At 49.3% G+C, this 57,671-nt stretch carries 51 protein-coding genes and 2 tRNA genes (1 of these 53 running past the window's edge); 9 read left to right on the plus strand and 44 right to left on the minus strand.

Annotated elements, in window-relative coordinates; genetic code table 11:
• Positions 1-138: 138 nt before the first annotated feature.
• Together queA and DWZ76_RS12930 are read right to left on the minus strand one after the other, a co-directional pair.
• Positions 139-1,164 carry a tRNA preQ1(34) S-adenosylmethionine ribosyltransferase-isomerase QueA gene (queA, locus tag DWZ76_RS12925; RefSeq protein ID WP_117796007.1) on the minus strand — a complete coding sequence of 342 codons (1,026 nt, stop codon included), beginning with the start codon at positions 1,162-1,164 and terminating at the stop codon, positions 139-141.
• A gap of 170 nt (positions 1,165-1,334) precedes the next feature.
• Positions 1,335-2,120, minus strand: coding sequence for a hypothetical protein (locus DWZ76_RS12930; protein ID WP_118472925.1), 786 nt, complete (start codon positions 2,118-2,120; stop codon positions 1,335-1,337).
• Between the two features lie 120 nt (positions 2,121-2,240).
• Between DWZ76_RS12930 and DWZ76_RS12935 the strand changes: the two genes are divergently transcribed.
• Both DWZ76_RS12935 and DWZ76_RS12940 read left to right on the plus strand, forming a co-directional pair.
• A tRNA-Arg gene (locus DWZ76_RS12935) sits at positions 2,241-2,312 on the plus strand.
• Between the two features lie 75 nt (positions 2,313-2,387).
• Positions 2,388-3,287, plus strand: coding sequence for an MBL fold metallo-hydrolase (locus tag DWZ76_RS12940; protein ID WP_182431331.1), 900 nt, complete (start codon positions 2,388-2,390; stop codon positions 3,285-3,287).
• A gap of 33 nt (positions 3,288-3,320) precedes the next feature.
• On the opposite strand, the gene DWZ76_RS12945 is transcribed toward DWZ76_RS12940, so the two are convergent.
• The 23 genes from DWZ76_RS12945 to DWZ76_RS13055 form a co-directional block, all read right to left on the minus strand.
• Complete coding sequence (locus tag DWZ76_RS12945; protein ID WP_118472927.1) at positions 3,321-3,923, minus strand: DedA family protein; 603 nt, start codon at positions 3,921-3,923, stop codon at positions 3,321-3,323.
• A gap of 107 nt (positions 3,924-4,030) precedes the next feature.
• Positions 4,031-4,693 carry a phosphate signaling complex protein PhoU gene (gene phoU, locus DWZ76_RS12950; protein ID WP_118472928.1) on the minus strand — a complete coding sequence of 221 codons (663 nt, stop codon included), beginning with the start codon at positions 4,691-4,693 and terminating at the stop codon, positions 4,031-4,033.
• A gap of 104 nt (positions 4,694-4,797) precedes the next feature.
• Complete coding sequence (gene pstB / locus DWZ76_RS12955; protein WP_118469519.1) at positions 4,798-5,553, minus strand: phosphate ABC transporter ATP-binding protein PstB; 756 nt, start codon at positions 5,551-5,553, stop codon at positions 4,798-4,800.
• Between the two features lie 21 nt (positions 5,554-5,574).
• Positions 5,575-6,450: a phosphate ABC transporter permease PstA gene (gene pstA, locus DWZ76_RS12960; RefSeq protein ID WP_118472929.1), complete on the minus strand. Its 876-nt coding sequence runs from the start codon at positions 6,448-6,450 to the stop codon at positions 5,575-5,577.
• The gene (pstC, locus tag DWZ76_RS12965; protein ID WP_022359893.1) at positions 6,440-7,378 is read right to left on the minus strand and encodes a phosphate ABC transporter permease subunit PstC; all 939 of its coding nucleotides are present in this window, start codon (positions 7,376-7,378) and stop codon (positions 6,440-6,442) included. The genes pstA and pstC overlap by 11 nt, the downstream gene beginning before the upstream one ends.
• Before the next feature lie 197 nt (positions 7,379-7,575).
• Positions 7,576-8,493, minus strand: a complete 918-nt coding sequence (locus DWZ76_RS12970; protein WP_118472930.1) for a phosphate ABC transporter substrate-binding protein — start codon at positions 8,491-8,493, stop codon at positions 7,576-7,578.
• Between the two features lie 301 nt (positions 8,494-8,794).
• Positions 8,795-10,018, minus strand: coding sequence for a tyrosine--tRNA ligase (tyrS, locus tag DWZ76_RS12975; RefSeq protein WP_107001489.1), 1,224 nt, complete (start codon positions 10,016-10,018; stop codon positions 8,795-8,797).
• Positions 10,019-10,682: 664 nt separating this feature from the next.
• Positions 10,683-10,907: a hypothetical protein gene (locus DWZ76_RS12980; RefSeq protein ID WP_107001488.1), complete on the minus strand. Its 225-nt coding sequence runs from the start codon at positions 10,905-10,907 to the stop codon at positions 10,683-10,685.
• A gap of 2 nt (positions 10,908-10,909) precedes the next feature.
• Positions 10,910-11,197, minus strand: coding sequence for a hypothetical protein (locus tag DWZ76_RS12985; RefSeq protein WP_118469523.1), 288 nt, complete (start codon positions 11,195-11,197; stop codon positions 10,910-10,912).
• A 183-nt stretch (positions 11,198-11,380) separates the two neighbouring features.
• A complete protein-coding gene (locus tag DWZ76_RS12990) occupies positions 11,381-11,977 on the minus strand; it encodes a M56 family metallopeptidase (RefSeq protein ID WP_118472931.1) in 597 nt (198 codons plus the stop codon).
• Entirely contained in the window at positions 11,974-12,369 is a 396-nt protein-coding gene (locus DWZ76_RS12995) for a BlaI/MecI/CopY family transcriptional regulator (RefSeq protein ID WP_107001486.1), read from the minus strand. Before DWZ76_RS12995 ends, DWZ76_RS12990 begins: the two co-directional genes overlap by 4 nt.
• Positions 12,370-12,433: 64 nt before the next feature.
• A complete protein-coding gene (locus DWZ76_RS13000) occupies positions 12,434-12,739 on the minus strand; it encodes a hypothetical protein (protein ID WP_107001485.1) in 306 nt (101 codons plus the stop codon).
• A gap of 17 nt (positions 12,740-12,756) precedes the next feature.
• Entirely contained in the window at positions 12,757-13,341 is a 585-nt protein-coding gene (locus DWZ76_RS13005) for a hypothetical protein (RefSeq protein ID WP_107001484.1), read from the minus strand.
• Between the two features lie 195 nt (positions 13,342-13,536).
• Entirely contained in the window at positions 13,537-17,067 is a 3,531-nt protein-coding gene (gene mfd / locus DWZ76_RS13010) for a transcription-repair coupling factor (RefSeq protein WP_118472932.1), read from the minus strand.
• On the minus strand, positions 17,064-17,693 hold the full coding sequence (pth, locus tag DWZ76_RS13015) for an aminoacyl-tRNA hydrolase (RefSeq protein ID WP_118472933.1): 630 nt from the start codon (positions 17,691-17,693) through the stop codon (positions 17,064-17,066). Before pth ends, mfd begins: the two co-directional genes overlap by 4 nt.
• Positions 17,694-17,932: 239 nt before the next feature.
• Positions 17,933-19,201, minus strand: coding sequence for a S41 family peptidase (locus tag DWZ76_RS13020; protein ID WP_022359888.1), 1,269 nt, complete (start codon positions 19,199-19,201; stop codon positions 17,933-17,935).
• Positions 19,202-19,413: 212 nt separating this feature from the next.
• Positions 19,414-20,691, minus strand: a complete 1,278-nt coding sequence (locus DWZ76_RS13025; RefSeq protein WP_107001481.1) for a M23 family metallopeptidase — start codon at positions 20,689-20,691, stop codon at positions 19,414-19,416.
• 67 nt (positions 20,692-20,758) lie between these two features.
• Positions 20,759-21,667: a permease-like cell division protein FtsX gene (gene ftsX, locus DWZ76_RS13030; protein WP_118293415.1), complete on the minus strand. Its 909-nt coding sequence runs from the start codon at positions 21,665-21,667 to the stop codon at positions 20,759-20,761.
• Positions 21,657-22,340 (minus strand): cell division ATP-binding protein FtsE, encoded by a 684-nt coding sequence (gene ftsE, locus DWZ76_RS13035; RefSeq protein ID WP_022359885.1) that lies wholly within the window; start codon positions 22,338-22,340, stop codon positions 21,657-21,659. Before ftsE ends, ftsX begins: the two co-directional genes overlap by 11 nt.
• Positions 22,341-22,419: 79 nt before the next feature.
• Positions 22,420-23,508 carry a helix-turn-helix domain-containing protein gene (locus tag DWZ76_RS13040; RefSeq protein ID WP_107001479.1) on the minus strand — a complete coding sequence of 363 codons (1,089 nt, stop codon included), beginning with the start codon at positions 23,506-23,508 and terminating at the stop codon, positions 22,420-22,422.
• A 293-nt stretch (positions 23,509-23,801) separates the two neighbouring features.
• Positions 23,802-24,176 carry a RidA family protein gene (locus tag DWZ76_RS13045; RefSeq protein WP_117796020.1) on the minus strand — a complete coding sequence of 125 codons (375 nt, stop codon included), beginning with the start codon at positions 24,174-24,176 and terminating at the stop codon, positions 23,802-23,804.
• A 21-nt stretch (positions 24,177-24,197) separates the two neighbouring features.
• On the minus strand, positions 24,198-25,031 hold the full coding sequence (locus DWZ76_RS13050) for a S1-like domain-containing RNA-binding protein (RefSeq protein WP_118472934.1): 834 nt from the start codon (positions 25,029-25,031) through the stop codon (positions 24,198-24,200).
• A gap of 135 nt (positions 25,032-25,166) precedes the next feature.
• Positions 25,167-25,883, minus strand: a complete 717-nt coding sequence (locus tag DWZ76_RS13055) for an acyl-ACP thioesterase domain-containing protein (RefSeq protein ID WP_118293429.1) — start codon at positions 25,881-25,883, stop codon at positions 25,167-25,169.
• Between the two features lie 283 nt (positions 25,884-26,166).
• Between DWZ76_RS13055 and DWZ76_RS13060 the strand changes: the two genes are divergently transcribed.
• A tRNA-Gln gene (locus tag DWZ76_RS13060) sits at positions 26,167-26,239 on the plus strand.
• A gap of 183 nt (positions 26,240-26,422) precedes the next feature.
• Here DWZ76_RS13060 and DWZ76_RS13065 read toward each other — a convergent pair.
• Positions 26,423-26,923 carry a DUF1700 domain-containing protein gene (locus DWZ76_RS13065; protein WP_107001476.1) on the minus strand — a complete coding sequence of 167 codons (501 nt, stop codon included), beginning with the start codon at positions 26,921-26,923 and terminating at the stop codon, positions 26,423-26,425.
• Between the two features lie 90 nt (positions 26,924-27,013).
• Positions 27,014-28,951: a fructose-1,6-bisphosphatase gene (locus DWZ76_RS13070; protein WP_118472935.1), complete on the minus strand. Its 1,938-nt coding sequence runs from the start codon at positions 28,949-28,951 to the stop codon at positions 27,014-27,016.
• A 369-nt stretch (positions 28,952-29,320) separates the two neighbouring features.
• Between DWZ76_RS13070 and DWZ76_RS13075 the strand changes: the two genes are divergently transcribed.
• Positions 29,321-30,133: an MBL fold metallo-hydrolase gene (locus DWZ76_RS13075; RefSeq protein ID WP_118472936.1), complete on the plus strand. Its 813-nt coding sequence runs from the start codon at positions 29,321-29,323 to the stop codon at positions 30,131-30,133.
• Positions 30,134-30,148: 15 nt separating this feature from the next.
• Here the strand turns inward: DWZ76_RS13075 and DWZ76_RS13080 are convergent, their stop codons facing one another.
• Positions 30,149-30,598, minus strand: coding sequence for a PaaI family thioesterase (locus tag DWZ76_RS13080; RefSeq protein ID WP_182427970.1), 450 nt, complete (start codon positions 30,596-30,598; stop codon positions 30,149-30,151).
• A 319-nt stretch (positions 30,599-30,917) separates the two neighbouring features.
• Here DWZ76_RS13080 and DWZ76_RS13085 point away from each other — a divergent pair, with 319 nt between their 5' ends.
• On the plus strand, positions 30,918-32,180 hold the full coding sequence (locus DWZ76_RS13085) for a M23 family metallopeptidase (protein WP_333549117.1): 1,263 nt from the start codon (positions 30,918-30,920) through the stop codon (positions 32,178-32,180).
• A 100-nt stretch (positions 32,181-32,280) separates the two neighbouring features.
• Here the strand turns inward: DWZ76_RS13085 and DWZ76_RS13090 are convergent, their stop codons facing one another.
• From DWZ76_RS13090 to scfA, 10 genes are all read right to left on the minus strand, one after another.
• On the minus strand, positions 32,281-33,444 hold the full coding sequence (locus tag DWZ76_RS13090; RefSeq protein ID WP_022359875.1) for a phosphoglycerate dehydrogenase: 1,164 nt from the start codon (positions 33,442-33,444) through the stop codon (positions 32,281-32,283).
• A 140-nt stretch (positions 33,445-33,584) separates the two neighbouring features.
• The gene (gene serC, locus DWZ76_RS13095; RefSeq protein ID WP_107001472.1) at positions 33,585-34,670 is read right to left on the minus strand and encodes a 3-phosphoserine/phosphohydroxythreonine transaminase; all 1,086 of its coding nucleotides are present in this window, start codon (positions 34,668-34,670) and stop codon (positions 33,585-33,587) included.
• 54 nt (positions 34,671-34,724) lie between these two features.
• Positions 34,725-36,407: a biosynthetic-type acetolactate synthase large subunit gene (gene ilvB, locus DWZ76_RS13100; RefSeq protein WP_118469416.1), complete on the minus strand. Its 1,683-nt coding sequence runs from the start codon at positions 36,405-36,407 to the stop codon at positions 34,725-34,727.
• A 241-nt stretch (positions 36,408-36,648) separates the two neighbouring features.
• Positions 36,649-38,325, minus strand: coding sequence for a dihydroxy-acid dehydratase (gene ilvD / locus DWZ76_RS13105; protein WP_107001470.1), 1,677 nt, complete (start codon positions 38,323-38,325; stop codon positions 36,649-36,651).
• Positions 38,326-38,432: 107 nt separating this feature from the next.
• Positions 38,433-39,530, minus strand: coding sequence for a 3-isopropylmalate dehydrogenase (gene leuB, locus DWZ76_RS13110; RefSeq protein WP_118472939.1), 1,098 nt, complete (start codon positions 39,528-39,530; stop codon positions 38,433-38,435).
• A gap of 341 nt (positions 39,531-39,871) precedes the next feature.
• Positions 39,872-40,147, minus strand: coding sequence for a preprotein translocase subunit YajC (gene yajC / locus DWZ76_RS13115; RefSeq protein ID WP_022359870.1), 276 nt, complete (start codon positions 40,145-40,147; stop codon positions 39,872-39,874).
• Positions 40,148-40,164: 17 nt separating this feature from the next.
• A complete protein-coding gene (gene tgt, locus DWZ76_RS13120; protein ID WP_022359869.1) occupies positions 40,165-41,301 on the minus strand; it encodes a tRNA guanosine(34) transglycosylase Tgt in 1,137 nt (378 codons plus the stop codon).
• Between the two features lie 17 nt (positions 41,302-41,318).
• Positions 41,319-43,481 (minus strand): protein translocase subunit SecD, encoded by a 2,163-nt coding sequence (gene secD, locus DWZ76_RS13125; protein ID WP_118472940.1) that lies wholly within the window; start codon positions 43,479-43,481, stop codon positions 41,319-41,321.
• Positions 43,482-43,500: 19 nt separating this feature from the next.
• Entirely contained in the window at positions 43,501-44,904 is a 1,404-nt protein-coding gene (scfB, locus tag DWZ76_RS13130; protein WP_118472961.1) for a thioether cross-link-forming SCIFF peptide maturase, read from the minus strand.
• 185 nt (positions 44,905-45,089) lie between these two features.
• Complete coding sequence (gene scfA, locus DWZ76_RS13135; RefSeq protein ID WP_022359867.1) at positions 45,090-45,236, minus strand: six-cysteine ranthipeptide SCIFF; 147 nt, start codon at positions 45,234-45,236, stop codon at positions 45,090-45,092.
• 336 nt (positions 45,237-45,572) lie between these two features.
• On the opposite strand from scfA, the gene DWZ76_RS13140 reads away from it, so the two are divergent.
• Positions 45,573-45,932, plus strand: coding sequence for a TIGR04086 family membrane protein (locus tag DWZ76_RS13140; protein WP_118472941.1), 360 nt, complete (start codon positions 45,573-45,575; stop codon positions 45,930-45,932).
• On the opposite strand, the gene DWZ76_RS13145 is transcribed toward DWZ76_RS13140, so the two are convergent.
• On the minus strand, positions 45,867-47,195 hold the full coding sequence (locus DWZ76_RS13145; protein WP_118472942.1) for a hemolysin family protein: 1,329 nt from the start codon (positions 47,193-47,195) through the stop codon (positions 45,867-45,869). The two genes, DWZ76_RS13140 and DWZ76_RS13145, sit on opposite strands and share 66 nt — an antisense overlap.
• A gap of 604 nt (positions 47,196-47,799) precedes the next feature.
• On the opposite strand from DWZ76_RS13145, the gene DWZ76_RS13155 reads away from it, so the two are divergent.
• Positions 47,800-48,642, plus strand: coding sequence for a BadF/BadG/BcrA/BcrD ATPase family protein (locus tag DWZ76_RS13155; protein WP_118472944.1), 843 nt, complete (start codon positions 47,800-47,802; stop codon positions 48,640-48,642).
• Here DWZ76_RS13155 and DWZ76_RS13160 read toward each other — a convergent pair.
• Positions 48,572-49,111, minus strand: coding sequence for a signal peptidase II (locus DWZ76_RS13160; RefSeq protein ID WP_118472945.1), 540 nt, complete (start codon positions 49,109-49,111; stop codon positions 48,572-48,574). The genes DWZ76_RS13155 and DWZ76_RS13160 overlap by 71 nt on opposite strands.
• Before the next feature lie 137 nt (positions 49,112-49,248).
• Here DWZ76_RS13160 and DWZ76_RS13165 point away from each other — a divergent pair, with 137 nt between their 5' ends.
• The gene (locus tag DWZ76_RS13165) at positions 49,249-50,940 is read left to right on the plus strand and encodes a S8 family peptidase (RefSeq protein ID WP_118472946.1); all 1,692 of its coding nucleotides are present in this window, start codon (positions 49,249-49,251) and stop codon (positions 50,938-50,940) included.
• Between the two features lie 110 nt (positions 50,941-51,050).
• Here the strand turns inward: DWZ76_RS13165 and clpX are convergent, their stop codons facing one another.
• Positions 51,051-52,538 carry an ATP-dependent Clp protease ATP-binding subunit ClpX gene (gene clpX, locus DWZ76_RS13170; protein WP_118472947.1) on the minus strand — a complete coding sequence of 496 codons (1,488 nt, stop codon included), beginning with the start codon at positions 52,536-52,538 and terminating at the stop codon, positions 51,051-51,053.
• Between the two features lie 291 nt (positions 52,539-52,829).
• Entirely contained in the window at positions 52,830-54,359 is a 1,530-nt protein-coding gene (locus DWZ76_RS13175) for a trypsin-like peptidase domain-containing protein (protein WP_118472948.1), read from the minus strand.
• A 290-nt stretch (positions 54,360-54,649) separates the two neighbouring features.
• On the opposite strand from DWZ76_RS13175, the gene DWZ76_RS13180 reads away from it, so the two are divergent.
• Positions 54,650-55,858 carry a class I SAM-dependent rRNA methyltransferase gene (locus DWZ76_RS13180; RefSeq protein ID WP_118472962.1) on the plus strand — a complete coding sequence of 403 codons (1,209 nt, stop codon included), beginning with the start codon at positions 54,650-54,652 and terminating at the stop codon, positions 55,856-55,858.
• A gap of 538 nt (positions 55,859-56,396) precedes the next feature.
• Here the strand turns inward: DWZ76_RS13180 and DWZ76_RS13185 are convergent.
• A complete protein-coding gene (locus tag DWZ76_RS13185) occupies positions 56,397-57,311 on the minus strand; it encodes an AEC family transporter (RefSeq protein WP_181357242.1) in 915 nt (304 codons plus the stop codon).
• Between the two features lie 28 nt (positions 57,312-57,339).
• On the minus strand, positions 57,340-57,671 hold the 3' portion of the coding sequence (locus DWZ76_RS13190; protein WP_118472949.1) for an LCP family protein. 1,366 nt of this gene lie beyond the right edge of the window; only the last 332 of its 1,698 coding nucleotides appear in the window; its start codon lies off the right edge, out of view — the gene reads right to left on this strand; the stop codon is at positions 57,340-57,342.

Raw genomic sequence — 57,671 nt, forward strand, 5'->3', positions numbered from 1 at the left:
TTTTTTTCCCCATTAAGTCTTGACTTTTTATTTGCAGGCTAAAGTAACGAGAACGCGGTGTGCCGTTTTTCAAACATTTTTCGAAATAAAAAGACCCATAGCCTTTCACTATGAGTCTTTTTCATACATCCCTTTTCTCTACTGGATAAACATAGCATCCCCAAAACTAAAGAACCGATATCTCTGCCGGATCGCCTCTTCATACGCCGTGAGCACGTGTTCTCTGCCTGCCAGTGCGGATACCAGCATGACGAGTGTGGACTCCGGCAGGTGGAAGTTTGTGATCAGGCAGTCCAGAATCTTGAACTGATAGCCCGGATAGATGAAAATGTCGGTCCAGCCGCTGCACGCGCGGATCGTGCCGTCCTCAGCCGCTGCGGATTCAATCGTCCGGCAGCTTGTCGTACCGACACAGATGATGCGTCCGCCATTTTTCTTCGTCTCATTGATCATGTTGGCGGCATCTTCCTCGATACGATAGAACTCCGAGTGCATATGATGATCCAGTACATTCGAAACCTTGACCGGCCGGAAGGTTCCCAGACCCACATGAAGTGTGACATGCGCGATCTTGACGCCCATTTCCTGAATCTGTGCCAGCAGTTCCTTGGTAAAATGAAGTCCGGCAGTCGGAGCAGCCGCGGATCCCTCATGTTCTGCATAAACGGTCTGATAACGGTTTTTATCTTTCAGACGGTGTGTAATATACGGTGGAAGCGGCATCTGACCAAGCTGGTCAAGAATCTCCTCGAAGATCCCCTCATAGGAGAACTGAATCAGACGATTTCCCTCTTCTACCACATCAATGACGGTTCCTTTTAACAAACCATCGCCAAAATTAATTACGGTTCCCGGCTTTGCCTTTTTGCCCGGCTTTACCAGCGTCTCCCAGATATCGTTCTCACGGCGTTTCAGAAGAAGAATCTCGATGTGTGCATCCGTTCCCTCCTTGCTTCCGATCAGACGCGCCGGGATAACCTTTGTGTCATTGATCACCAGGCAATCGCCCGGATGAAGATAATTGACAATATCCTTAAACACCTTATGCTGCATCTCACCCGTCTTTTTATCCAGCACTAAAAGCCGGGAAGAAGAACGATCTTCCAGCGGATCCTGTGCGATCAGCTCCTGTGGTAAATCATAATAAAAATCTTTTACATCCATTCTTTGTGCCTCTTTGTCTTTCTATATCTGTACTTTCACTTTTTATAAATCAATCGGTTTTATATCTTATATGCTATCAACCATTTCTCTATACTCCGGCATATCCGCTTTTCAGCTTTCCATACCTTAAAAACTTTATTTTTCCAGCCAGACGAATTCAATAAAGCATTTTAAGGATTTGACGCAGCCGGTTCTGACTCCTCCTGCATATAAGATGCGCCCTGTTTCATAAATTCCACGCGCTCTTTCAACGCCTCATCCTGCTCCATCGCCGCATCCATTGCTTCATCCGTCTGCTTGCTGAGAAGGCGCACATCCTCATTGACCGACAGTTCTTCAAAATACTGCGTCAGCTCTTCGGACATTTTCCCGTCATCGATCTGCCAGTTTCCGTCCTCCGCCCGGATCGCATAGATCCGCACCAGACTCGGTGCCGGTGTCTCCACGCCCGTATACAAAATCTCATAATACACATACGCTGCCATCTCACCGTTCCTAAGCCCCGGCGTCGTATAACATTTCACATTCTGGTACCCGGAAATGTACTGCTTCTGTTCTTCAAATTCCTGACGGTAGTGTTCTTCCTCACTCGTATCCTGTGAGGTAAACAACTTCACAAACGTATCCATATCACAGTCGGAAACCGCCTGAAAATAAGTATTCATCAGCTCTGTGATCCCCGGCTCGCCATTCTCTGTCAGAATACATCCGCCAAAGTCCTGAATATATTCTTTCGTGTCCGGCTCAATCACCATTCCAGATCCGCCTGTATCCACCATTTCTGCCGGTAAGCCATCCTTTTTCCCCAGAATGTTTGTTATTTTCCCGGAAAACATCGCCACCGCGCCAATCAGAATCAATACAATCACCGCCGCAAGCAGCATCACATAGCGGCGCAGTTCCCAGTCCGTTCCGTTCTTCCGGCTGCGTCCCGGTTTCTTTTTCGGTTCTCCCACCCGACCGCCTCCTGACTTATTCGATTGTTAATATTATAGCGGTGATTTGGTTACTCGGCAAGCAGTATTTCCGAAAAAAAACTTGCAATTTTCTAAATATTATAGTATCATACAAGTAATGCGTCTGTAGCTCAGTGGATAGAGCGCCGGCCTCCGGAGCCTGAGGCGTAGGTTCGATTCCTATCAGACGCATTCTTAAAAAGCGACAGCGGAGATATCTCAGCCGTCGCTTTTTGTGTTATTCATGATAAAAGGAGGACTCTTTCCGTGGAACTCATACACGTTTCTGGAAATACAGACTGCCTGCTTGGCAAAACAGCCGTCGGCATCTACCGCATCGACGACACCCGCTGCATCCTGTTTGACAATGGTTACTCAAAGGAATATGACGAGCTGGTCGGCTCTCTGAAAGACGCCGGGCTGACCCCGGCGGGGCTGATCGTTTCCCACGCGCACATCGACCATCATGGAAACAGCAAACGCCTGCGCGAAGCCTTTCAGATTCCACTGGCTATGTCGCTTGGCGAAGCCGGGCTGATCGCCTCCCAGGCGGCGCTGGAACGGTATACCAATTATTTCGGGCGCTCCGAGAAGGAAAAGGTTTCCATCGACACCGAGCAGCGCTGCCCGGTTGACTGTATCATCCAGCCGGAGGATACTTCCGTGACACTCTGCGGCGTAACCTTCCCGGTTCACCATCTGCCGGGGCATTCCCTCGACCACATCGTCATCGGCACACCGGACGGCGTCTGCTTTACCGGAGACGCGCTTTTAACCGAAAATGTCCTGCGTCACGTCAAGCTTCCATACTGCGACCACGTCGGTCTGGATCTGGAAAGCAAGGAAGCAATCACAAAACTGCCTTACCAGCACTGGATTTTATCGCACAAAGGTCCATTTGATGGCAATATCCGGGAACTGGCGGACAAAAATATGGATCTTGTCCGTCTGCGTCTCGCAGAGCTGGCAGAGCTTTTGCAGAGACCAATGACACGCGATGAATTTTATCAGGCAAGCCGACGTCTGATCGGAATGCACATCGGTACCTACGACCAGCTCATCCGTCAGGAACGCCACCTGCGCCCATATCTGGAACAGCTGGTGATCGATGGGACGGCACGGCTGGAAGTAAAGAATGACACGATATATTTTTGTTTGAATGAATAAACTCTTTCTGCATGAATTTTCCCTCTCTTGTTGTTATCGTTTCCGAAAATACACACACGCCCCTGCAAATCCCAAGATTCCCGCTCCCATCACGGCGAAGCGGGAATATGTCTTTAACAGCACCAGAATACGTTCCCACGATGCCCCCGCCACCGCGCCGGCTCCGATGAGCACCGTATTCCAGATAAGACTGCCCGCTGTTGTCAGAAGGAGAAATGGCAGGAGTTCCATCTTTGCCATTCCCGCCGGGATCGAGATCAGACTTCGGATGATCGGAACGAAACGGCAAAAAAAGACGGCTGATCGTCCCGTTCTCTCCAGCCATCCGTCTGCATCTTTTACATCTTCCACTTCCACTCCGAGCCGTTTTCCCCATGCGCCGCCCAAAAAGGAATAAAACTTCTGGACAGGAATTCGTCTTCCCAGTTCATACAAAATCAGTGCTCCAAGTACCGATCCGGATGTTGCTGCCAGGACAGCCCCTGCGATTGACATCCGTGTGTACGTTGTCATAAATCCGCCGAATGTCAGAATCACTTCTGAAGGAATCGGCGGAAAGAGATTTTCAATCAGAATCAAGGCAAACATCCCCGCATACCCGTAAGAACTGAGAAGTTCCAGAACTATATCACGCATGATATATCGCACTCCACGTTATTTCCACATATTCTATTTATTTTATGCAGAACGGAAAAAATCCAGGCATCTAATTTTCATTTTTCATGCCCGGATTTTAATTAAACCTAGAGAATCATCACATCCCCCACGGCCCCCGTATCCGAGAACTCTGTCCACTCGCACACATTGACCGCGTGATCGGCGATTCGCTCCAGATACTTAGCAACCATCAAAAGATCGACTGCCACATCGGATTTATCCCCGTCTTTTTTCAGAAACTCAATCACTTCCCGTTTTACCCGCTCAAAGAAGGCATCGATCAGGTCATCCCTCTGTTCGAATGTCTCCGCCGTCTCGGTGTCACGCTGGGTAAACGCGTGAATCGCATCCTTTACCATCGTTTTCACATTTGCCACCATGGCCGGAAGATGTTTGCTTACAAGACTAATATCTGCATCCTCCAAACGCAGGGACAGATCGGCAATGTCCGCCGCCTGATCGCCCATCCGCTCCAGATCGGTCACAACCTTCAGCGCCGTCGAGATATGGCGCAGATCACTGGCGACCGGCTGCTGCTTTAACATCAGCGTCAGGCAGTGTGTCTCGATCTTTCGCTCCATATTGTCCACATCCCGGTCTCCTTTGATAACCTTCTGTGCCAGCTCTTCATTATGCTCGGTAAGCGCTTGAAAACTACTGTCAATCGCATCCTGCACCATCTGGCTCATCGCGTTCAATTCCTGATTCAGCCCTTCTAACTCCTGTATAAATGCCTCTCTCGTCGCCATCCCGTATCTCCTCTCCATCTCCCCTGTTTTCTGCCCAGAAATTTTCCACTTCTGAACAGTAAACTGATTTTCTACTTATTTTTAAATCCTCAATCTTACGCCTATCATCCAAACCGTCCGGTAATATAGTCTTCCGTCTTCTTCTCCCGCGGATGCGAGAACAGATCCGTCGTCGGTGCATACTCGACTACCTCTCCCACCAGGAAAAATGCCGTGTAGTCCGCAATACGGGTCGCCTGCTGCATATTGTGGGTAACGATGACAACTGTATAATTCTTCTTAAGCTCGCCCATCAGATCCTCGATTTTCAGCGTGGAAATCGGGTCCAGTGCCGAGGTCGGCTCATCCATCAGGAGAATCTCCGGCTCAACCGCCAGCGCACGCGCGATGCAGAGACGCTGCTGCTGTCCGCCGGAAAGTCCCAGTGCAGAACGTTTCAGGCGATCCTTGACCTCATCCCACAGGGCCGCGCCGCGCAGACTCTTCTCCACAATCGCGTCCAGCTCTGCTTTTCCCTTAATGCCGTGAATCCGCGGTCCATACGCGATATTGTCATAAATACTCATCGGAAATGGGTTCGGCTGCTGAAATACCATGCCGACCTTCTTGCGAAGAAGCGTCGTATCAACCTTCGGATCATAGATATCCTCGCCGTCGATCCACACCTTTCCATTGATTGTTACATTCGGCACCAGATCGTTCATGCGGTTCAATGTTTTCAAATAGGTAGACTTACCGCAACCGGACGGTCCGATAAACGCTGTGATCTGATTTTCATATATATCCAGATTGATATTTTTTAATGCATGATTGTTTCCATAGTACAGATTCAAATCCGACGTAGAAATTTTTGTCTCCATATCATTTCCTCATTTTTTACTTTATTTTAATTTTGTCACATCAAACCGGTTGGTCAAAAATCTCGTCAGCAGGTTGATTCCCAGCACGATAATCAGAAGCACGACCGCGATTCCAAATGCCTGATCGTATTTTGCTTTCTGCATCGACAGGTAGAGCTGGATGGTCAGCGTGCCGCTCGACTCAAACAGTTTTCCAAACAGGTTTTTCGGAAGCTGGAAGCCGCTTCCGGCAGTAAACAGAAGCGCCGCCGACTCGCCCACGATACGGCCAATCGAAAGGATGACGCCAGTCATAATACCCGGTGCCGCGCTCGGCAGCAGGATCGTCCGGATCATATACCATTTCGTTGCACCGATTCCCAGTGCGCCGCTACGGTAGCTGTCCGGAACGGTTTTGAGTGCTTCCTGTGTGTTCCGCGTAATCAGCGGAAGCACCATCAGGGTCAGCGTGAAGGATCCGGTCAGAACCGAATAGCCCAGCTTCAGCGTCATTCCGAAAAAGACCATACCGAACAAGCCAAAAATAATCGACGGAATACCGGACAGGATCTCGGTTGTAAATTCAATCGTCCGCACCAGTTTTCCCGGCTTTGCGTATTCGTTCAGATAAATGGCGGAGCCGATTCCGATCGGCGCTGCAATGATAAGGGTAATTACAATGATGTAAATCGTGTTGATGATATTTCCCAGAATACCAAAGGTGCCCTTGAGGGAGCTCTGCACCGTGGACAGAAGCTGCCAGGAAACCTGCGGCAGGCCGCGCACAAACACATACCCCATGATGCCAACTAACAGCGCGATCGCCACGCCAGCTGCCAGATAAATCAGCGCTTTTAAGATATTGTCCCCGATGCGGGTGCGCTTCTGGTAAATACTTTTCATACTATTATCGGTCATTTGCGCCGCCCTCCTTCACAAACATCCGGCTGAGCACCGTGTTGATAAACATGATAAATACGAACAGCACCAGACCGATGGTAAAGAGCACTTCCCGGTGAAGTCCCTCTGAATAAGACATTTCCGCCACGATCGCGGTTGTCAGGAAACGGACGGAGTTAAATGGGAGCGGCAGATTGACTGAACTTCCAGATACCAGGCTGATCGCCATTGCCTCCCCGATCGCACGTCCGCAGCCTAAAACCACCGCCGTGATGATGCCGGAGTGCGCCGCCGGAACGATTACTTTGAAAATCGTCTGGATATGCGTTGCACCGAGCGCCAGCGATGCGCTTTTTAAATGTTTCGGGACTGCCCTAAGCGACGCCTCACTGATATTGATGACGGTCGGAAGAATCATGATTGCCAGAACCAGAACCGCCGATATCAGGTTCGCACCGCCGGTAAATTGATGCGTCGTGGAACCGGCAAAGATTTTCATTTCCAGCTTATACATCAGGGGATTTAAAATCAAAATTCCTAAGAGTCCGTAGATAACCGACGGAATACCTGCCAGAAGCTCAACTGCCGGGCGGACCACTGCCGCTACCTTCGGCGGCGCAACCTCTGCCAGAAAGATGGCGGTAAACAGCCCAATCGGAACACCGATCAGGATCGCCAGAAAGGTTCCGACGATGGAAGTTAAAATAACGTAGAGAATTCCGAAAGACGCCGGATTTCCAGTCGGCTTCCAGACGGTTCCAAATAAGATTTCCGGAACACCCACCTTAAAAAGTGCCGGGGTACCGCTGATAATCATGTATAAGGTAATTGAAAAAACTGCCACCACCGCCAGCAGGCCGCAGGCGGTAAAAATAATTTCCGCTGCCCTCTCTACCGCTGATTTCGTGGCATGGCTTCCAAAAATGGTAAATTTCTTTTCGTGCATATGTCTCTCCTGTCCCGGATTGAACAGCGAGCCGCTTTCGGTCAAAGCAGAGTTTCCTTTCTGCGGCTTGACTGCAAGCGACTCGATATTATTTGAATCTATTCAATATTATGTGTATTCGTGAATTTCTGATTTTTCTATCCTTACCGGTTTTCACCGGTAATTTTATCCACATTCACAAATTCCGATGCAGTTTCTTACTTCGTAGTAATCAGGCCTACAGATTTAATCAGGTCATCGCCTTCTGCAGAGTATACATAGTCAAACAGCGCCTGTACCAGCTCGTTCTGCTCAGAAATTTCTCCCTTGGTTGCCATTACGAATGGGCGGCTTAAGAAATAGCTGCCTGCCTTGATGTTTTCTTCCGTCGGCTCTACATCGTCGAGCTTCACTGCCTTGACGGTATCATCAACTACATCCAGAGATACGTATCCGATGGAACCCGGTGTAGATGCTACTTTTGCCATAACTGCACCGGTGGAATCCAGCTCGTTTGCATATTTGCAGGCATCTTCCAGACCCAGAAGCTCCTCAAATGCGCCTCTTGTACCGGAACCTGCTTCCCGTCCGACTACGACAATCGGCATATCGCTGCCGCCTACATCCTTCCAGTTTGTGATGCTTCCGTCGTAAATGCCGGTCAGCTCGTCCTTGCTCAGACCATCTACAGCGTTGGACGGGTCAACGACAACGGCGATACCATCGATGGCTACGATATTTTCAACAGCACCTTTTGCTTTCTCATCATCCTTTAATGCTCTGGAAGAATCACCGACATCACACTGACCTACCAGCACGGACTCGATACCTGCGGAAGAGCCGGTAAATTCAGCCTGTACGGTCACGTTCGGATATTTCTCCATGAACGTTTCTGCCAGTGCATTTGCAAATTTTTCCATCGAAGTGGAACCTGCCAGGGTGATAGAACCACTTAAATCTTTTGTATCTGCGCTGTTCTCGGTTGTATCTGCTGCTGCACCACTTTCAGCTGCGCTGCTGTCTGCGCTTGTGTCTGCTGCACTTGTATTTGTATTGCTGGAACCACATCCTACCATTCCAGTTGCCAGAACGGCTGCTCCTAATACTGCGATTGTTTTCTGAATATTTTTCTTCATAATAAAATTCCTCTTTCCTCTCTCTTTTTTCTCTCAGAGTTTTTTATCCTTGATTTCTTACAGTACGCAGTATAAAAGATTCCTGGATTTACAGAAATCATATTTTGGTATCGTTTATGTAAAATTTGGGTAATTTTTGTGGGAGTGAATGTAAGATATGGTTTCGGATTTGCTCTGCTTCTCTCCATGATCGGAACCGCCGCCGGACATCTCTCCGGGCTTCGCTTGAAAGCCCGGCAGAGATCGCCGGCGGCGTGATTCTGATTTGTATGGGGTGAAGATTCTGGCGGAACATCTCCACTTATTTTAAAACAACCTTCTTAAAGTTCTTCTTACCTCTCTTGACAACCATTCCTTCGCCAGCGAGCTGATCCTTCGTGAAGACTGCCTTGATATCTTTTACCTGGTTTCCGTCTACAGATACGCCGCCCTGCTCGACATTTCTTCTTGCCTCGGAACGGGACGGAGCCAGACCGGATTTCTGCAGGATGGAGAGAATATCGATCTCATCACCGTTGAAATCATCCTCAGTCAGTTCGTAGGTCGGCATATTGGCTGCATTTCCGCTGGAGAACAGTGCTTTCGCTGCTGCCTGTGCCTTCTCAGCCTCTTCCTCGCCGTGTACCAGCTTGGTCAGCTCGTAAGCCAGGATCTCTTTTGCAGTATTTAACTGGCTGCCTTCCCATTTGTCCATCTCATCGATCTGCTCAAGCGGCAGGAAGGTCAGCATACGCAGGCACTTTAATACATCGGCATCGGCTACGTTTCTCCAGTACTGGTAGAACTCGAACGGGGATGTCTTGTTCGGATCCAGCCATACAGCGCCGGACTGGGTCTTACCCATCTTCTTGCCCTCGGAGTTTAACAGCAGGGTGATGGTCATTGCGTGTGCGTCCTTGCCAAGCTTTCTGCGGATCAGCTCGGTACCGCCTAACATATTGCTCCACTGATCATCGCCGCCGAACTGCATGTTGCAGCCGTATTTCTGGTATAACATATAGAAGTCGTAGCTCTGCATAATCATGTAGTTGAACTCTAAGAAGCTTAAGCCTCTCTCCATTCTCTGCTTGTAGCACTCAGCGGTCAGCATACGGTTGACGCTGAAATGCGGACCAACCTCGCGCAGTAAGTTTACATAATTCAGATTCATCAGCCACTCTGCGTTGTTGACTAAGAGCGCCTTGTCATCAGAGAAATCGATGAAACGGCTCATCTGCTTTTTGAAGCAGTCGCAGTTATGCTGGATCGTCTCCGGTGTCAGCATCTGGCGCATATCCGTACGTCCGGACGGATCGCCGATCATGCCGGTGCCGCCGCCAAGTAATGCGATCGGCTTGTTGCCTGCCATCTGCAGACGTTTCATCAGGCACAGTGCCATGAAATGTCCTACATGAAGGCTGTCTGCGGTCGGGTCAAAACCGATGTAGAAAACGGCTTTTCCTTCGTTGACCAGTTTTTTGATCTCTTCTTCGTTTGTAACCTGGGCGATCAGACCTCTGGCTACTAATTCTTCGTAAATCTGCATTTTCCTGTTTACTCCTTTTTATAAAAAATAATTTTGCTTACTCGTTTTGCTTCTCCACGGGATTCCTTTTTTCAAAAATACATCCGATTCATCCTTTATTTTCTCTCCGAAAATCATTCTCAAAACAGAACAATAAAGGTACTTTGGAACGTCTGTGATTTCACAAGACACATTTTTCTATAAAATAAAAAAGCCCCGTCCTCCAAAAAGGACGGGGCAAAATTCCCGTGTTACCACCTTTGTTCGCAGACAGCTCGCGCCCATCTGCCTCTGCCGGTACCCTCTGATACCGTGACCGGATAACGTGTGTCTCTCACGTCGCAGCCTACCAAATCAACCGCCGCACATTTTCCACGCAGCCTTTTCATCGGATCCGATTTTAGATTCTTCGGTGCGAAGCTCCGGGATGTATTCGAATATCCGGTTCACGCGCGCCTCTCATCATCCGGCTGCTTTCTGTGCGCTCTCCTGCGGATCTCTACTTGTTCCCTTCATTGCCTTTGTAAGGTTATTGAGTATATTCTGTATTATAAGCGAAATTTATTATTTGTCAAGGCAATTTCTCAACTTCAAACTTCACGCTATAAAATTTTTACATTACTTTAAATTCAAAGCGTAAAAAGTAGTGTACATATTTATTAAATATAATTATCATATTATTACTTTAGTCACACAGTTCCCAATCTCCCAGCCACGTATCCTTAGAATAATTATATAATCTTCTATATAATTTCCCGTTTTCAACTTTATAAACATATTTTATAACATCTGCTCTAGCTATTGAACTCGATTTTTCAACAGCCACCTCTTTCTCTTGTGCAAACGCAGTCCCTGAAAAAATACATGTCATAGCAATTATTACTGCTAAAATTCTGATCGTTTTTTTCATTTTTATTTCCTCCTAATATTAATATTCTTTAATTCATTTGGTATTTCATCCAATGTTCCTATATATGTACCATTCATATATAATTCATACCCGTTTTCTGTCTTTACAAAAAAGTTATTTTTTTTGACTATATCATCTTCTTCAAAATACGGTGCATGCAACTTCAAATCAGCTACTGGTTCTATTACTATTGTACCAGACAATATAATAGCAATTAAGAAAAAGAACAACTTAATATTGACCTGTTTTTTTTGTTCTTCATTCAATATAGAAGAAATTCTAATTTTCAAAAAACTTCCATTAAAAAAAGATAGTGTTCCTCTCCTTTTTAACGCTTTTGTCCTAGACATTTTTAACAATATTTCAACATAATGAATTTTTTCTATTTCAGATAACTCATTACAAACAATTAAATCATTTCTTATTTCTAATATGTTAGAAAAATAATACCGAACTATGTATACTAACGGATTCTACCAGTATAAAAGACATAATATTTCAAAAAAACACTTTAAAAATAAATCTCTTTTAATGTAATGTCCCACTTCATGCAAGAGTACTATTTTTTTTGTTTCTTCATCTATATTCGGTATTATTATATACGGATTTTTTATACCAACAATAAATGGATCTTCTATACTATCAACTTTCAATATTGGTATTTTTTTCACTTTTTTATACTTTTTAACACGAATATACTCTATCGGTCTTATTTCTTTTATTAATTTTATAAATGATATATATGATAAACTTTTTTGCACTAAGATAAGAAAACTTCCAAGTAAACTAATCAAAAAAAGTACAGAAAAATGACTTAAAAATCCTATTTTCCCCCGCATAAAGCGACAAAGTTCTGGATATAATATTTTTATTCCTATCGTATGACTTATTCCGCAAATATCTATTGGAAAAAATAATCTTACTCCTGTTAGTACAGTGCAAAAAATAAGTAATTTTACTTCATACAAGCTATAATTTTCTTGCTTTTTCCATATATAAACCGACAAAAAACCCAATAGCAAAATTGAACTACATATTGCCGATAAAATTGATGTATATGTTATTTTCATAAAATCTCTTTTTTTCTTTTTTGAACTATACGTTCTAATTCGTCAATAACCGACTCTTCATCTACTGCTCCATTCAACAAAGCTGCTGTTATTGTATTTACAAAGGACATAGGATTTCTAGAATTTTTCATACATTTTTCTATTTTTTCTTCTATTTCTTCATCCTGAGTCTTTTTCGCTTTATATCGCCTAGCAAAAACTTTTCCAGTCTGAACTGTATCAATAACCTGAACATAACCCTTATCAAGCAATTTTCTTAACACAGTATGGACTGTTGGCGTTGTCAATTCTTTTTCAGATTCTACAATTTCTGTCACCGTCATGGGTTTTTCATACTTCCACAAAACCTGCATAACATTCATTTCTCGTTCACTTAAATAATTATTCTTCATAAAATTCCCAATCTCATAATTTATAGAAACAAAGGGAGCAACTGACGCCCCCTTTGTTTTTCACTCAAGTTCCAATACTACTAACTAATATTATCATTTCCAAGATCCACATTCCATAAATCACTCTATCTTTTTTCATTAGCTCATACCATTCAGGCGTATCTAATAATCTTGGTTTTTTAATTATATAATAATAACAAAAAATCAAAATACAAAGAAAAATTCTAACAGTTCCCACCTGATCATACCAATTTCTAATTCCCATTATGGAAGCAATTCGCTCCCCACAAAGACACAGTTCCATTAATAAAGCGGCAAACGTTGCTTCTCTTCCTTGACGGAATTCATTTGATACTCTATTCTCTTTCATTGCATCTCCCTTTTTTATTACCAATACTCATACTTGGTATAACCTGGCGTCCACCCTAATACTCCATCATTATTATAGCCATATGTATAAGATATTGTAACTTTTGCATAGTTTATGCCACCCTTTTGTGCAGCTGCTAAAACTGTTTTAGCAACAAGTGCTGCCACTGCTACCCCTGCTCCTGCTCCGCCTACCTGTCTTGCGATAAAATTAGTTATTGTCGCTAAATCTTTCATTTCTTGCAAATCAATTGTATACACAATATTTACAACGGTTCCTATAGCAGCTGTTGCTGGTAATCTTCCAGTTATACTAGATGCCCTCGAAGCACCTGTAGATCCTCCACTACCACTTTTGCTTACTTCCAATAATTCTTTAACTTCCGATCTTGAAAAACCAAAATCTTCCATTAACATATCTTCCACAACAGTTTCATCCGTTACCGAAGCATATTTATCATAAATATCTCTCAATTCATGTTGATCAATCACAACCTTTGTTGCCACTTTATCTATTGAATATGGCGGCGCTTCCGCAAATGTTGGGATTACCAATGAAGTTGACATAACTATCGACAATAAAATACTCATAATTTTTTTCATAAAACCACCTCTTAACGTTATTCACATTATTAATGAGCATCCCACATTTTTGCTGCATTGGAATCCCTCCCTTCTTTAAATTTAGTAAACAAGCTTTAATTTGATTATATATTATCATCTTTGATTATATATGTCAATATTAAAAATATATTTTCATTTCAAATATACTTTCAATCTTTTCTACACAATTAAAAACTACTCTTTCGCCAGCGCCGCGAGCCCGGAAAGAATCTCCCGCGCCTTCACAAGCATCGTCTCGCAGTCCGTATGTTTCTGCCGCACGTCGCGGTAATAGAACGACGGCACATCACCCGTCCTGAAGGTCAGCGTGCCCTTATATTTCTCCATCAGCGCCGGAATGCCGGAGACGTCCAGATCGGCTTTCTGGTACATCTGAATCGTGATATCCTGCTTCTTTACATCGACCTCCACGACACCCGCCTGATGAGCAAGCGCTTTTAGATCGGCGATCTTTAACAGGTTCTCCACCGAACGTGGAATCTCGCCAAAGCGGTCGATCAGCTCATCCTGCATATCCATGTACTCTTCCTGGTTCTCAATACCGGAAATCCGCTTGTAAACGTCGAGTTTCTGATATTCATTGCGGATGTAGGACGGCGGAATATACGCGTCGATGTCGCAGTCCACCACCGTCTCGAAGTCCTCGGCTTCGTTCTTACCGCGAAGTGCCAGCACCGCCTCGTTTAAGAGCTTGCAGTACAGGTCATAACCGACCGCCTGCATGTGGCCATGCTGTTCCGCGCCCAGAAGATTTCCGGCACCGCGCAGCTCCAGATCGCGCATCGCAATCTTGATACCGCTTCCCAGCTCCGTAAATTCACGGATCGCCTGCAGACGTTTTTCCGCCTCCTCACGCAGCAGCTTGTCGCGCCGGTACATGAGAAACGCATACGAAGTCCGCCCGGAACGTCCGACGCGACCGCGGATCTGGTAGAGCTGCGACAGCCCCAGCCGGTCGGCGTCGTGGATGATGATCGTGTTCGCATTCGGAATGTCCAGTCCCGTCTCAATGATGGTCGTGGACACCAGAACGTCGATATTGCCCTCAACGAAATCCAGCATAATTTTTTCCAGTTCATGTTCGTGCATCTGCCCGTGGGCGAACACGACGTTTGCCTCCGGCACCAGAGCCGCCACATGGTTTGCCACCTCGTCGATGTTATTGACACGGTTGTAGACATAATATACCTGTCCGCCCCGCGCCAGCTCCCTGTGAATCGCCTCGCGCACCATCTCGTCGTTGTACTCCATGACGTAGGTCTGAATCGGCAGGCGGTCCACCGGCGGTTCCTCCAGGACACTCATATCCCGGATGCCAATGAGACTCATATGCAGGGTACGCGGAATCGGCGTCGCCGTCAGCGTCAGAACGTCTACATTTTCCTTTAATTTCTTGATCTTTTCCTTATGTGCCACACCGAAGCGCTGTTCCTCATCGATGATCAGAAGCCCCAGATTTTTAAAGACAACATCCTTAGAAAGGACGCGGTGCGTTCCGATCACGACGTCCACCTGCCCTTTTTTCAGATCTTCCAGCGTTTTTTTCTGCTCGCCCGCCGTGCGGAAACGCGACAGCATATCGACCCGCACTGGGAAATCCTTCATCCTCTGCACAAAGGTATTGTAATGCTGCTGCGCCAAAATTGTGGTCGGCACCAGATACACAACCTGCTTACCCTCCTGAATCGCCTTAAATGCCGCCCGGAGCGCTATCTCCGTCTTGCCGTATCCAACGTCGCCGCAGATCAGGCGGTCCATGATGCGGCGGCTTTCCATGTCTTTTTTGGTCGCCTCGATCGCCTCCAGCTGATCCTCCGTCTCCTCAAACGGGAACATTTCCTCAAATTCCCTCTGCCAGACCGTATCCGGTCCATACTGGTAGCCCTCGCTCCGCTGACGCGCTGCATAAAGCTCGACGAGATCCTTTGCAATATCACGGACCGCACCGCGCACCTTGCTCTTCGTCTTATTCCATTCCATTCCGCCCAGTTTATTGAGCTTCGGCGTCCTGGCATCCGAACCGGCATATTTCTGGATTCCCTCCAGGCGGGTCGCCGGAAGATAGAGATTACCGCCGTCGCGGTACTCAATCTTGATGTAATCCTTGACGACCTTGTCCTGCTCGATCTTCTCAATGCCCCGGTAAATGCCGAGTCCGTGGCTCTCATGCACCACATAATCGCCGATCGAAAGCTCGGAAAAGCTCTGGATTGTCTTACCCTGGTAGGAGGTCTTTTTCTTCTTTTTCCGCCCCCGTCCGCCGCCGAACATGTCTCCCTCGGTGATCACGACGAACTTAATCAGCGGATATTCAAATCCCCGATGCAGCTTTCCGTAAGTCACCAGGATTTCACCCGGTTTCACGGTGTTTTCGCCCTCATCCGGGCAGAAGGCACTTAAATCATACTCCCGCAGATCGCCCGCCAGACGGCTCGCGCGCGTCCGCGAACCAGCCAGCAATACCACCCGGTATTTTTCCTTCTTCCAGCGCGCCAGATCGCTGATTAAAAGCTCAAATCCATTCTGGTAGGAATTGACATTTTTAACGCTCAGACTGTATTTTTTCTTAACCGTCATGCCGGAGAGCTTCTGATCCAGCCCCAGCAGTAAAAGAGTGCGCGGGCGCATTGCCATCGCCAGCGTCTCCTTCGCCGAATAGAGGAAGGAAGTCTGCCCCGGAAGCAGATAGCCGCCCTCGAGACGGTGCGACATGCTCTCCCGGAACTCCGTCTCGGTCGTCTCTGCTTTTTCCTTCAAGCGCAGCGGCTCATCCAGGAAAATCGTCAGCTCATCGACTGGAAAATAGTTTAAAAACGATACCGTTTCCTTGCAGAAATACCGGATATAGCTTCCCAGCCCATGCACCCGGAAGCCCTCGCGAAGCCCCTCTAAGACCTCCGAGACAGCCGAATCCATCCGGTACGCCTCTTCCGTCTTCATGGCATCCCGGAGCTTTTTCACGTATTTCCTGCGGTCTTTCTCGATCGCCTCGGTTCCATCCTGAATCTGCTCCGGCGTCAGCGCCATCTCCGTCGCCGGATAGATCACTGCCTCATCCACCTGCTCGATCGATCGCTGGCTCTCCGGGTCGAAGGTACGGATCGAATCGACCTCGTCGCCCCACAGCTCGATCCGGTACGGCACCTCCTCCGTCAGCGGGAAAATGTCAATGATACCGCCGCGCACCGAAAACTGCCCTGATCCCTCAACCTGCGCGACCTTCTCATATCCCATTTCTGCCAGGGCGTGCGTCAGCTTCCCGACCTCGACCACATCTTCTGTCCCGATCGTGAGACTCCGCTCTTTCATCCACGCAAGCGGCAGCAGATGTTCCATCAGCCCGTCGATCGTCGTGACCACCACGCCGCCGGAACTCTCCAGGACCCGCCGCATGACCTGAATCCGCTGTTTCGTCAGCAGGTTTCCGTGGATATCCGACGTATAAAACAGCAGATCCCTCGCCGGGTACAGCGAAATATCCGTATCAAAGCACCGGTAATCCTCACAGATCTCCCGCGCCCTCGAATCATCGTAGGTGACAATCAGCTTCCAGGGCGTCAGATCCGAAAGCTCGGACAGCAGATGCACCTTCTGCGAATCCAGGCATCCCGTGACAAGAAGCGGTCCCTGTCCGAGCTGTAAATCCGTCTTGAGATCCTGAAACTCGATCATCTCCTCTAACGGATTTGCAAATAAATCGCTCATTGTGTCTTGACTTCCTCCTTCCTCTCCGCCTTCTGCTTCTCTAGCTTCTCCTTCTCCCCGCGCGCCGCGCCGTTAAAATGGTTCATCGCCGCCTCAACGCCCTCTGTCATCATATCCACGACTGCCGCCGCACCGTCCTTAAACGCCGTCGTCATCGTTTCGGCTTCCTCTTTCGGAAAACGTCCCAGCACATAGTCTGCCAGATCCATGCGCGCCGGCTTCTCGCCCACACCGATCCGCACGCGTGGAAATTCCTGCGTTCCCAGATGGGCGATGATATTTTTGATTCCATTGTGGCCGCCCGCGCTGCCTTTTTTGCGGATCCGGATGCCGCCCGGAACCAGGCTGATATCGTCATAAATCACGATAAACTCCGCTGGATCTACCTTATAATAATCCATCACCTGACGGATGCACTCGCCGCTCAGGTTCATATACATCTGCGGCTTTACCAGAATGACCTTATTTCCCTCGATCACGCCTTTTCCGATCAGTCCCTTAAATGCTTTCTCCCGGACATCAATGTTATACTTGTCCGCCAGCGCATCCAGCGTCATAAATCCCACATTGTGGCGGGTTCCCTCATATTCTCTTCCCGGATTTCCAAGTCCTGCAATTACATACATAATTCTATTTCTCCCTCTTTTTCTATAGTATCAAAAATACCAGATTCTTCACTCATCGTCTTTCTCAAAAAGCCAAAACAGACACGACTTTAAGCGTTAAATCCTGAAACTGCCACTTTTTCAAGCTGTTTCAGGATCTAACGCACTTATTTTTCTGGATACTTTTAAAGTTACTGTTCACGGATAGGCACTTTTGGAATCGAAAGTGCCGTAAGTTTTGGGGTCGTGTAAATAAGAAGTTACTTTCCCTTCACAACCTCAACCGCCTTCTGCAGCTGGTTATCCTTCTCCTCTGGAATCACGACTTCCTGCGCCGCCTCTTCATCCAGCTCCACCTCGAGATCCGGCTCGATGCCTTTTCCATGGATATCATTTCCATTCGGCGTATAATAATGGTCGGTCGTCAGCTTGATCGCGCTTCCATCCGAAAGCGGCATCAGCGTCTGCACGATACCTTTACCGAAAGTCTTCGTTCCGACGATCGTCGCCACGCCGTAATCCTTCATCGCACCGGTAAATACCTCCGACGCGCTGGCGGAATTGCCATTTACCAGCACAACCATCGGGATCTCCAGGCTGTGTCCATCCTCAGCGTCGTATGTCTCCTCCGTGCCCTTCTTATTTGCCACGGTCAGGATCCGTCCGCCATCTTTCAGGATATAATCCGCCATTGAGACAACCGTCGTCACCTCGCCGCCCGGGTTGTTCCGCAGATCGATGATCAGGCGCTTCATGCCCTCGCCCTGCAGTTCCTCGATCTTGGATTTAAACTGATCGGCAGTCACACGGTCAAACTCTGCAACGGAAATATATCCGATCTCTTCATCCAGCATCTTGCCTGACACCGTCTGCACATCGATCGGTCTGCGGGTCAGGGTGATATCCTTGTACTCGTCGCTATTTTCACGATAAACCGTGATCGTCAGCTGGCTGCCTTCCTCGCCCTTGACGTAATTATTGACCAGAAGCGACAGATCCATGCCAATCACCTCGGTGCCGTCTACCTTATAAAGCGCATCACCCGGAAGGATGCCTGCCTCCTCGGCCGGGCTGCCCTCAAAGACGCGCACGATCGTGCTGACGCCGGTCTGGACATTCTGGGATACCAGAGCGCCGATGCCGCAGTAAGAACCATTTGTCTCATCCAGGAAGCTTGTCAGCTCGTCCGGCGTATAGTAAACCGCATACGGATCATTTAAACCACTCAAAAAGCCCTGATAAATGCCGGCTTCCTCCTCGGATGTATCAATTTTTTCCTCAAACAGGTACTTTTTATCGATAATATCCTGTATCTGCTCCAGCTTTTTCGTGACATTCTCAAAATTGACCGGCTCCTGTGCCTGCGACGGTGTTCCCTCGGTCTGTACCTGTACCTGTGTCTGATTATCGATCACACGGCGTCCAAACATGTAAATCCCCGCCGAAGCACCGACCGTGATCAGACACACCAGTGCTGTCACCAGCACACCGACCATCACACCGCGCCAGAATTTATTTTTACTGTCCATCTCTTATGCCTCCTGATTCCTGTCTATTCCTTCCGGATTTGTAACTGTTCAGTACCTTCACAGTCACGCGCAAAAATCCATCAAAAATTGCCTACGGCAATGGGATTTTTGCCTGCTGGTCCATGTTTTCGTACGGTCAGCGCAGTAAATGCGCAGACCTACTGAACAGTTACCCGGATTTCATCTTTTGCAGCCACCTGATACTTTCCGCACTACGGACTTACATAGCTCGAAGGGTTTACATAACTTCCGTTCTTGCGGACTGCAAAATGCAGATGAGAACCTGTCGAATATCCGGTCGAACCTACCTTCGCGATCGTCTGTCCGGCTTTTACCGTATCCCCTGCCGATACCAGAAGCTGGGAACAGTGCATATACACGGTTGAAAGTCCATTTCCATGGTTGACCACAACATAATTTCCAGCCGAATAACTGTAGGTTGCAATCGAAACCGTTCCTCCGGCGGCTGCCACGATGCTGCTGCCGGTCGAAGCGCTGATATCAATGCCCTTATGGTTCGAGGACGCGCCCGCCGTCGGTGATTTACGTTTTCCGAATCCAGATGTAATGCGTCCGCTTGCAGGGCACGGCCAGCGCAGCGAAGAACTTCCCGTCGAAGTGGTAGTCGTACTGCCAGTATTCCCTTTCGCGGTCGAATTATTCGTTTTTCCCGCTGCGGCGGCTTTTCTGGCAGCTTCCTCTGCCGCTTTTTTCGCCGCCTCTTCCGCTTCCTTCTTCTTAATCTCCGCCTCCATCTGCGCGATCTTGGCTTCCTGCGCCTTGATATCGTCCTCATACGCTTTCGCCTGCGCTGATTTCTCGCCGATCTGCGCGTTGACGTTCTGGAGTTCTTTATTTTTCTCATTCAGGAGAAGCTGGACTGAATCCTGCTTTGCCTCCGTCTGCGTCTTCATCTCTTGCAGCTCCGTCTTCTCCGTCTCCAGCTTTTTCTTGCTGTCCGCGATGGACTCTTTCGTCGCCACATACTGGTCGAGCATCTTCCGGTCATACTCCGAAATCTTTGAAACATACTCTGCCCGGTTTAAAAGCTCCGAGAGCGAACGGGCTTCCAGAAGCAGATTTAAGTAGCTGCTATCGCCCTTCTCATACATATATTTGATACGCATTTTCATCGAAGCATACTGCTTTTTTTCAGTTTTCTGCGCTTCCTCCAGCTTTACCGCCGTCTCATTGATGCTTTTCTGCTTGCTGGAAATATTATTTTCCAGCTTCGTGACCTGCGACTGCAGATCATTCATCTTCGTGTCCAGCTCCTTGACATAGCTCTCGGTGTTACTTTTCAGACCCTGAAGGCTTTTGATCGCCTCCTCGGTCTTCTTTTTCTCCTGTTCCAGGGCGCTTTTCTTATCCTTGGCGCTGCTTACATCCTTTTTCGTCGCTGCCGCCACCGAGGTCAGCACTGGGGAAGACGCCAGCGCCGCCGTCACAAGGAACAGAGCCGCACGTATTTTCAATCCCTGTTTTTTCATGTTCTCATCCTTTTTACCGCAAATTTTCGCTGCCGCCGCATTCTCCTACAGCAGCCGCCAATGTTTCTTACACCTTTAAATGTCTGCGGATCGTAAAGAAACTTCCGACAAAACCGATTCCCACGCCCAGCGCCATCGCCACGGCTACCATGCTCGGGAAAATGGTCTGAATCGGGATAAATTCAATCAGGTTCGACAAGATATCAAACCGTTCCATCATATATACAACCGCCTGGCGGTACAGAAAATACGTGATCGCCAGCGGAATCAGCGCGCCAACCAGACCGATCATCACACCCTGTACAACGAACGGCGCACGGATCATGAAATTCGTCGCACCGATCAGGCGCATGATCCGGTTTTCCTCCCGCCTAAATGCAGCTGCCGTCGTGATCGTATTGCTGATAAGGAAGATAGCAACTGCCAGCAGAATAGCGATGATCACCCCCGACAAAAGTCCCAGCATCTTGTTGAAGCTTGAAAGCCCGGACGCCGTATCGCTCGAATAATTGATCTTCCGGATCCCCTGCACCGTGCCAAGCCATGCAACCATGTCATCCTGCATGTCAATGTCTTTCAGATAGATCTCGTAGGACGCCGAACCGGCTAACGGGTTGTCATCCGCAAATCCTTCTGCCAGATCCTCGACTCCCTTAAAATATTCTTTCTTAAAATTCTCCCATGCCTCCTCGGCAGAAACATACTTTACTTCCTTGACCTCATCGCGGGCGCGTATCTCATCCCCGATTTTCTGTATATCGTCCTCACTCATATCTTCATTGAAGAAAACCGTGATTCCTACTGTAGATTCTGCATTCCGCACCATATACTGTACGTTGGCAATCAAGCCAAAAAACATACAGAACAGGAAAATACATGCCGAAATAATCGCCACCGACGCCAGTGAAAACCAGATATTCCGGATGATATTGCGCATGCCCTCCTTGGTGCAGTAAATCAATGTACTAATTTTCATGCCAGATACCGCCTTTTTGATCTCCCGTCAGCACGCCGCGCGTCAGCGTGATCACACGTTTTCCCATCTCTGCTACGATCTCCCGGCTGTGCGTTACCACAAGCACCGTCGTCCCGCGCCGGTTTATCTCCTCCAGAAGCTCCATGATCTCCATGGAATTATGTACATCCAGGTTTCCCGTCGGCTCGTCCGCCAGAAGTATCTCCGGCGAGTTGATCAGCGCACGGGCAATCGCAACACGCTGCTGCTCGCCGCCCGAGAGCTGGTTAGGGTATGCTTTATATTTTGAAGAAAGCCCTACCAGTCGGAGCATTTCCGGCACATTTTTCTTAATCTCACGGGGCGATACGCCGATGACCCGCTGTGCAAACGCGACATTTTCATATACCGTCTTATCCTTCAACAGACGGAAATCCTGAAACACCATTCCCAGCCGTCTGCGGTACTTCGGGATGTAGCGTCTCGGCATCTTTTCCAGATCCATATCGTTGACGATAATCTGGCCGGAAGTCGGCTCCAGCTCCTTCAAAAGAAGCTTTAAAAGCGTCGATTTGCCGGAACCGCTTCGTCCCATGATGAAAACAAACTCGCCGTCCTGAATCTGAATATTGATTCCCTTTAAGGCTTTATTCCCCGTCTTGTACGTCTTGGTGAGATTTTTAACCTCTATCATGCGTAAATCCTCTTTTTCAATTCTCCAAATGAAATTGCTGCGGCAAAGGCAATCTTCCTCCCCGCCACAGCAATTTGGATTAATAATCCAGGTTTTCCATGTATTTCATATATTTTACAACCATTAGGGCAATCTTAAATGTGATCGCATCCTCAAACACCCGCAGATCCAATCCCGTGCTCTTCTGGAGCTTATCCAGACGGTATACCAGTGTATTGCGATGGATGTAAAGCTGTCGGGAAGTCTCAGATACGTTCAGGCTGTTCTCGAAGAACTTGTTGATTGTCGTAAGCGTCTCCTCATCAAACTCATCCGGCGATTTGCCATCAAAAATTTCCTTGATAAACATCCGGCACAACGGCAGCGGCAGCTGATAGATCAGACGTCCGATTCCCAGCTTGCTGTATGCGACCACATTTTTGCTGCTGTAGAAAATCTTTCCTACATCCAACGCCATCTTCGCCTCTTTATAAGAACGCGATACGTCTTTGATCTCGTTGACAATCGTACCGAATGCCACGCTGACACGCGTCAAGGACTCGGTATTGAGCATATCTACGATCGATGTGGCTGTCTTTTCCAGATCGTCGTAAGTCTCGCCCGGCTTCACTTCCTTGACCAGAATAATGTTCTTCTCATCCACTGCCGTGATGAAATCCTTCGTCTTGGTCGAGAACAGGCTGCGGACGGTCTCAAGCGCATTCACATCCTTCTCATGCTGCGTCTCGATGATAAATACGATCCGCTTGACGTTCGTCTCGATGTGCAGCTTCTTCGCACGGTTATAAATGTCAACCAGAAGCAGGTTGTCAAGCAGCAGGTTCTTGATAAAATTGTCCTTGTCAAAGCGCTCCTTGTAAGCTACCAGGAGGTTCTGAACCTGAAATGCCGCCATCTTGCCGACCATGTATACGTCGTCGCTTCCGCCCTTGGCAAGAAGTATATATTCTAACTGGTGATCGTCAAACACCTTGAAAAACTGATATCCCTGTATCACCTGACTGTCCGCCGGAGAGTCTACGAAAGCCAGAATTGCACTCTCATATTCTTCAGCGCCAGTAAATGTGGATGCCAGCACCTTGCCTTCCGTATCACAGATACAGAGATCGACACGCGTAATTCCCTTTAACCCCTCGATGTTTGTCTGGAGTATCTGGTTCGAAATCATATTCCTCTCTCCTTTTCTTTTATCCTCCGTCCAGCTGTGTTTCCGGGTCTTCCAACCTGTCATCCCCCAAACCCGTTTGTTACCCCTCCGGCAATCTGTGCCTGTGGACCATAACCGTTTTCTCTCTGAATCTTGGACGGATCTTTCTCTCTATTTTAAAGCAAAGTGACGAAAAAAAAAAGAGGGCGGACGAAAAAAAGTGAATTTTTTCGTCATTTTGCCCTCACACGCCGGGATTTTCACAAACTGGAACTTGTTTTTCCGGCGAAATTTTCCAAATATGCGATTCATTCTTATTTTGCTGCGATCGCTTCCATCTCCATCAGTACACCCTTCGGAAGCTTAGATACCTCGACGCAGGAACGTGCCGGGCATGCGCCCTCGAAATATTTCGCATAGATTTCATTTACCTTTCCGAAATCATCCATGTTCTGGATAAATACGGTGGTCTTTACAACCTGCTCCATGGAAGCGCCTGCTGCCGCCAAAAGATTCTTTACATTGGTTAAAACCTGCTCTGCCTGAGCCTCGATTCCCTCCGGGATCTCGCCGTTTGCCGGATTGACCGGAATCTGACCGGATGCAAATACCATTCCATTTACCTCGATTGCCTGGGAATACGGACCGATCGCTGCCGGTGCATTGGTTGTGCTGATTACTTTCTTCATGCCAAATCTCTCCTTTGTCTTTTATTTTAAACGGATAGAATCTTCGTTTACTTCTACTTTTCCTTCTTTTAAAAGGTGTCCAACCGCACGCTTGAACGCGTTTTTGCTTAAATTAAATTCGCGGCGGATAATCTCCGGCTCCACGCGGTCATTGAACGGAAGAACGCCGTTTTTTTCTTTCAGACGTGCCAGCACCGCCTCGGCATCCGCATTCATCTGACGATACGCCACCTCGCGCAGGCTCAAATCCAGTTTTCCATCCTCGCGCACCTTCGTCACGCGTACCTTTAAAACCTCGCCCAGGCGGCATTTTCCATACAGCTCACGGTTCGGAATCAGACCGAAATAGTGGTCTGCCACTGCCACGAACACGCCCAGATTTTCATTGATCTCATAGACTCGCCCCTCGGTCCACTCGTCCTTCCTGTACGGTGCATCGCTGCAAAGATACGAATATACCTTCATCGTCGCCGCCAGACGACCACTCTTATCGATATACAGCGCTACCAGGCACTCTTCCCCGGCGCGAACCGGATATACCTGCTCTTTAAACGGGAGCAGCAGATCTTTTTCCAGCCCCATATCGAGAAAGGCGCCGATCTTCGATACATCCTTGACCTTCAAAACCGCCGTCCCGCCCAGTTCCAGTTTCGGCATCGAGGTCGTCGCAATCAGGCGGTCCTCGGAATCTTTATAAATAAACACCTTGAGCTTATCGCCCACTTTTGTGCCCTCCGGCACCTGTTTCTTCGGAAGCAGGACCGCCGCCGCATCATCTTTCTTCTGTCCCAGATACACGCCGAAGTTTTTCTCCCGCACTACCATCAGTTCCTGTACTCTTCCCAGTTCAATCATGTCATTCGTCCTCTCTTTTCTGCCGATCTCTTTTTTTATTTAACGGTTGCATTTTTCATTCACTGGCAGACAATCCACGCCGAATCTTTCTTCGGCTGCAATGATTCAGTTTCTTCACTGCTACATACAAACTCTTTACAAACCAGTCCTTGCCAGCCACAAATTCGCATACACCTGACCTTCCGCATCCTGCAGCGATACCACGTATCCTTCCGGCACCTGCGCCAGTTTCGGGTACATCACATTCCCAAGCACTGCCGCCTTCCGGTACTCCACTCGCAGTTCTCCGAGTGCAAAGTCCACAGGCAGCAATTCACGCGCAATCGCCACATACTGTGCATTGTTCACGTGCCGGTTCGTATCGAGATGATGGCGTTCCACCGTGACCGGCGCCGCCGTCTCATACGTCTCAGGCAGGCGGATTTTCTTCGGCGCTGGCGGCATTGCAAGCGGTTTATCTTCAATCTGGTAGCCCTCCAACTGGCTTTCCGGCACCCGCACCGGGCATCCTTTTTCCAGATCGTAGTAAAACCAGGTCGAATCCGCCCGCACCAGCGGGTTTCCCATCTCATCCTCGATCGTGAAATTCCGGTAGCCATAGATTCCCTTAAACCCATACGGCCAGGTCGAAATACGGATCCGCTCGCCAAAATGCGGCTGTCTGAGAATCTCTATCTGCCATCCGCTCAGCCACCACGCCCGTTTTTCCTCATTCAGATAGGAAATCCCGAGTTTCAGATCCTCCGACTGGAACGTCGAACAATCCTGAAGATAATTCATGATTCCCACCACAGAAAGATTTCCCTCTTCATCCGTCTCACTGTACCGGACCCGGCTGTCAAATGTATACATATCGCTCTCTTTTCCTTTCCGGCTTCCGGCTCTCCGCACCATCTCCGCGCATCCGCCATCTGCCGTTTCGTCCTATACTGCCTTAACATTCTGTCATGAAACTCATTATATCCGATTCGAACCACGTTGTCTACTTACAGACCCAGAATATTGCAGAATTTGCCGGACGCATGGCGCGGTTTCTGCCACAGCAGCCGCCCAAACAAAAAAAATTATCAAAAAAGCGAAAAAAGTAGTTGACGAATCTGTTTCCTTACAGTATAATACAAATCGTTCAATTCATTGGGCTATCGCCAAATGGTAAGGCAACGGACTCTGACTCCGTCATTTTCAAGGTTCGAATCCTTGTAGCCCAGCTAAAAAGCATTTGTTTGCCAAAGACGGCATGACAAGTGCTTTTTTTGTATTATGGAAACTCCCTCTGAAATGTTCCATAATACAACATTTTTCAACTCAATAAACCTCCATATGTTTGCGAAAAAACAAGAAAAGAACCCCCGCTCCGGTCATCCCTCACAGCCGGCGGCAGGGGTTCTTTTCTATTTCCAAATACTCTTAATAACTGTATAGATCAGCCAAATCAGAAGAATCGGCCCCGCCAGATGAATCAGGATGGTAAAAATACCTCCGACCAGTGCAAACAGCACAAATAAGATCGCAATAACCACCACGCTGAGAATCACCTTCCAGTACCATTTGTTCAAATCGATGTAATGGAAGTTCGGCGGCAGACCGCTGTCGTCCCGCTCCGAAAAACCGCCGTTGTAGGAGGACGCTGTGCGCCCGCTCCCGGCAGCGTCTCCCGAAGTGTACGAACCGCCCTGGCCGGTCTCCCCGGCGCCCTCGCTGCTGTCGATAATGGTTTTCGCAATCAGGCGTGGGCTGCCGATCTCCTCGATCACTTCTTCCTCCCGGCGCCCTTTCGCCGCCTCCTGGCTGATATACTGATCGTAATAGCTTATGTTGCTCTGGATGACTGAAGCCGAAACCTCGCCGTCCAGCGCCTCCCGAAGCTCCTGTAAAAACTCTGTCTTTCTCATCTTGTCTCCTTATTCCTCAAACCGTCCCGTTTCTCCCGTTTCACCCAGCCGAAAGAAACAAGCTTCCAGTTCCCGTCCCTTTCAACTGCCTCAGCGTATGCGCTCTTTCAAAAGTCCGCTCCGGTACGCTTTCAAGAGCTCTTTCAGATCCTCGATGCGGCCCGCCAGCTCCTTGCCCTCATCGGTATCCGCCACTGTGATGCGCTTCTGCATTTTCTCCACAATATATACCTTCGGCGTCCGCTCGCGCTCCGGGTCAAATGGCTTGTGTTCCGCAAGCGCGAGATGGTGCGAATTGAAAATCAACGTATATCCGGCGATTCCCGTCCGCTCCTGGTAGGCTTTCGACAGCCCGCCGTCAATGATGAAGAGCTTGCCGCCAGCCCGGATCGGTGTCTCTCCACTCTTAATCTTCACCGGCATATGCCCGTTGATGATATGCGATCCCTTCGTCGGAAGTCCAAATTCCTTCAAAATCATATCGCAGGTCTCTTCTTCCTCACTGAGCTGGTAATACGGGTTCATCGTCTCTCTCATCACTTCCGGATCCTCGATGAAATAATGCTCAAAGCTGCGGTTTTTGTCCTTTCCAAATACCGGCGATTTCGCACCATTCCACAGATACCACATAAAATCGCGGCACGCCTCCTTCTCTGGCGCGTCCTCTGGAAGAAAATAGGCATTTTTAACCTGTGTGTCAATAAAATCCATCAATTCCTTGCCGCGGTACATCTTGCCGCCCACCATCAGACCGTCAAATTCCCGATTCTCCGTCATCGGGATACAGCCGTGATAGAGCAGGTTGGAATTGCAGCATTTATACATGCTTCCGTTGGAATATAGGAAACGGACATGCTCATGCAGCCGCGCATTGTGGCGGAACGACAGCTCCAGCGTGTGAAGCAGCTCTTCCTCTTCGTCCGTCAGCCGCAGCGGATCCGCCGGATCCACCGTCGGGAAATTCATGTCGCGCATCGGATACTCTTTTCCATCGATCGTGACCGTGCCGCGGTCATAACGAATCGCTGACAGAAGTATCCGCTCTTCCATCCCGTACTCCGGATGGCGCTTGATGATCTGCCCCTCTTCCTTATACTGTAACACCGCGATCGCCTTGTGCATCTTCGCCGCCAGCTTCGGATCCACTGCGTCGTAAATATTTTTGTCAAGAATCTGCGGCAGAAAACAGGTACACGGATCGTCCCGGTACACGCGCTCCGCAAACATCGACAGCGGGCGCAGGTTAATTCCGTAGCCGTCCTCCAATACATCAAATCCATTGTAACCGAGCGCCATACGCAAAACATTGCAGATACACGCCCGGTTGCCCGTCGCCGCGCCCATCCACGAAATATCATGATTGCCCCACTGGATATCCACATCATGGAAATGCATCAGTTCCTCCAGAATGATATCTGGTCTCGGACCACGGTCAAATATATCGCCCAGGATATGAAGATTATCGATCGTCAGACTCCGGATCAGGCTGCAGATCACGACAATAAAGCTGTCCGCCACCCGGACGTCAATCAGGGTATTGATGAGTTCGCTGTAATACTCCGTCTTATTGTCATCGGTATTATCGACATATAAAAGCTCATCGATCACACCCGAAAATTCCCTCGGCATCTTTTTTCTCACCTTGGAACGGGTGTATTTCGACGAAACCTCCCGGCAGATCTGCACCAGACGGTACACCGCCGTCTTCTGCCAGTCCTCCGTGTATTCGTTCGCCTGTTTGATCTGATTGATCATTTTTTCCGGATAATAAATAAGGTTCGCCAGCCGCACCTCGTCCTCCTCCGAAATAATATGTCCAAATGTCTCGCGGATCTTCTCCCGGATAATACCCGACGAACTGCGGAGCAGATAAATAAACGCCTCATGCTCACCGTGCAGGTCACTGAAAAAATATTCCGTGCCCTTCGGAAGTCCACAAATTGCCTGTAAATTAATAATATCACTCGCCGCCGCCCGGATATTCGGATACTCCCGCGAAAGCAGCTTCAAATATGCTAAATCCCTCATGTTATCAGCTCCCAAACTGCGCTGTCTGCCCGGATATTGTCGTGACTCGTTATCGTCGCGCTCGCTTTGGGTAAACAGCACATTATCTACATTGCATTTGCCTTTTTAATAGATTTATAGTAGCATAGATTCAGATCAGGGTCAAAATATATTTTCGGCACTTTCGGTTCCAAAAGTGCCTACTCGTGAACAGAAACATACTTTTGTTACTGCACACGCATACGTGCCCAGTAACGGAATTTGCCGTGGCTTCGCATTTCAATACGGCAAATTCCTGCTGCCATTACGTTTTCTTACGGCACTTTCGGTTCCAAAAGTGCCTACCCGTGAACAGAAACATATTTTTACATAAATACAGGAGGAACATTCATGACGCAACCACACACTCTCTACGTGTTTGGCACCGGCAACGCCACGATGACACGTTATTATAATACCTGCTTCGCCATCCGATCCGGCGAGGAATATTTCATGACAGACGCCGGCGGCGGCAATGGCATCCTGCGGATTCTGGAAGAAATGCAGGTTCCATTAAACCGCATCCACCATCTCTTCGTGACACACGAACACACCGACCACATTCTCGGCGTGATCTGGATGATCCGGATGATTGGCACTGCCATCAAAAAGGGAAATTATGAGGGAATTTTTCATATTTACTGCCACGACGGGCTGATCGACACGATTCAGACCTTCTGCCGCCTGACACTCCAGAAGAAATTCTGCGACCTGATCGGCGATCCGATCCAGCTCATCCCGGTTTCTGACCGCGAAACCCGGCAGATTCTCGATATGGAGGTCACCTTCTTTGACATTCATTCGACCAAGGCGCGCCAGTTCGGCTTCCGCGCTGTGCTGCCAGACGGCAAGATCGTCTGCTGCCCGGGCGACGAACCGCTGAACCCGCTCTGCGAAGAATTTGCCAAAGGCGCCGACTGGCTCTTCCACGAAGCCTTCTGCCTCTACCGCGACCGGGAAATCTTCTCCCCTTATGAAAAACACCACAGCACCGTCAAAGATGCCTGCGAACTCGCCGAACGCCTCGGTGCGCGGCATTTGATTCTGTGGCACACTGAAGATAAGACTTATCCGGAACGCGCTGCTTTGTACCGCGCTGAAGGGGAAGCCTATTATCATGGGAATTTGCTGGTACCGGAGGATGGGAGTGTGATAGAGCTGTGATTGTATCTTGCAGCTCTACCTCTTCCTCAAATGATAATATGTCATCGTCGCCGATGCCAGTAGCGTCTCCTTATCATCATAAATCTTGCATTCGCACACCGAAAATGCATAACCATTCTGTATTTCCTGCGCCCGGGCGATGATTTTGGATGTGTTTTTTCCAGCTTTCAGATAATGGATCGTGCCATCCACAGTCGGGACTGCGTAGTCGCGCCCGGTCATCGCTGCGGTGCCGCCCACGGTATCCGCCAGTGAATACAGGACGCCGCCGTGCACGATACCTAAGATATTCATATGCCACGGTTTCAATACAATCTCTCCAACTGCATAGCCCGGGCGTGCCTCGGTAATCTCCATCTCGATTTTCTTCCGGAAATCATTGGCTGCATCCGTCTCCTGTCCGCGCTTGTCCCAGACTTCTGAGAATGAGCCGGACGGCTTTTTCTTTTCTTCCTTCTTTTCCATTTCATGTACCTCCTTGTATATATGATTTACTCTCTTTTTTATCTCTCTGCAGGTCATCTATTATTTTCTTCTATTTTTTCTATCACTTTTCTCTCTGATATAATCTGTTTGTATAATCTGTTTGCCTGAATCAGCCCATCCTTTTTCCTCGCCTCAAACGCTTTTTCTCATATTTTTCCAAAGATGGACTCATACTTTCTCCCATCCTCTCATACAATCTTATCAGATTGCAAAAATGTTATTGTTCACGCATACGTGCCCAGTAACGGAATTTGCCGTGGCTTCGCATTTAAATACTATCGCACAGGAGGGATCTGTCTTGAAACGAAGTTCTGTTATCATTGCACTGGAAATCTGCGCCATTGCGGCGCTCTTTGTCAGCTGGTCCTTCCAGCGTCCGAACAGCCGTCAGGTCACGGTCGGGAATGCGTCGGAACATTTTATCCGCTGGGTGGATTTCGATGTAACCGCCGACGCCATGACACAGGCGTTCCGCTATGATGTTGATACCTGCCAGCAGGATCTCCATCTGAACTGGGTCGATCTGCTCGCCTACCTGGGGGCGCGCTACGGGGGCGATTTTTCACATTATCAGGCGTCCGATATGACGGAAGCTGCCGAACAGCTCCAAAATGGCGTTACAGTGGAAGAATTGACGAAAAATATGACCTCTTTTGCCTATTATCGTGAGGCTTACGGCGCGGTTCTGGATGGAATGGTCGGACTGTATGAAATTGAGATTCCAAAATCGGAAGCACCGGCTTTTGCACTGGCGGACGCGCAGATACAGGAAGGGGATCCGGCTGCCAATACTTCCTACGCACCACCACCAACAACAACAGCAGCAACAACTGGTACAGACACAATCGACTCAGCCAGTCAAGCTTCACCAGAAACTTCAGCCTCATCCAACACACAAACTTCTCTTGAAACCCCAGCCCCCACTCTCTCCGATCCCGACGCTGTCCCCCTGACTCCCTCCGGTGAGGAAAAAGTCTGGGTTACCAAATATGGTCTGAAAGCGTTTCTCCCACTGGCGAAAAACTTTCCCTACAGCCACTATGACGATTTCGGTGTCTCCCGCAGCTACGGTTACCGGAGACGGCATCTCGGGCATGATATGATGGGGCAGACGGGAACGCCTGTGATTGCTGTGGAATCCGGGCGCGTCGAGGCGCTCGGCTGGAACCAGTACGGCGGCTGGCGCATCGGCATCCGCAGCTTTGACGGGAAACGATACTACTATTATGCACATTTACGCAAAGACTACCCCTACCAGTCAAACCTGAAAGAGGGCAGTCTCGTCACCGCCGGGGACGTGATCGGTTATCTCGGGCACACCGGCTACAGCAGCACTGAAAACACCAACAACATCGCTGAACCGCACCTGCATTTCGGATTGCAGCTCATTTTTGACGAATCCCAGAAAGAAGGAAACAACGAAATCTGGATTGACTGCTATGAACTGATCCGTTTTCTGGCGATAAACCGCTCCGAAACTGTCAAAAAAGATGGCACTAAGGAGTGGACGCGTGTTTATGAAATGAAAGACTCCAGTCTTGAGCAATTTTCCACCCAATGACAAAAACAGCCGAAAAAGGTGCGCCAAAACCACACTTTCTCCGGCTGTTTTCAGCAGAACTACCTTATACGATATAATCCGCCATTTTTATGTTCACTTATTATTTGATCACGCGCACGCGCATCATACCCTGAATAGCTTTCAGCTTCTCAATCGTCGCCGCGTCTGCCTTGGTCTCCAGATCAACCAGCGTATAAGCGTATTTATCACGGCTCTTGTTCGTCATGTTTGCGATGTTCATGTCAGTCGATGCCAGGATCGAGGAAATCTGTCCGATCATGTTCGGCACGTTCTTATGAAGAAGTGCAAGACGACCTACGGTTGTGCACACGCCCATATCGCAATTCGGAAAGTTGACGGAATTCTTGATATTACCATTGTCCAGGTAATCCATCAGCTCTTTGACTGCCATCACGGCACAGTTATCCTCGGATTCTTCTGTGGATGCGCCCAGATGTGGGGTTGCGATGACGTTCGGCATCTGCATTACTTTTGCATTCGGGAAATCGGTGATATAGCGTTTTACACGACCGGAAGCCAGCGCCTCTGCCATATCGTCGTCATTTACCAGAAGGTCACGCGCAAAGTTTAAGATAACCACACCGTCCTTCATCTGTCCCAGGCTGTCTTTGTTGATCATCTGGCGGGTGCTGTCAAGCAGCGGTACATGAACGGTGATGTAATCGCATTCCTGATAGATCGTATCAACCGATGTGATGTGCTTTACGTCTCTGGAAAGCATCCACGCTGCTTTGACAGAAATAAACGGGTCATAGCCGTATACTTCCATGCCGAGCGCTGCAGCTGCGTTTGCAACCTCTGCGCCGATGGCGCCCAGTCCGATAACACCAAGCTTTTTGCCGCGGATCTCATGACCGGCAAATTTCTTTTTCGCCTTCTCCATATCTTTGGAGATATTTTCATTGTCCTTCTGCTCCTTGCACCAGTCGATGCCGCCGACTACGTCTCTGGCTCCCAGCAGCATGCCAGCCAGCACCAGCTCTTTGACACCGTTTGCATTGGCGCCCGGTGTATTGAATACGACAACACCAGCCTCCGCACACTTGTCAAGCGGAATGTTGTTGACGCCCGCTCCGGCACGTGCAACAGCACGCAGTCCCTTCGGAAGTTCCAGATCATGCATGGCAGCACTGCGGACCAGAATGCCCTCTGCCTCCGCCAGGTTGTCAGTCATCTCATAATTTTCGGTCAGTAAACCGGTTCCCAGCTTGGAAATCGGGTTCAGGCAATGGATTTTTCTCATTTTTTAACTCTCTTTTCTTTCAAAATTTCAAATCTTCCCATACGCGGGCTGTTTTTGTTTTAAAAAGTCCACTGCTGCAGCAGAAAGGAACGGATTCCCCCTCCCTTTCGCCGCAGCAATGGCATAAATTTTAAAATTGATTAATTTGTATGTTTTTTCTCAAATTCGCGCATGAAAGCAACTAATTTCTCAACGCCCTCGATCGGCATTGCATTGTAGATGCTGGCACGCATACCGCCGACGGTACGGTGACCTTTTAAGTTCACAAAACCTGCCTCTTTGGCTTCCTTGACAAACAGGGCATCCAGATCTGCATCGCCGGTGACGAACGGTACGTTCATCAGGGAACGGTCTTTTTTCTCAACGGTTCCCTTGAAGAGCTTGCTCTCATCGAGGAAATCGTAAAGGATCTTCGCCTTCTTCTCGTTGCGCTCCTTCATGGCACTTAAACCGCCCATTTTCTTGAGCCATTTAAATACCTTGCCGCACATATAGATGGTGTATGTAGGCGGTGTGTTGTACAGAGAGTCATTGTCTGCGTATGTTTTGTAGCGCAGCATGGTTGGTGTTCCCGGAAGAACATCCTCGGTGATCAGATCCTCGCGGATGATGACGATCGCCATACCAGCCGGACCTACGTTCTTCTGGACACCACCCCAGAGAATACCAAACTTACTCACATCCAGCGGCTCTGACAGGAAACAGGAGGAGATGTCTGCTACCAGTGTCTTGCCCTTGGTGTTCGGAAGCTCATGGTATACGGTTCCGTAAATAGTGTTATTTAAGCAGATATACACGTAATCTGCATCCTCATCCACTGGAAGGTCCGAACAATCCGGGATGTAGGAAAAGGTCTTGTCAGCGCTGGATGCAATCGCGTTGGCAGTACCAAACATCTTTGCCTCCTGATATGCTTTCTTTGCCCACTGTCCGGTGATGATGTAATCCCCCACCTTATTTTTGAACAGGTTCATCGGAACCATGGCGAACTGCATATTGCCGCCGCCCTGTACGAATAATACTTTGTAATTGTCCGGAATCTGCATCAGTTCGCGCAGATCCTTCTCTGCATCATCAATGATGGCCTGGAAATCCTTGGAGCGGTGGCTCATCTCCATGACGGACATACCGCTGCCCTGGTAATCCAGCATCTCTGCCGCTGCCTCTCTCAGTACCTCCTCCGGAAGCACTGCCGGACCTGCCGAAAAGTTATAGACTCTGCTCATAATAAATCTCCTCCTGTCTTACACAAAAATGTGATAATAGCCCCCATTTTACAACTATTCGATGCGTAAGTCAATCTCATCAAACGCTTCCTCGATGGGTTTTCCAGCCGGAACCATCGGGAATACCTTGTCATCGCTGCCGATCTGACACTCGATCATAACCGGGATATTTAAGCTGATCGCCTCGCGCAGCACCGGCTCCACATCCTCTTTCTTCGTGATACGGTATGCTTTCGCGCCCATGCCCTCTGCCACCTTGACGAAATCCATCTGATCGTAAAGCTCCGTCTGGGAATAGCGTTTTCCATAGAACAGGGTCTGCCACTGGCGCACCATACCCAGAACATGGTTGTTAAATACAACCTCGATAACCGGAATGTTGTAGCGGGTTGCCGTCGCAATCTCGTTCATGTTCATACGGAAACAGCCGTCTCCGGCAATATTGATAACCGTCTTATCCTTGCAGCCCATCTTCGCACCAATCGCTGCGCCCAGACCGTAGCCCATCGTGCCCAGACCGCCGGAGGTCAGAAGCTGTCTCGGACGTTTGTATTTATAATACTGTGCCGCCCACATCTGATGCTGTCCGACATCGGTACAGATGATCGCATCGCCGCCGGTTACCTTGTAGATCTCTTCCATGATATACGGACCGGTCAGAACTTCCTTGTTGTAGCGGAGCGGGTACATATCTTTCAGACGCTCAATGTGGCTCAGCCACTCGTCATGGTTCATCGGATCCAGACGCGCGTTTAGCTTACGCAGAATAATCTTGACATCACCAATAATGCTCGCATCGGTCTGGATGTTTTTGTTGATCTCCGCCGGATCGATATCTATGTGTAAAATCTTTGCATTGGTTGCAAAATGGTTCGGATCGCCCACAACACGGTCACTGAAACGCGCGCCTACAACGATCAGCAGATCGCACTCTGCCACACCGAGGTTGGATGTCTTGGTTCCGTGCATACCGATCATACCGGTATAAAGGACATCGGTTCCGTCAAATGCACCTTTACCCATCAGGCTGTCACCCACCGGCGCCTGAATTTTATGTGCAAATGCACTTAATTCATTGGCAGCATCCGATGCCACTGCACCGCCGCCGACAAAAATAAACGGTTTTCTCGCCGCCTTGATCATCTCGATCGCCTTTTCCATGTCTTCCTCACGGATCAGCTCTGTCTCGCGCTCGATCGGCTGCGGTTCCTTCGGCTCGTACTCGCAGGCCGCTGCCGTCACATCCTTGGTGATATCCACCAGAACCGGACCCGGACGGCCACTCTTAGCAATCACGAACGCACGACGGATCACATCTGCCAGCTTCGTGACATCCTTTACGATAAAATTATATTTCGTGATCGGCATGGTAACACCCAGAATGTCGATCTCCTGGAAGCTGTCTTTTCCAAGAAGCCCTGTCGTTACATTACAGGTGATGGCTACCATCGGAATGGAATCCAGGTTAGCCGTTGCAATACCCGTAACCAGGTTTGTAGCTCCCGGACCAGATGTCGCCATACACACACCGACCTTACCGGTTGCTCTCGCGTAGCCGTCTGCCGCGTGGGACGCTCCCTGTTCATGAGAGGTCAAAATATGGGTGATTTTATCCTTGTGTTTATAAAGTGCATCATAAATGTTGAGGATCGCGCCGCCCGGATAACCGAACACCGTGTCTACCCCCTGCTCTTTCAAGCATTCAATGACAATCTCTGCTCCTGTCAATGTCTTCATCTGTCTAACCTGCTTTCCTTCCTTAAAAACCATTTTAAATGCATATACTCCCGGGCTTTCATCAACCGCAAAAGCGGGGCTGAAAAACTCCGAGAGTACATATCCCCGCAAAGCTTCCGAAAGCGTCTGTCGCGCTGTCAAGCTCTCTGTAGGGGCAGCCTGATAAATCGTCCCATCCACTGCCTTTTTGCATCAAGCAGTACTTTCCGTCTCAAAAGCACCTGTCTGAAGCCCGCAATGATTACTTCTGTGTCTTCGGAACCTCCAGGATTGCGCCCCGGTTTCCGCTCGTTACAAGCGCTGCGTAACGTGCCAGGTATCCGGTCGTAACCTTCGGTTCTCTCGGCTGCCATTTCTTTCTTCTCTCTGCCAGCTCCTCGTCAGATACGAGTACGTTCAGGGAGTTATTATTGATATCAATGGAAATAATATCGCCTTCCTCAACCAGCGCGATCGGTCCGCCGACTGCCGCCTCCGGAGAAACGTGTCCGATGGATGCACCTCTGGATGCGCCGGAGAAACGTCCGTCTGTGATCAGAGCTACGCTGGAACCAAGTCCCATACCTGCGATGGCAGAAGTCGGGTTCAGCATCTCACGCATGCCCGGACCGCCCTTCGGTCCCTCGTAACGGATGACAACAACATCGCCAGCCACAATCTTGCCGCCCTTGATCGCTGCAATCGCGTCTTCCTCACAGTCAAACACACGCGCCGGTCCCTGATGTACCAGCATCTCCGGTGCAACGGCAGAACGTTTTACAACGCCTGTATCCGGTGCCAGGTTTCCTTTCAGGATCGCGATACCGCCAGTCTGGCTGTACGGATTGTCGATCGGTCGGATAACCTCCGGATTCTTGTTGACACAGCCCTTGATATTCTCGCCAACGGTCTTGCCGGTTACGGTCATGCAGTCCAGATTCAGAAGGTTCTTCTTGGACAGCTCATTCATAACCGCATACACGCCGCCTGCCTCGTTCAGATCCTCCATGTAGGTCGGACCTGCCGGCGCCAGATGGCACAGGTTCGGAGTGCGCTTGCTCATCTCATTGACCAGCTCCATGTTCAGGTCTACGCCTGCCTCATGTGCAATCGCCGGAAGATGCAGCATACTGTTGGTAGAACATCCGAGTGCCATATCCACGGTCAGTGCATTTAAAAATGCCTTTTCTGTCATAATATCTCTCGGACGGATGTTTTTCTCATACATCTCCATAACCTTCATACCAGCGTGTTTTGCCAGTTTGATTCGCTCGGAGTAAACTGCCGGGATCGTACCGTTGCCCTGAAGGCCCATGCCGAGTACCTCTGTTAAGCAGTTCATGCTGTTGGCGGTGTACATACCGGAACAGGAACCGCAGGTCGGGCAGACCTTACATTCGAATTCTTTCACATCTTCTTCCGTCATGGTGCCTGCTGCGTAGGAACCAACTGCCTCGAACATGCTGGAAAGACTTCTCTTCTGTCCCTTTACATGACCGGCTAACATCGGACCGCCGCTGACAAATACAGTCGGTACATTGACGCGGGCTGCTGCCATCAGAAGTCCCGGTACGTTTTTATCACAGTTTGGAACCATAACCAGCGCATCGAACTGATGTGCCAGCGCCATACATTCGGTGGAATCTGCGATCAGATCACGGGTAACCAGAGAATATTTCATGCCGACATGTCCCATAGCGATACCATCACAGACTGCGATCGCCGGAAATACAACCGGTGTGCCGCCAGCCATCGCTACACCCAGCTTCACGGCATTTACAATCTTGTCCAGGTTCATGTGTCCCGGAACAATCTCATTATAAGAACTTACGATACCGACGAGAGGTTTGTTCATCTCCTCTTCCGTCATACCGAGTGCATTAAACAAAGAACGGTGAGGTGCCTGCTGCATCCCTTTTCTTACTGCATCACTTTTCATCTTTTCGTCTCCTTCTATCTCTTTCGACGACCTCCGCCCCTGGTGACAGGGGCGGTTTTTACGTTTATCTTTGATTTTATCGCATTTATGGAATTTTTGCAATCTTTCTATTTAATTCTCTCACAGATTCTCTCACAGATCAGCCTGCCCATCTCAACGGTTCCAACCTGCTTGCAGCCATCCGCCATGATATCCACGGTACGGTAGCCCTCGGTCAGTACCTGCTGTACGGCGTCCTCGACGGATTTTGCTTCCTTGTCCAGATCAAAGGAATAGCGGAGCATCATCGCTGCGGAAAGAATAGTTGCAATCGGGTTTGCGATGTCCTTGCCCGCGATGTCCGGTGCGGAACCGTGGCTCGGCTCGTAGAGACCAAATTTGCCCTCGTTTAAGCTGGCCGAAGACAGCATACCGATGGAGCCGGTAATCATGCTTGCCTCGTCAGAAAGGATATCGCCAAACATGTTCTCAGTCAGGATCACGTCGAACTGTCCCGGATTCATGACAAGCTGCATCGCGCAGTTATCAACCAGCATATGGGTCAGGGTAACTTCCGGATAATCTTTAGCAACTTCCTCGACTACCTTTCTCCACAGGCGGGAGGAATCCAGTACGTTTGCCTTATCGACGCTAATAACGCTCTTGCGGCGCTTCATCGCGATATCGAATGCCTTGATTGCGATCCGGCGGATCTCATTTTCATTGTAGGTCAGGGTATCTACCGCGGTCGTCACGCCATCAATCTCCTTCGTGTAACGGTCGCCGAAGTACAGACCGCCGGTCAGCTCACGCATGATAACCATATCGAAGCCGTCGCCGATGATCTCTTTCTTTAACGGGCAGGCATCTGCCAGCTCTTTGTAGAGGTATGCCGGGCGGATATTCGCGAACAGTCCCAGACCTTTACGGATGGCAAGAAGACCGGCCTCCGGACGCAGGTTCGGAGCTACATCGTACCAGCGGGAATTTCCCACGTTGCCGCCGACTGCACCGAGCAGGACGGAATCACTCTTTTTCGCGGTCTCCAGTGCCTCATCGGTCAGCGGTACGCCGTACTCGTCGATGGAGCAGCCGCCCATCAGGATTTTTGTATAATTAAATGTATGACCGTAGACGGCGCCTACCTTGTCCAGTACGCCGCATGCCTCTCTCACAATCTCCGGTCCGATTCCGTCGCCCGGAATCACAGTAATATTGCAATTCATAATAAAATACCTCCCTTGTTTCAAACGGTTACTTTTTATCATATCGGATTCCGTCCTATTTTGCAATCTTCTGACAAAGGAAAACGGGTATTCCCCATATAGCAATTTGGAATTTATTCTATAACCTGGGGTTATCTGCAAAATAAAAAAGAATGTGCCTTGGCACATTCTCGCGCCGAGCGCGGTCGCTTGCGACATGTTTCTGCTTCGCGCGAGTGTGCATCATTGGCACGTTAGTGCCTTTTTGTGTAATAGGGAATTCCAAGGAATTTCCTGTTACACAAAAAAGGACCGCCGCCCCCATCGGGAGCTGCGATCCTCTCACTTTCTTACCGTTCTTCTTAGACTTCCGGTTTCTCAACCTGAACGATTGCATCCTTACGCATCGGGATGCGGCAGTTCTTGTTGCTTCCAAACTCTACGATTACAGTATCATCGGTCATATCGATAATCACGCCGTAGAAGCCGCTGGATGTCAGAACGCTGTCGCCTACTGCTACGGTTGCCATCAGTTCTGCCTGTTTTTTCTTTTCCTTGGACTGTGGACGGATTGCCATAAAATAGAAGATGGCAATAATAAATACAAGGTAAACGATCATTCCGCTTGTGCTGCTCATGTGGTATATTTCCTCCTTTAGTTCGATTCACCCATCATGCCTGCAAGTTTCTTTGCTTTATACTCAGCATAACAGTGATGTTCGATCGCGTCGCGAATCTCTTCCATCATTTTATTATAAAAATACAAATTATGCAAGACGCATAATCTCATCCCCAGCATTTCCTTCGCCTTAAACAGGTGGCGGATATATGCGCGGGAGTAAGAACGGCATGCCGGGCAGCCGCAGCCTTCCTCGATTGGGCGCGGATCCAGCTCATATTTGCTGTTCAGGAGATTTAATTTGCCATGGTTCGTGTATACATGGCTGTGGCGTCCATTCCGGGACGGGTACACACAGTCAAAGAAATCGACGCCCCGGTCTACCGCTTCCAGGATGTTTGCCGGTGTGCCGACGCCCATAAGATAAGTCGGCTTGTCCTCCGGCAGGTGCGGAACGACTGCATCCAGAATCCGATACATTTCCTCATGGCTCTCGCCAACTGCCAGACCTCCGACCGCATAGCCATCGAGGTTCATTTTGCTGATTTCCTTCGCGTGTTCGATACGGATATCCTCGTAAATCGCACCCTGATTGATACCAAACAGGAGCTGTTCCCGGTTGACCGTATCCGGCAGTGCATTGAGGCGTGCCATCTCATCCTTGCAGCGCGCCAGCCAGCGCGTCGTGCGCTCCACTGATTTCTGTACATAGTCCCGATCGGCAAGACTCGGCGGGCACTCATCAAATGCCATCGCGATCGTCGAACCTAAGTTGGACTGAATCTGCATACTTTCCTCCGGTCCCATGAAAATCTTGTGACCATCGATGTGGGAGTTAAAATAAACGCCCTCTTCTTTAATCTTCCGCAGTCCCGCCAGGGAAAACACCTGAAATCCGCCGGAATCCGTGAGGATCGGGCGATCCCAGTTCATAAATTTGTGCAGACCGCCAAACTGTCGGATCAGCTTGTCGCCGGTACGGACATGGAGGTGGTAGGTATTGGAAAGTTCCACCTGCGTGCCGATCGTGCGGAGATCATCGGTCGAAACCGCGCCCTTGATCGCCGCCACCGTGCCGACATTCATGAAAACAGGCGTCTGGATGGTTCCGTGGACCGTTTTCATTTCCGCGCGTTTTGCGCGGCCATCTTTGTATAAAATCTTGTATTCCATCTTTTTTCCTATACTTTTTACTTCTCTGCCTTTGCCTTCTTGCCAGCCGGTTTGGCATTCTTCTCCATGCGCTTTTTATTCAGCACATACCAGACAGAGCCGGACAGGCATACGGACGAATACGTACCGCAGATCAGACCTACCATCAGCGGAAGAGCAAACTCACGGATGGAAGATACACCCAGGATGTAAAGAATCAGGACCATGACGAAGGTCGTCAGCGTCGTGTTGATGCTTCGCGTCAGGGTCTGGCTGATACTGGTGTTGACGATCGTCTCAGCGGACTCTTTATTGCCCAGAAGCTTCATATTCTCACGGATACGGTCGAAGATAACGATCGTCGCGTTGATTGAGTAACCGACAATCGTCAGCATGCAGGCGATGAACGTCGAACCAACCGACCAGCGCAGCATCGCATAGCAGGTCAAGACAACCAGTACATCGTGCATCAGGGCAAGAACCGCGCCTGCCGCGAACGTGATGTTGCTGAAACGGAACCAGATGTAGATCAACATGCAGATCGTCGCAATCGTAACCGCCACAATCGCATCGCGCTTCATCTCCTGGCTGACTGCACCGGAGATACTATCGGCTGTGATCTTCTCTTTATCCACACCAAACTGATCCGCCAGCGCCTGGTTTAACTCTTCGCGCTCGTCCATGTTCAGGGTACGTGTCTTGATGATAACCTCGTTGCTTCCGGCTACCTTCTGGGTCTGTGTGCCAGCTTCGCCGGTAATCTTTTCTACCACCGGAACCACCTGGGAGGAAATATCTTCCAGAGACATATCCTCGTTAAAGGTAACGTTTGTAGAAGTACCGCCTCTGAACTCCATGCTGTAGTTGAGCGGCACACCCATCGAAGACTGATTGTGAACCATGCTACCGACGCCTGCCAGAATGATCACGAGCGACAGAGCAAAGTAAAGCTTGCGGAATTTCAGGAACGGACGCGTCTTCATATCCTTGCGGCATCCGTAGAATTTCGCATCCTCAAAGCCCATCTCATAGAAGCAGTTCAGGGCAAATTTGGTTACAAACAGCGCCGTGAACATAGAAAGCACGATACCGATTGCCAGCGTCGCCGCAAAGCCCTTGACGGTACCGGAACCTCTCCAGAACAGAACCGCTGCCGCAATCAGGGTGGTTACGTTTCCGTCGATGATCGCGGAAAGTGCCTTGGCGAAACCTGCCTTGATCGCATTCTTGACGGATGTTCCCAGACCGATCTCCTCTTTGATACGGGTGAAAATGATAACGTTCGCATCCACCGCCATACCAATCGACAGGATGATACCAGCCACGCCCGGAAGCGTCAGAGTCACCTCAAATGCAACTAACAGGATCAGGATCAGACCGACATACAGGCACAGAGCCAGAGATGCAGCCAGACCCGGAAGCAGATATACGGCAATCATAAATACAATGACAATGGCAAATCCGATCAGACCTGCCTTTAAGCTGGTGGAGATCGCCTCCTGGCCCAGCTTCGCGCCAACTACGTTGGAACGCAGCTCTTCCAGCTCCAGGGACAGGGAACCGATACGGATCGTGGACGCAAGATTATTTGCCTCTTCATAATCCGCCATGCCGTCGATCTGGCACTGTCCACCTGTGATCGCCTCACGGACGGTCGGAGCAGAAATAATCTGGTTATCATAAATGATATAAATTGGTTTTCCGACGCCATTCGTGGTCGCCTCAGCAAATGCCTGTTTACCTTCCTCGGTAAAGGTCAGGGAAACGATATACGCCTTGGAACCGGTCGCCTTATCCTCGGTCATGCCGGCTTTCGCGCTGGCAACCTGTTTACCATCGAGGATCTGATTTCCTTCAGAGTCCATGAAAATCAGGGAACCCGGTTTTCCTAACTCTTCCAGAATCGAGTTGGCATCCGATACACCCGGAATATCTACGTTGATACGGTTATTACCCTCCTGGTAAACCTCCGCCTCGGTACTGTAATTCTGTACACGCTGCTGGAGCTTGTAAATCGTATCCGCCATATCCTCGGAAGACGGATTTTCTTCTTTCGCCTGATAGGTAATGCTGACACCGCCAGCCAGGTCAAGACCCAGCTTGATCTGATTCATCGTCGAATAGCCGAAATAGCCGAATACGCCGATGGCAATCAGAAGGAGCAGCATCCCCAGGAAGCTTTTTCCTTTTTTGTTCTTCATTCCTCTCTCTCCTTGTTCTCTACTCGTCAGAGCCGTCTGCAAGAGCAGCTTTTATCATGATCGCGCACTCGATACGTTTTTTCTGCATCTCACACCCGATATCATACGCATCCGTGATGGAACCGTGGAAATTGTAGGAATTGGCCGCACAGCCGCCGCTGCAGTAAAATCTGGCAAAACAATCCCGACATTTGTCTTTCGCATAGACATTGCAGAGCTTGAACTCGTCGCGGACTGCCGTGTTGGTCACGCCCGTATCCACGTTGCCGAGCAGGAAATCTTCGTTTCCTACAAACTGATGGCACGGATAGAGGTCGCCCCACGGGGTAACTGCCAGATACTCAGTTCCTGAACCGCATCCGGACAGACGTTTTGCCACGCACGGTCCCTGTGTCAGATCAAGCATAAAGTGGAAGAACGTGAAGCCGCGTCCCTCTTTGTGTCTCTTGACATACTCTGCTGCCAGACGGTCATATTCCTCGAGAATCTGCGGAAGATCCGCCTCTTTGATCGCGTAGGGCTCTTCATCCGGTGCTACGACCGGCTCAACCGACATTTTCTTGAATCCAAGATCGGCAAAATGCAGAACATCTTTGCCAAAATCCAGGTTGTTGTGTGTGAAGGTACCACGCACGAAATAATCGCGGTCTCCGCGCTTCTCTGCAAATTTCTGGAACTTCGGCACGATCAGGTCGTAGCTTCCGGTCCCGTTGCGGAATGGGCGCATCTTGTCGTTGACCTCTTTTCGTCCATCCAGACTGAGCACGACATTCGCCATCTCGCGGTTGCAGAATTCCATAATTTCATCATTTAACAGAACACCGTTGGTGGTCAGTGTGAAACGGAATTTCTTGTTGTGCGCCTCTTCCTGGGAACGTCCGTACTCGACTAACTGTTTAACCACCTGCCAGTTCATCAGCGGCTCGCCGCCGAAGAAATCGACTTCCAGGTTCCGGCGTTTTCCAGAATTGGCAATCAGGAAATCCAGCGCTTTCTTGCCGACCTCAAAGGTCATCAGCGCTCTGCGTCCATGATACTCGCCCTCTTCTGCAAAGCAGTACTGACAGGCAAGGTTGCAGTCATGCGCGATATGCAGGCAGAGTGCCTTGACAACCGTCTGGCGCTTCTTGAAATCCATAACGAAGTTTTTGTAAATGTCAGCAGTAAAGAGTTCTTCCTGATCGATGAGCTCCTGAATGTCCTCAAACGCCTCTCTGATCTCTTCCTGGCTGTATTTCTCTTTTAATGCTGCCGCCGTCTCGTCTTTCAGGGACTGGGCAATCTGAAACGGCTTCTCGCTGTCCGGAATCCGCTCCGATAAAAAGGAAATCACATCGTACAGAAGCGGATCGACCGAATGGACGGAGCCACTGTTGACATCCAGTACGATATAATATCCATTATTTATATACTGATGAATCACTGTCTTTCTCCTTCTATAAGACATAGGCAGGCAGACAACCCGGAACATATGCAGTCCTCTCCTCGGACCGCGCTCCGTCTTGTCTGCCTCCCTGTGTCAACTCTGCGTTTTCTCAGACTCCAGCTCTCCCACTCATGAAAAGCTCTGATTTATCAGAAAACGCCTCATTTGTTTTGTACTGCCAATTAGCGGTTCTGGTTCTCGCAGCTCTGGTTACCTACAGTACAGGATGTCTTACATGCAGACTGGCAGGATGTCTGGCACTCGCCGCAGCCGCCTTTCTTCATGCTGTTCTTCAGTGTGCTTGCGCTCAGTGTCTTTACGTGTTTCATCTCTATGTCCTCCTTCATTTTTTTAGTATATAAAGTCCTACAGATTATATCATATGTTGCCCGCTTGTGCAAGCATTTCAATTTACCGTGTTTCTCACAGATTCCGGCTTTTTTGGAACTGTTCACGAGTAGGCACTTTTGGAACCGAAAGTGCCGTAAGAAAACGTGGTGGCAGCAGGAATTTGCCGTATTGAGATGCGAAGCCACGGCAAATTCCGTTACTGGGCACGTATGCGTGAACAGTAACGCTTGTTTGTAACAGTGTTTCATTCTGCAGGCATATTTGTCCTTCTTTGTTCATATGAATAGAAAAAGAATGCACACAGGTATTTTATCATGGAAAAATCAGCTATCCAGATTCTGCTCCGTTCTTCTCTCTTCTCCTACGCGGCAACTGCTGTCTTTCTGCTTCTGCTCGCGTTTGGGATGTACCGTTTTCAGTGGGGTGAAAAGGAAATCACGCTAGGAGTGCGCGGCATCTACATTCTCGCCTGCTTCCTGGCGGGGCTTAGCGCCGGGAAAAAAGCAAAAAGGCGCCGGTTCCTCTGGGGATTCTGCGCCGGCGCCCTTTATTTTCTTATTTTTCTAGCCCTGTCTTTTGCGATCCGACAGTCCCTCAAGGGGACTGCCTCATCCCTGCTGCTTTCCTTCGCCCTCTGCGCCGGAAGCGGCACCATCGGCGGTATGTTTAGCTAACGCCGCCTCCGACGGGCTTAACAGGTACAGATGAATCTTATCGATCCGGTTCTTATCCACACATTCAACGACGAGGCGGACGTTTTCCACTACAACCTCTTCTTTTTCCTGTGGAAGATGGTTCAAAAGTCCGATCACCAGTCCGCCGATGGAATCATATTCGTCTGACTGGAGCTCCAAATTCAGGCGTTCATCCAGATCGTCGAGTTTGACCGAACCATCTACCATGTATTCCCGCGGGGCGATGCGCTGAATGGATTTTTCCTCGTCTCCATCGTACTCGTCCCGGATATCTCCGACAATCTCCTCCAGCATATCTTCCAGCGTGATAAGACCGACCGTCGAACCGTACTCGTCGAGCACGATCACGATGCTGATCGCTGCTTTCCGCATCTCGCGCATCAGCTCAGCAACCTTCTTAAACTCATATGTATAGAGAGGTTTCCGCAGATATTTCCGGACAGAAAAGCCCTCTTCCCCGCCTTTTAAGAAAATATCCTTGATGTTCAGAACACCGATGACATTGTCCGTCGTCTCCTCATAGACCGGGTAACGCGTGTATTTCTCACTGCGGAATACCTCCATCAGCTCGTCATACGTCGCATCCACGTCCACAAACGTCATGTTGACCTTAGGAAGCATGACATCGCGCGCCACGGCGTCCCCGAAATCAAACACATTGTTGATCATCTTCTTCTCTTCGGACTCGATGACGCCCTCTTCGTGGCTGACCTCCACGATCGTCCGCAGCTCATCCTCCGTGATGGACTCGCCCTTTGCCTTCACATCCACGCGAAGCAGCTTCAACACTAAAAACGAGAGCTGGTTGACCACAAAAATGACCGGTGTCAGCACCGTCATGATATAATAAATGATTTTGGCGAACCGAAATGCAATCCGCTCAGCCTGTATCGTTGCAACCGTCTTCGGCGTGATCTCGCCGAAAATCAGGATCAAAAGCGTCAGAATGCCCGTCGCAATCCCTACGATCTTGTTGCCCCAGATGTGGGTGGCAAGAACCGTCGCAAGAGAAGACGCATACAGGTTTACCACATTGTTGCCGATCAGAATCGCACTCAGCATTTTGCTCGGATCCTCTATGATCTTTAATACATACTCTGCCTGCTTATCGCCATTCTCCGCCAGCGTCCGCACCCGGATCTTGTTGACCGTCGTCAGCGCCGTCTCCGTAGAAGAAAAGAAAGCCGACATCAAAAGCAGCAGTACCAAAATCAATAGCTGTATCCCATCACCAGAACTCAAAAAACTCAACTCCTATCTCCCCATGTAGGGGATTACTCTTTTTTAAGGTTGATTCTACCGTATTTCATAGGTTCTGTCAATAAAGACAGACCTGCATTTCCATACTTCTGCCATCTCCGGGAGTTTGACAGTTGAATAATAGAAAAATACCTTGCAGGCCGCATAGAACCTGCTTTTTTTGTGTCAAAAAAATTCGGAGTCTTTTTATATTGCAAAAAGCTATATTAATAACGAGGGAAAAAGTACATCTGTTAATGTGCATAAACTGGGAACACTTAAAGAACTCCTTATTAAACATGGACCTCATACTCTCTGCTCCACCATGCCTGATATCCCGTATTTCCGGTCACTATTTCCTTATCATTAAAGCATATTTCAGTCTCAGCCAGAATCTCAACAAAGCTTGGGCGTGACATATAAATCTTTATGTTATCCATTTGAAATATCATTTTAAGAACATTCGGACCACATTCTTCCATTGCACTTTATTTTACTTTACCCTATAATGTTTATAAAAACAATCCAATTCTTACAGTCATAAAAGATACGGAACGACTGCCCTGGCAGCCATATCCTATTTTTATATCATAAAGGAGATAAGCAAATGAATTTATCCCTCGGAATCGACATCGGCAGTTCCAGCACCAAGGCGGCGGCACTGGATGAGCATGGCGCTCTGCTTGGTACGCTTCAGGTTCACGCGGATGACCCGCGCACCTCGGCTTACGGTGTTCTCGGGCGTTTCCTGGATCAGCAGGGCGCTTCGTTTGACGATGTTGAAAAAATCGTCCTGACCGGGCTCGGTTCGACGTATTTCCATGAAAATATCTTCGGTATCCCGACCATCCATGCCCTGGAGCTGGATGCCATCGGGCGCGGCGGCTTATACCTGTCCGGGCTTGACGAAGCGCTGGTGGTCAGCCTTGGAACCGGCTCTGCCTTTATCCGCGCTTCCAAGACAAACGGCTTCTGTCATCTGGGCGGAAGCGGTGTCGGCGGTGGGACACTTGCCGGCATGGCGGAGCGCTTTCTCGGCGTCACCGACATTTTTGCCCTCTCAGAGATGGCGCTGCGCGGCAATAAGGCCATGGCAGATCTCCGCATCGCCGACGTGCAGGAGGAAGATGTCCCGGGACTTGCCGCCGACTTAACCGCTGCCAATTTTGGGCGAATCAAAAGCGGCGCCTCGGATGCTGACCTGGCTGCCGCTCTTTTCAATATGATTTATGAAAATGTGGGTGTGATGGCGTCCCTGGCGCTCAGCCAGGACACCACCCGGAATGTCGTCCTGACTGGTTCTCTCGCCAGCCTTGCACCTGCTGCAAAGACCTTTGACATTTTCAATCAGATGCACGATGTCTTTGGAATCGACTATATCATTCCGCCTCATCCGTCTTTTGCCACGGCAGTCGGAGCGCTTTTATGTGATCCTCTGCCGGAGAACTAAGATCACGGACGGCTCCCAGCAGATCAAAGGCTGCGATCAGGGCGCTTCCTGCGAAGATAAAAAAGTCTCCCAGATTAAAGACGACCTTTTCCAGGTATTTACACCGGATGCTGAAATAATCTACCACATAACCGCGTTTGAGGCGGTCATATAGGTTGCTTAAACCACCCGCCGTGATGAGGGCAAAACCGATCCGATCGGCTTTTCTGCCTTCGTCCCGGCACAGTAACCATGTCAGAATGCCCGCTGCCGCCGAGGTAAAGACAACCGGCACCATGCGGACCAGTTCTTTCTTTTCTTTTTTTACCCCAAAACAGAAACCGTCGTTGTGATTGCGGTACAGGCGGATCTTTCCATGGCTTTTTTCCATGTCGCGCGGAAAATCTTCCGGTTTCTGGGCTTCTATGTTTTCCTTGCAGAAATAATCGATGCCGAACAGGGCAGCTATCATATACAGGTATTTTTTCATAAGGGCACCTCCTCATATAAATGTCATTATCTAACTTATATTTATTATAACAAGTTTTTCCGACAGAGTATAGGGAAGCTTTCGTATTTTACCGCATATCTTATCTTAAATTCTAAAAAATCTCTATGGAAAACGCTATGAATTGCTCTTCTCTTCCAGACAACCAAACCGCCGATTTTATCGAACGTTTTTTTCCTTTTACCTATAACCAGATTTTGGAAAATGATTCCGGCTGCTATGATTTTGTCAATCATGAGTATGTGATCTGGCACCGGTCTCTGGCGGAGGCGCTGCCGCTCTCAGTCCAGCAGTATGGCTATGACTCGATCCCGAATCTTTATACCATATTAGATACATCCAGCCTGGACAGCGCAGGAATTTCCCGGACCGCAGAACAGCCATTCCTGGGAAACAAGGGGCGCGGGACGCTGATTGGGATTGTGGATACGGGGATCGATTATACAAATCCCTTGTTACGCGATCCGAATGGAAGCACGCGCATCGCCGCCATCTGGGATCAGACGGTTCCGGGCGCGGGGCTTAGCACGCCAGATCCGATCGATGCGCTGCACTACGGAAGTGTCTACCAGCGTTCCCACATCAACGAGGCGCTGCGCTCGGAAGATCCGCATTCCATCGTCCCCACCTCGGATCCTCTCCGCCACGGCACGCAGATGGCGCTGGTCGCCGCCGGTTCCGAAGATGCCGATGCTTTTTTCTCCGGGGCGGCGCCGGAATCGGAACTGGTCGTTGTCCGCTTGAAACCAGCCAGAACCTATCTTCGCGATTTTTTTCTGATCCGCGAGGATGCCATCGCCTTTCAGGAGGACGACATCATGCTCGGAATCAAGTTTCTTCTTTATATTGCCAGGCAGGAGAAAAAGCCCCTTGTGATCCTGCTGGGTCTTGGCACCAATACCGGAAGCCACAGCGGCACTTCGCCGCTTGGTCTATATCTGAACAGCCTGTCGCGCGCCAGCGGGCAGATTCTGGTCGCCGCCGGAGGCAATGAAACCGGGCGCGGGCACCATTTTCGCAGTGTATTTCCTGCTTCCACCTCCTATGAGGATGTGGAACTGCGGGTCGGTCCCGGCGAACGGGGATTTACGCTGGAACTGTGGGCGCGTGAATCGGAGCTTTACAGTGTCGGATTTTTATCCCCCTCCGGCGACGAAACGGGACGCATCCGGCTCTCCGGCGACGAAGAACGCCGGATTCCCTTTCTTCTGGAAGGAACGACCATTCACCTCAACTATACCAGCTCCGAGCTGGCGACCGGAAGCGAACTGATCCTGATGCGCTTTGATGCCCCCGCCGCCGGAATCTGGAAAATCCGCGTCTACCACACGCTCTCGATTCAGGGTGAATACCATATGTGGCTGCCGGTGCACGGCTTTATCTCGGATGAAACCTTCTTTCTGCGCCCGGATCCGGACACAACCATCACCGATCCGGGCAATACAGCAGCCATCATCACCACCGCCGCCTACAGCCACCAGACGGGCGGGATCTATCTGCATTCCAGCCGCGGTTTTACCCGCACCAGAACTATCAAGCCCGACCTTGCCGCCCCCGGCGTCCGGCTCCTGCTTCCCGATTATCAGGAGGTAACCGGAACCTCATTTGCCGCCGCCATGACCGCCGGAGCCGCCGCGATCCTGCTCTCCTGGTCTGCCTATACGCCATCAGCCCCGCGGATCAACACCTCGATTGCCAAGGCGTTTCTGATCCGCGGGGCTGACCGCCGAAATTCCATCGAATATCCCAGCCGGGAGTGGGGGTATGGGACGTTAAACCTATATAACTCTTTTTTATCCATGAGAAGTTAATTAACTTCTGCTGTTTTCTCTTCACACACAAATTACTTTTCCGGATCCTTACATCGCTAACTTTCACCACATCCATGACACCGTTCACCGATCATGTTCCTGAAAAGTTATTATCCCCGCATCTCTATCCGCGGACCGCCCTTCTTCTCCAGATACGGGCGCGTGATCACGACGGATCCGATATTCGGATCTTTCGGGATCTCATACATGATATCCATCATAAAATCCTCTAAAATTGCACGCAGCGCACGAGCACCCGTATCTTTTTCCAGCGCCCGCTCGGCGATCCACTCCAGTGCATCGTCCTCAAACACCAGTTTGACCTCATCCAGCGCCAGCAGGCGCTCATACTGCTTGAGGATCGCATTTTTCGGTTCTTTCAGAATCCGCATCAGCAATTCCTTTGTCAGCCCCTGCAGGCTCACAAGCACCGGCAGACGTCCGAGGAACTCTGGAATCATGCCAAAATTCCGCAGATCTTCCGTTGTCACCTGGCTCAAAATATCCGGATCATTGTCAAATTCATCCTTCAAATGGGAGTTGAAGCCCATCGTGGAACGCTTTTTCAGGCGCTCCTTGATGATATCATCCAATCCCGGAAACGCGCCGCCACAGATAAACAGGATGTTGTTCGTATCCACAGTCGCCATCGGCGTGAGTGCATTCTTCTGGTTTGAGCCGACCGGCACCTCTACCTGGCTGCCTTCCAGAAGTTTTAAAAGTTCCTGCTGTACCGACTCACCGCTGACATCGCGGCTCATCGTATTTTTCTTTTTCGCAATTTTATCGATCTCATCGATGAAAATGATGCCTTGCTCAGCTTTCTCCACATCATTTCCAGCCGCTGCCAGAAGCTTGGAGACTACGCTTTCTATATCATCTCCGATATATCCAGCTTCCGTGAGCGACGTCGCATCCGCGATCGCCAGCGGCACATCCAAAAGCTTCGCCAGCGTCTTGACCAGGTACGTTTTTCCGCTTCCGGTCGGTCCCAGCATCAGGATGTTGGATTTCTCAATCTCCGGCTCGCCGCCCTGCATCTGCATTCCCTGTGCCGCCGCGTTTTCCGCCTTTTCTTCCGTATTTTCATTTGCCCGAAGCTCGTCCTGCTGCCGGAGAATCACGCGCTTATAATGGTTGTAGACTGCCACTGAAACTGCCCTTTTCGCCCGCTCCTGCCCAATCACATACGCATCCAGCTGCGCCTTGATCTGGTGCGGTGCCGGAACATCCTTCATCGTCAGAAATTTCTCCGCGTCTTTTGCCTTGCTCTTTTTCTTGATCTTATTTTTCTCTGGAATCTCTGTATTCGGCATCTGCATGCCCGCAAAATCATTGAGATTCATGTTCATAAACGGCATATTTTGAAGCTTGGAAAAGTCCATGCCCGACTTGGAAATCGAGTCAAATGCTTTCTGCATACACTCATGGCAGAAATTCATCCCGCCCGGCATCGTGATCATCTCTCCCGCCTTGCTCTCCGGGCGGCGGCAGACGTAGCAGATTTTCTCGTAATCATCCGAATGATCTGTACTGGTTTTATTTGTATCTGTTTCGTTTATATTGGTTGTCGTATCTATATTCTGGTTATCACTCATATTTTTATATTTCCTCCAATCTGAAAGCACCTTTTCATTTTATCATAGCTTGTGAAAAACGTAAATCATAACAGCAGCCGTCATTTCGTTTTAAAAATAAAAAAATTTCCCATGAAACAAAAAGACAGATGAATCACCGCCCTCTCTGATTACAAGAGGATCTACCGGCGGTTCACCTGCCTTCTTTTCTATATCTTCCTGATTTTATTCATTTCCGCTTCGCAACAGTTCCGTATCTTCACCGTTACGGGCAAATATCCATTCCAGCCCACTTCGCTGATGGGATATTTTCTATCTTCCCAGTTTTCTCTGCGGACTTGCCTGTGATTCACTCCGACTCTCGTTCTGGCTATCCTGGCTCTGCGGCATATCGCTCTTGGAGCCCAGTGTAATCTGTACGTTTCTCTCGACATATTTGCCATTTTCCAGACTCTGTACCGTCATGGTAACGGTGGAACCTGCCTTATAGTAAGTCAGCAGTTTCTTGAGATCATCACCATTCTTTACCTTCTCACCGTCAAACTTGGTGATAATATCGCGCTCCCGCAGATCCGACCTGGATGCCGCGCCGCCCGCAACAATCTTGTATACATAGATACCTTCCGGCATGCCATACGCCTGCGCCATCTGGCTGTCGATATTCTGAAGCTGGATTCCCAGATAGCCCTGCTCATTCTCATCGACAGCTACCTTCGTCGTCTTCGTCATCAGGTCGCTGATAATATCCTTTGCCTGTGAAATCGGGATCGCATAACCGATGCCCTCAACACTGGTGTCCGAATACTTCGCCGCATTGATGCCGATAACTTCACCGTTCATATTTAAAAGTGCGCCGCCGCTGTTGCCTGGGTTGATCGCCGCATCTACCTGCAGAAGTGTCCGCTCTACGTCGTTGATGGTTAGCTTTTTATTTAAAGCGCTGACATAACCGACGGTAACCGACTGCCCCTGTCCCAGTGCGTTACCGATTGCCACAACACCCTGTCCCAGCTTCAGGGAATCAGAATCGCCCAGATCGGCTGCCTTAATCTGTTTTCTCGTTTCTTCCGGTATATCCGAAAGCTGTACGGCAATGACTGCCAGATCCGAATCGGAATCAGTACCTTTGACCGCTGCCTTAACGCTCTGGTTATCAATAAAGGTAACCGAAAGTTCCTCGGAATCTTCAACGACATGGTTATTGGTAATAATCAGAAGTTCCGTGTCATTCTGTCCGGCAATGATTCCTGAACCGCTGCTCGGCACCTCGTACTGCTGCTGACCAAACAGCCAGTTGTTCTGTGTATAAATCATCTTATTGTTGATCGCTACAACGGACGGCATCGCTTTCTCTACAATCGAAGAAACATCGTTGCCAATGGAGGCCTGCGTTTTAGTGCCAGCATCTGCCTGTGTCTCCTGGGAAACCTGACCGATCGTTTCCTGTGCGGTCTCACCCGGAAGAAGCCGGTTTGAAAGTGCATTCACGCCAACCATGGTTCCGCCTGCCACACAGCCAAACAGAATGCCCGACATCACAAGTGCCGCAATTTTCTTACCAGTATTCTTAGAGCCATGTCCCCGGCCACTCCGTTCTTCCGGAATATAGCTGCGTTCCGGCTGCTTCTCTGCATTCTCTTTCGGATCTGCTCCGGCTGCTGCCTCCGGTTCTCCATCGAGACTGCCCCGGTAACGGGAATCATGATAACCGCCATAATCGGAAGTTTCTTCTTTTTTAGCAGTATCGTTATTCTTTTCCTCATAAGCGCTGTCCGAATAAGCGCCCTCCGTATAATCTACATCCTGATCGTGTCTCTCATTTCTTTCATTCTCGTCATACATATATTCATACCTCCTGTTCTCAGGAATCACAGCCGCGTACTGTCCATTTTGCGAACCTTCCCGCAGCGGATTGTTCATACTCTTATATTCTATCTCAGGCTTTCTGCCCTCTCTCTGTTTACATGAGATAGTCTATCAGTTATTTGTGATGTAATTGTGAAAATAAAATCATAAATCTGTGAAGCTTAAAAACATCTCTTGGTTTTCACTTGTCAGTCCTTCTCTCCTCTTGTATACTTAATGAATGAAACGAATTTTACATTTTATATGAAAGGACTGTTACATCCATGATGAATACACAGGCAGTTGTCCATATCCGCAAAGGCGAGGCTCGTTCCCTGAAAGCCGGCGGTATGTGGATCTATGATAATGAAATTGAACGAATTGAGGGCGAATTTGAAAATGGCGATATCCTTCGTGTCGAAGATTTTGACGGTTATCCGCTCGGATGTGGTTTTATCAACACCCGCTCCAAGCTTACCGTGCGGATGCTTTCCCGCAAAAAGGATACTGTCATCGACGATGCTTTTATCGAAATGCGCGTCCGCAATGCCTGGGAATACCGCCGTCAGACAGTTGATACCAGCAGCTGCCGCCTGATTTTCGGCGAAGCAGATTTCCTTCCGGGCATCGTGATCGACAAATTTTCTGATGTGCTGGTCGTTGAATCCCTGGCGCTCGGTATCGACCGTCTGAAACCGCTGATTCTGGAAAAACTCGTCAAGGTGCTTGAGGAAGACGGCATTCATATCCGCGGTATTTACGAGCGCAGCGACGCTAAGGTCCGCTTACAGGAGGGCATGGAGCGCTATAAGGGCTTTATCGGGGAACCATTTGATACAAAAGTAGAGATCGTTGAAAATGGTGTCCGCTATCTGGTAGATGTCAAGGACGGGCAGAAAACTGGCTTTTTCCTCGACCAGAAATACAACCGTCTGGCAATCCAGCGTCTCTGCCCGGGCAAACGCGTTCTGGACTGTTTTACCCACACCGGCTCCTTTGCCTTAAATGCAGCCGTCTCCGGTGCCAAAGAGGTCATCGGCGTGGATGCGTCCGAACTTGCCGTCGCACAGGCGCGTGAAAATGCAGAGTTAAACGGTGTTTCCGGCACTACCACCTTTCAGTGCGCGGATGTCTTTGACCTGCTTCCGGAATTAGAGGCAAGAGGTGAGCAATTTGACGTCGTGATCCTCGATCCGCCTGCCTTCACAAAATCCCGCAGCTCGGTCAAAAATGCCATCAAGGGCTACCGCGAGATCAATATTCGCGGTCTGCGTCTGGTAAAGGACGGCGGCTACTTCGCCACCTGCTCCTGCTCCCATTTCATGACGCCGGAACTCTTCACAAAGGCGATTCAGGAGGCAGCCCGCAGCGCCCACCGCCGCCTGCGCCAGATCGAATACCGCACCCAGGCAGCCGACCATCCGATTCTGTGGGCGGGGGATGAGACGTCCTATTATCTGAAGTTCTACATTTTCCAGGTTGTGGATGAAAAGTAAAATTACAGAATGTTTGTAAGACTATAACCAAGCAATATGAACTGCTATTATAAATCATGAATATGCAAATCCTCTCAGAGCAATCTGAGGGGATTTGTTTCGTTTTATCATTGTCTGTTCTGATAAAATATGATATACTTCGTACATGGGAAAAACCAGAGAGCCAGGCGGCTTACCCTCTGTTATCGGAGGGTTGCTAGATTTCAGCAAAGCTTGTTTATCAAAGACTGGAACGAGGCACAAATCTAACCCTCCAGACGAAAGAAAGGAGGGCATTGCCAATGTATGTTACATACTCTGATTTGATTCAGATTGGAATATTCATTTGCGCCCTTGTTGGATTGTGTTATACAATTTTCAAGGGAAAACGAAAATAGCCGCCATTACTGCAATAATGACGGCTGTTAATAAAACAGTTGTTTAATTTATTCAGGTAAGCCGCTCCTCTGGCTTTTCCTTTTTTCTATCCCTAATATAACATATCTTTTCATCCAATGCAAGCGAAACCCCCTTTATAGAAATACGAACTCATAAGGGATTACCGCTGCAGCACCATACACCAAACCGGTGCCGACACCATCGAAAGCAGCGTCGTAAATACCACGCACTTCGTCGCAAAGACTTCATCCCCGCCATATTTCGCGGCAAGAATCGCCGTCGTGCTTGCTGCCGGCATCGCTGCCAGCACCACAGAAATCCCCATCACCAGTGTGTCGATATGGAACAGGAGGCAGCCGATCCACACAAGCGCCGGAATCAGGATCAGGCGCACGGCGGCATAGTAGCAGCTGAGTGGCGTGATCATCGTCTTCATATCTGCCTCCGCCAGAACGGTTCCGACAAAAATCATGGAGACTGCCGTGTTTGCCTTGTTTAAGCTATGTACCGTATCTCCCAGGAATCCCGGAATCTGCATCTGTAAAAGCATCAGCACAAAGCCGATGAATACGGAGACAATACACGGATGCGTGCATATCTTTTTAATCAGAGTCTTCCGATCCGGCGCCTTCGTAAAATACGTCATTCCCAGCGACCACATCGCAGTTCTCTGCGGAATCAGGTAAAAAGAGGCGTAGAAAAGCCCCATCGAGCCGAAGATGCCCTCCGCCACCGGATTTCCCAGAATCCCGGCATTGGACGCCATCGTCGCGTATTTGAGGACCTTCTTCTTTTCCTCTCCCACACCCGGGTACAGTACCATATTTAAGATATAACAAGTCACCTGAACCATACACGAGACGAGCAGCGCCTGTGCGCTGCTCTTTAAGATATCCATGCTCAGTTCTACTTCAAATGACTCGATGATACTGCAAGGAAGTGTCACAAAGATGACCAGATCCGCAATGACCCTTTTTCCCTCATCCGTGATAATTCCCTTCTTCTTTAAGAATGCACCCAGAATCATCAGGGAAAATAACATTCCCTGCATCCGGTACAAACCATCTAAATTCAAAGCATTTCCTCCGTTTCACACTCTCTCATCACTCAATGATGATTCCCGCATCCGTCTTACTTCCCGGTGCACTGCTTCCATTCGGGGAACCGCTGCCGGAAGGTTTTTCTCTGCCATTCTCCGTGCCGGTGCCAGAATTTCCGCCCGGAAATGCCGGCGAAGAACCGCCAGACTCTGCCTCACTGCTCTCCCGCGCATTTTCCTTTGATGCATGCGTACCGTCCGGACGGCTTTCCTGCTCAGAAACGTCATTCTCCTGTGTTTCCGAAGCATTACCGGTCTCTTTCTCCGACTCGTCGCTGCCGCTCCCGGCTTTCTGGCTTTCGTCCGCGCCGCTCTCCTGCGTCGGATCCAGGATGG

The organism is Clostridium sp. AF35-15, from assembly GCF_003477745.1.
Classification (GTDB): Bacteria; Bacillota; Clostridia; order Lachnospirales; family Lachnospiraceae; genus Otoolea; species Otoolea fessa.

Excerpts from the sequence above, each read along its gene's own strand:
- tgt (WP_022359869.1), bottom strand. The coding sequence starts at position 41,301 with ATGGAATACAAGATTTTATACAAAGATGGCCGCGCAAAACGCGCGGAA.
- clpX (WP_118472947.1), bottom strand. The coding sequence starts at position 52,538 with ATGAGTGATAACCAGAATATAGATACGACAACCAATATAAACGAAACA.
- leuB (WP_118472939.1), bottom strand. The coding sequence starts at position 39,530 with ATGAATTGCAATATTACTGTGATTCCGGGCGACGGAATCGGACCGGAG.
- DWZ76_RS12945 (WP_118472927.1), bottom strand. The coding sequence starts at position 3,923 with ATGCGTGATATAGTTCTGGAACTTCTCAGTTCTTACGGGTATGCGGGG.
- DWZ76_RS13070 (WP_118472935.1), bottom strand. The coding sequence starts at position 28,951 with ATGAGGGATTTAGCATATTTGAAGCTGCTTTCGCGGGAGTATCCGAAT.
- DWZ76_RS13020 (WP_022359888.1), bottom strand. The coding sequence starts at position 19,201 with ATGGACAGTAAAAATAAATTCTGGCGCGGTGTGATGGTCGGTGTGCTG.
- ftsX (WP_118293415.1), bottom strand. The coding sequence starts at position 21,667 with ATGAAAATTAGTACATTGATTTACTGCACCAAGGAGGGCATGCGCAAT.
- DWZ76_RS13165 (WP_118472946.1), top strand. The coding sequence starts at position 49,249 with ATGAATTGCTCTTCTCTTCCAGACAACCAAACCGCCGATTTTATCGAA.
- tyrS (WP_107001489.1), bottom strand. The coding sequence starts at position 10,018 with ATGCAGATTTACGAAGAATTAGTAGCCAGAGGTCTGATCGCCCAGGTT.
- DWZ76_RS13040 (WP_107001479.1), bottom strand. The coding sequence starts at position 23,508 with ATGATTTCGAACCAGATACTCCAGACAAACATCGAGGGGTTAAAGGGA.
- pstC (WP_022359893.1), bottom strand. The coding sequence starts at position 7,378 with ATGCACGAAAAGAAATTTACCATTTTTGGAAGCCATGCCACGAAATCA.
- DWZ76_RS13055 (WP_118293429.1), bottom strand. The coding sequence starts at position 25,883 with ATGTATACATTTGACAGCCGGGTCCGGTACAGTGAGACGGATGAAGAG.
- DWZ76_RS13005 (WP_107001484.1), bottom strand. The coding sequence starts at position 13,341 with ATGAAAAAAATTATGAGTATTTTATTGTCGATAGTTATGTCAACTTCA.
- DWZ76_RS12980 (WP_107001488.1), bottom strand. The coding sequence starts at position 10,907 with ATGAAAAAAACGATCAGAATTTTAGCAGTAATAATTGCTATGACATGT.
- DWZ76_RS13000 (WP_107001485.1), bottom strand. The coding sequence starts at position 12,739 with ATGAAAGAGAATAGAGTATCAAATGAATTCCGTCAAGGAAGAGAAGCA.
- DWZ76_RS12970 (WP_118472930.1), bottom strand. The coding sequence starts at position 8,493 with ATGAAGAAAAATATTCAGAAAACAATCGCAGTATTAGGAGCAGCCGTT.
- DWZ76_RS13080 (WP_182427970.1), bottom strand. The coding sequence starts at position 30,598 with ATGGAAAAGAAGGAAGAAAAGAAAAAGCCGTCCGGCTCATTCTCAGAA.
- pstB (WP_118469519.1), bottom strand. The coding sequence starts at position 5,553 with ATGGAGACAAAAATTTCTACGTCGGATTTGAATCTGTACTATGGAAAC.
- mfd (WP_118472932.1), bottom strand. The coding sequence starts at position 17,067 with ATGAGCGATTTATTTGCAAATCCGTTAGAGGAGATGATCGAGTTTCAG.
- DWZ76_RS12995 (WP_107001486.1), bottom strand. The coding sequence starts at position 12,369 with ATGAAGAATAATTATTTAAGTGAACGAGAAATGAATGTTATGCAGGTT.
- queA (WP_117796007.1), bottom strand. The coding sequence starts at position 1,164 with ATGGATGTAAAAGATTTTTATTATGATTTACCACAGGAGCTGATCGCA.
- ilvB (WP_118469416.1), bottom strand. The coding sequence starts at position 36,407 with ATGAAGACATTGACAGGAGCAGAGATTGTCATTGAATGCTTGAAAGAG.
- serC (WP_107001472.1), bottom strand. The coding sequence starts at position 34,670 with ATGAGCAGAGTCTATAACTTTTCGGCAGGTCCGGCAGTGCTTCCGGAG.
- DWZ76_RS13025 (WP_107001481.1), bottom strand. The coding sequence starts at position 20,691 with ATGAAAAAACAGGGATTGAAAATACGTGCGGCTCTGTTCCTTGTGACG.
- DWZ76_RS13175 (WP_118472948.1), bottom strand. The coding sequence starts at position 54,359 with ATGTATGACGAGAATGAAAGAAATGAGAGACACGATCAGGATGTAGAT.
- phoU (WP_118472928.1), bottom strand. The coding sequence starts at position 4,693 with ATGGCGACGAGAGAGGCATTTATACAGGAGTTAGAAGGGCTGAATCAG.
- DWZ76_RS13160 (WP_118472945.1), bottom strand. The coding sequence starts at position 49,111 with ATGAAAAAATACCTGTATATGATAGCTGCCCTGTTCGGCATCGATTAT.
- secD (WP_118472940.1), bottom strand. The coding sequence starts at position 43,481 with ATGAAGAACAAAAAAGGAAAAAGCTTCCTGGGGATGCTGCTCCTTCTG.
- DWZ76_RS13045 (WP_117796020.1), bottom strand. The coding sequence starts at position 24,176 with ATGAAGAAAGTAATCAGCACAACCAATGCACCGGCAGCGATCGGTCCG.
- ilvD (WP_107001470.1), bottom strand. The coding sequence starts at position 38,325 with ATGAAAAGTGATGCAGTAAGAAAAGGGATGCAGCAGGCACCTCACCGT.
- pstA (WP_118472929.1), bottom strand. The coding sequence starts at position 6,450 with ATGACCGATAATAGTATGAAAAGTATTTACCAGAAGCGCACCCGCATC.
- yajC (WP_022359870.1), bottom strand. The coding sequence starts at position 40,147 with ATGAGCAGCACAAGCGGAATGATCGTTTACCTTGTATTTATTATTGCC.
- DWZ76_RS12990 (WP_118472931.1), bottom strand. The coding sequence starts at position 11,977 with ATGAAAATAACATATACATCAATTTTATCGGCAATATGTAGTTCAATT.
- DWZ76_RS13140 (WP_118472941.1), top strand. The coding sequence starts at position 45,573 with ATGGAAAAATCAGCTATCCAGATTCTGCTCCGTTCTTCTCTCTTCTCC.
- scfA (WP_022359867.1), bottom strand. The coding sequence starts at position 45,236 with ATGAAACACGTAAAGACACTGAGCGCAAGCACACTGAAGAACAGCATG.
- pth (WP_118472933.1), bottom strand. The coding sequence starts at position 17,693 with ATGTATGTAATTGCAGGACTTGGAAATCCGGGAAGAGAATATGAGGGA.
- DWZ76_RS13090 (WP_022359875.1), bottom strand. The coding sequence starts at position 33,444 with ATGAGAAAAATCCATTGCCTGAACCCGATTTCCAAGCTGGGAACCGGT.
- DWZ76_RS13075 (WP_118472936.1), top strand. The coding sequence starts at position 29,321 with ATGACGCAACCACACACTCTCTACGTGTTTGGCACCGGCAACGCCACG.
- DWZ76_RS13050 (WP_118472934.1), bottom strand. The coding sequence starts at position 25,031 with ATGATTGAACTGGGAAGAGTACAGGAACTGATGGTAGTGCGGGAGAAA.
- DWZ76_RS13065 (WP_107001476.1), bottom strand. The coding sequence starts at position 26,923 with ATGAGAAAGACAGAGTTTTTACAGGAGCTTCGGGAGGCGCTGGACGGC.
- ftsE (WP_022359885.1), bottom strand. The coding sequence starts at position 22,340 with ATGATAGAGGTTAAAAATCTCACCAAGACGTACAAGACGGGGAATAAA.
- DWZ76_RS13155 (WP_118472944.1), top strand. The coding sequence starts at position 47,800 with ATGAATTTATCCCTCGGAATCGACATCGGCAGTTCCAGCACCAAGGCG.
- DWZ76_RS13180 (WP_118472962.1), top strand. The coding sequence starts at position 54,650 with ATGAATACACAGGCAGTTGTCCATATCCGCAAAGGCGAGGCTCGTTCC.